This window comes from Modestobacter sp. I12A-02662 (assembly GCF_041028325.1).
Lineage (GTDB): Bacteria > Actinomycetota > Actinomycetes > Mycobacteriales > Geodermatophilaceae > Modestobacter.
Genome location: NZ_JABGDE010000003.1, coordinates 171,062 through 228,732, shown reverse-complemented (window position 1 = coordinate 228,732; position 57,671 = coordinate 171,062). Strand labels below are relative to the sequence as shown.

49 protein-coding genes and 1 pseudogene (2 of these 50 running past the window's edge) are annotated in these 57,671 nt (G+C 73.4%); 19 read left to right on the top strand and 31 right to left on the bottom strand.

The window, feature by feature from the left end; translation table 11 throughout:
• The 3 genes in view from HL189_RS03885 to HL189_RS03875 are tightly spaced (at most 35 nt apart) and all read left to right on the top strand, a layout consistent with a single transcriptional unit that may run on beyond the window.
• On the top strand, positions 1–21 hold the end of the coding sequence (locus HL189_RS03885) for a GMC oxidoreductase (RefSeq protein WP_369132393.1). The gene continues 1,548 nt to the left of window position 1, outside the view; only the last 21 of its 1,569 coding nucleotides appear in the window; its start codon lies beyond the left edge, outside the window; its stop codon occupies positions 19–21.
• On the top strand, positions 12–869 hold the full coding sequence (locus HL189_RS03880) for a glycosyltransferase family 2 protein (protein ID WP_369132392.1): 858 nt from the start codon (positions 12–14) through the stop codon (positions 867–869). Before HL189_RS03885 ends, HL189_RS03880 begins: the two co-directional genes overlap by 10 nt.
• Positions 870–904: 35 nt before the next feature.
• A complete protein-coding gene (locus HL189_RS03875; protein ID WP_369132391.1) occupies positions 905–2,227 on the top strand; it encodes a hypothetical protein in 1,323 nt (440 codons plus the stop codon).
• 165 nt (positions 2,228–2,392) lie between these two features.
• Here the strand turns inward: HL189_RS03875 and HL189_RS03870 are convergent, their stop codons facing one another.
• The 4 genes from HL189_RS03870 to HL189_RS03855 form a co-directional block, all read right to left on the bottom strand.
• A complete protein-coding gene (locus HL189_RS03870; RefSeq protein ID WP_369132390.1) occupies positions 2,393–3,526 on the bottom strand; it encodes a DegT/DnrJ/EryC1/StrS family aminotransferase in 1,134 nt (377 codons plus the stop codon).
• On the bottom strand, positions 3,523–4,488 hold the full coding sequence (locus HL189_RS03865; RefSeq protein WP_369132389.1) for a hypothetical protein: 966 nt from the start codon (positions 4,486–4,488) through the stop codon (positions 3,523–3,525). Before HL189_RS03865 ends, HL189_RS03870 begins: the two co-directional genes overlap by 4 nt.
• A 197-nt stretch (positions 4,489–4,685) precedes the next feature.
• Positions 4,686–6,008: a hypothetical protein gene (locus HL189_RS03860; protein WP_369132388.1), complete on the bottom strand. Its 1,323-nt coding sequence runs from the start codon at positions 6,006–6,008 to the stop codon at positions 4,686–4,688.
• Positions 6,009–6,080: 72 nt separating this feature from the next.
• Entirely contained in the window at positions 6,081–7,187 is a 1,107-nt protein-coding gene (locus tag HL189_RS03855) for a glycosyl hydrolase (protein ID WP_369132387.1), read from the bottom strand.
• Between the two features lie 134 nt (positions 7,188–7,321).
• Here HL189_RS03855 and HL189_RS03850 point away from each other — a divergent pair, with 134 nt between their 5' ends.
• Positions 7,322–8,290, top strand: coding sequence for a glycosyltransferase (locus HL189_RS03850; protein ID WP_369132386.1), 969 nt, complete (start codon positions 7,322–7,324; stop codon positions 8,288–8,290).
• 61 nt (positions 8,291–8,351) lie between these two features.
• Here the strand turns inward: HL189_RS03850 and HL189_RS03845 are convergent, their stop codons facing one another.
• Entirely contained in the window at positions 8,352–9,668 is a 1,317-nt protein-coding gene (locus HL189_RS03845) for a glycoside hydrolase family 26 protein (RefSeq protein WP_369132385.1), read from the bottom strand.
• Positions 9,669–10,070: 402 nt separating this feature from the next.
• Between HL189_RS03845 and HL189_RS03840 the strand changes: the two genes are divergently transcribed.
• Complete coding sequence (locus HL189_RS03840; RefSeq protein WP_369132384.1) at positions 10,071–11,228, top strand: glycosyltransferase; 1,158 nt, start codon at positions 10,071–10,073, stop codon at positions 11,226–11,228.
• Between the two features lie 84 nt (positions 11,229–11,312).
• On the opposite strand, the gene HL189_RS03835 is transcribed toward HL189_RS03840, so the two are convergent.
• From HL189_RS03835 to HL189_RS03810, 6 genes are all read right to left on the bottom strand, one after another.
• Positions 11,313–12,638, bottom strand: a complete 1,326-nt coding sequence (locus HL189_RS03835) for an NAD(P)H-dependent oxidoreductase (RefSeq protein ID WP_369132383.1) — start codon at positions 12,636–12,638, stop codon at positions 11,313–11,315.
• On the bottom strand, positions 12,635–13,204 hold the full coding sequence (gene rfbC / locus HL189_RS03830; protein WP_369132382.1) for a dTDP-4-dehydrorhamnose 3,5-epimerase: 570 nt from the start codon (positions 13,202–13,204) through the stop codon (positions 12,635–12,637). The genes HL189_RS03835 and rfbC overlap by 4 nt, the downstream gene beginning before the upstream one ends.
• Complete coding sequence (locus tag HL189_RS03825) at positions 13,201–14,220, bottom strand: NAD-dependent epimerase/dehydratase family protein (RefSeq protein WP_369132381.1); 1,020 nt, start codon at positions 14,218–14,220, stop codon at positions 13,201–13,203. Before HL189_RS03825 ends, rfbC begins: the two co-directional genes overlap by 4 nt.
• Before the next feature lie 193 nt (positions 14,221–14,413).
• Complete coding sequence (locus HL189_RS03820; RefSeq protein ID WP_369132380.1) at positions 14,414–15,232, bottom strand: sugar phosphate nucleotidyltransferase; 819 nt, start codon at positions 15,230–15,232, stop codon at positions 14,414–14,416.
• Between the two features lie 133 nt (positions 15,233–15,365).
• Entirely contained in the window at positions 15,366–16,424 is a 1,059-nt protein-coding gene (locus HL189_RS03815) for an alpha-hydroxy acid oxidase (RefSeq protein ID WP_369132379.1), read from the bottom strand.
• Positions 16,425–16,433: 9 nt separating this feature from the next.
• A complete protein-coding gene (locus HL189_RS03810) occupies positions 16,434–17,945 on the bottom strand; it encodes a sugar transferase (protein ID WP_369132378.1) in 1,512 nt (503 codons plus the stop codon).
• A 302-nt stretch (positions 17,946–18,247) separates the two neighbouring features.
• Here HL189_RS03810 and HL189_RS03805 point away from each other — a divergent pair, with 302 nt between their 5' ends.
• From HL189_RS03805 to HL189_RS03790, 4 genes are all read left to right on the top strand, one after another.
• Positions 18,248–19,357 carry a glycosyltransferase gene (locus HL189_RS03805; protein ID WP_369132377.1) on the top strand — a complete coding sequence of 370 codons (1,110 nt, stop codon included), beginning with the start codon at positions 18,248–18,250 and terminating at the stop codon, positions 19,355–19,357.
• A gap of 440 nt (positions 19,358–19,797) precedes the next feature.
• Positions 19,798–21,078 carry a glycosyltransferase family 4 protein gene (locus tag HL189_RS03800; RefSeq protein ID WP_369132376.1) on the top strand — a complete coding sequence of 427 codons (1,281 nt, stop codon included), beginning with the start codon at positions 19,798–19,800 and terminating at the stop codon, positions 21,076–21,078.
• Positions 21,075–21,878, top strand: a complete 804-nt coding sequence (locus HL189_RS03795; RefSeq protein ID WP_369132375.1) for a Wzz/FepE/Etk N-terminal domain-containing protein — start codon at positions 21,075–21,077, stop codon at positions 21,876–21,878. Before HL189_RS03800 ends, HL189_RS03795 begins: the two co-directional genes overlap by 4 nt.
• On the top strand, positions 21,875–23,152 hold the full coding sequence (locus HL189_RS03790) for a hypothetical protein (protein WP_369132374.1): 1,278 nt from the start codon (positions 21,875–21,877) through the stop codon (positions 23,150–23,152). The genes HL189_RS03795 and HL189_RS03790 overlap by 4 nt, the downstream gene beginning before the upstream one ends.
• 15 nt (positions 23,153–23,167) lie before the next feature.
• Here the strand turns inward: HL189_RS03790 and HL189_RS03785 are convergent, their stop codons facing one another.
• The 4 genes from HL189_RS03785 to HL189_RS03770 form a co-directional block, all read right to left on the bottom strand.
• Positions 23,168–23,626 (bottom strand): MerR family transcriptional regulator, encoded by a 459-nt coding sequence (locus tag HL189_RS03785; RefSeq protein ID WP_369132373.1) that lies wholly within the window; start codon positions 23,624–23,626, stop codon positions 23,168–23,170.
• 16 nt (positions 23,627–23,642) lie between these two features.
• On the bottom strand, positions 23,643–24,752 hold the full coding sequence (locus HL189_RS03780; RefSeq protein ID WP_369132372.1) for an acyltransferase family protein: 1,110 nt from the start codon (positions 24,750–24,752) through the stop codon (positions 23,643–23,645).
• A gap of 71 nt (positions 24,753–24,823) precedes the next feature.
• On the bottom strand, positions 24,824–25,819 hold the full coding sequence (locus HL189_RS03775) for a class I SAM-dependent methyltransferase (RefSeq protein WP_369132371.1): 996 nt from the start codon (positions 25,817–25,819) through the stop codon (positions 24,824–24,826).
• Between the two features lie 140 nt (positions 25,820–25,959).
• Complete coding sequence (locus HL189_RS03770) at positions 25,960–27,282, bottom strand: hypothetical protein (RefSeq protein WP_369132370.1); 1,323 nt, start codon at positions 27,280–27,282, stop codon at positions 25,960–25,962.
• Between the two features lie 119 nt (positions 27,283–27,401).
• Here HL189_RS03770 and cysC point away from each other — a divergent pair, with 119 nt between their 5' ends.
• The 3 genes from cysC (at position 27,402) to HL189_RS03755 (ending at position 28,897) form a co-directional block, all read left to right on the top strand.
• Positions 27,402–28,418 carry an adenylyl-sulfate kinase gene (gene cysC / locus HL189_RS03765; RefSeq protein ID WP_369132369.1) on the top strand — a complete coding sequence of 339 codons (1,017 nt, stop codon included), beginning with the start codon at positions 27,402–27,404 and terminating at the stop codon, positions 28,416–28,418.
• A 78-nt stretch (positions 28,419–28,496) separates the two neighbouring features.
• A complete protein-coding gene (locus HL189_RS03760; protein ID WP_369132368.1) occupies positions 28,497–28,646 on the top strand; it encodes a hypothetical protein in 150 nt (49 codons plus the stop codon).
• A gap of 26 nt (positions 28,647–28,672) precedes the next feature.
• On the top strand, positions 28,673–28,897 hold the full coding sequence (locus tag HL189_RS03755) for a hypothetical protein (protein ID WP_369132367.1): 225 nt from the start codon (positions 28,673–28,675) through the stop codon (positions 28,895–28,897).
• Positions 28,898–28,901: 4 nt separating this feature from the next.
• Here the strand turns inward: HL189_RS03755 and HL189_RS03750 are convergent, their stop codons facing one another.
• Together HL189_RS03750 and HL189_RS03745 are read right to left on the bottom strand one after the other, a co-directional pair.
• Positions 28,902–29,768: a hypothetical protein gene (locus tag HL189_RS03750; protein WP_369132366.1), complete on the bottom strand. Its 867-nt coding sequence runs from the start codon at positions 29,766–29,768 to the stop codon at positions 28,902–28,904.
• Positions 29,769–29,904: 136 nt separating this feature from the next.
• Positions 29,905–30,648 (bottom strand): 3'(2'),5'-bisphosphate nucleotidase CysQ, encoded by a 744-nt coding sequence (locus tag HL189_RS03745; RefSeq protein WP_369132365.1) that lies wholly within the window; start codon positions 30,646–30,648, stop codon positions 29,905–29,907.
• Between the two features lie 213 nt (positions 30,649–30,861).
• Between HL189_RS03745 and HL189_RS03740 the strand changes: the two genes are divergently transcribed.
• Positions 30,862–31,944 (top strand): LCP family protein, encoded by a 1,083-nt coding sequence (locus HL189_RS03740; protein WP_369132364.1) that lies wholly within the window; start codon positions 30,862–30,864, stop codon positions 31,942–31,944.
• Positions 31,945–32,028: 84 nt separating this feature from the next.
• Here HL189_RS03740 and HL189_RS03735 read toward each other — a convergent pair whose 3' ends face one another.
• The gene (locus HL189_RS03735) at positions 32,029–32,889 is read right to left on the bottom strand and encodes a hypothetical protein (protein WP_369132363.1); all 861 of its coding nucleotides are present in this window, start codon (positions 32,887–32,889) and stop codon (positions 32,029–32,031) included.
• 465 nt (positions 32,890–33,354) lie between these two features.
• Between HL189_RS03735 and HL189_RS03730 the strand changes: the two genes are divergently transcribed.
• Together HL189_RS03730 and HL189_RS03725 are read left to right on the top strand one after the other, a co-directional pair.
• A complete protein-coding gene (locus HL189_RS03730) occupies positions 33,355–34,860 on the top strand; it encodes a hypothetical protein (RefSeq protein WP_369132362.1) in 1,506 nt (501 codons plus the stop codon).
• Positions 34,861–35,141: 281 nt separating this feature from the next.
• Positions 35,142–36,920: a glycosyltransferase family 4 protein gene (locus HL189_RS03725; RefSeq protein ID WP_369132361.1), complete on the top strand. Its 1,779-nt coding sequence runs from the start codon at positions 35,142–35,144 to the stop codon at positions 36,918–36,920.
• Here HL189_RS03725 and HL189_RS03720 read toward each other — a convergent pair.
• From HL189_RS03720 to HL189_RS03680, 9 genes are all read right to left on the bottom strand, one after another.
• A complete protein-coding gene (locus tag HL189_RS03720; protein WP_369132360.1) occupies positions 36,917–37,828 on the bottom strand; it encodes a sulfotransferase domain-containing protein in 912 nt (303 codons plus the stop codon). The two genes, HL189_RS03725 and HL189_RS03720, sit on opposite strands and share 4 nt — an antisense overlap.
• The gene (locus tag HL189_RS03715; protein ID WP_369132359.1) at positions 37,825–39,309 is read right to left on the bottom strand and encodes a flippase; all 1,485 of its coding nucleotides are present in this window, start codon (positions 39,307–39,309) and stop codon (positions 37,825–37,827) included. The genes HL189_RS03720 and HL189_RS03715 overlap by 4 nt, the downstream gene beginning before the upstream one ends.
• Positions 39,299–40,684, bottom strand: a complete 1,386-nt coding sequence (locus HL189_RS03710; RefSeq protein WP_369132358.1) for an O-antigen ligase family protein — start codon at positions 40,682–40,684, stop codon at positions 39,299–39,301. Before HL189_RS03710 ends, HL189_RS03715 begins: the two co-directional genes overlap by 11 nt.
• An 8-nt stretch (positions 40,685–40,692) precedes the next feature.
• A complete protein-coding gene (locus HL189_RS03705; protein ID WP_369132357.1) occupies positions 40,693–41,958 on the bottom strand; it encodes a hypothetical protein in 1,266 nt (421 codons plus the stop codon).
• 103 nt (positions 41,959–42,061) lie between these two features.
• Positions 42,062–43,480: a sugar transferase gene (locus HL189_RS03700; protein ID WP_369132356.1), complete on the bottom strand. Its 1,419-nt coding sequence runs from the start codon at positions 43,478–43,480 to the stop codon at positions 42,062–42,064.
• A 50-nt stretch (positions 43,481–43,530) separates the two neighbouring features.
• Positions 43,531–44,472 carry an NAD-dependent epimerase/dehydratase family protein gene (locus tag HL189_RS03695; protein WP_369132355.1) on the bottom strand — a complete coding sequence of 314 codons (942 nt, stop codon included), beginning with the start codon at positions 44,470–44,472 and terminating at the stop codon, positions 43,531–43,533.
• 173 nt (positions 44,473–44,645) lie between these two features.
• A complete protein-coding gene (locus HL189_RS03690; protein ID WP_369132354.1) occupies positions 44,646–45,296 on the bottom strand; it encodes a response regulator transcription factor in 651 nt (216 codons plus the stop codon).
• Between the two features lie 82 nt (positions 45,297–45,378).
• On the bottom strand, positions 45,379–46,008 hold the full coding sequence (locus HL189_RS03685; RefSeq protein WP_369132353.1) for a response regulator: 630 nt from the start codon (positions 46,006–46,008) through the stop codon (positions 45,379–45,381).
• Positions 45,989–46,723, bottom strand: coding sequence for a sensor histidine kinase (locus HL189_RS03680; protein ID WP_369132352.1), 735 nt, complete (start codon positions 46,721–46,723; stop codon positions 45,989–45,991). Before HL189_RS03680 ends, HL189_RS03685 begins: the two co-directional genes overlap by 20 nt.
• 336 nt (positions 46,724–47,059) lie before the next feature.
• Between HL189_RS03680 and HL189_RS03675 the strand changes: the two genes are divergently transcribed.
• A complete protein-coding gene (locus HL189_RS03675; protein ID WP_369132351.1) occupies positions 47,060–48,013 on the top strand; it encodes a sulfite exporter TauE/SafE family protein in 954 nt (317 codons plus the stop codon).
• Between the two features lie 54 nt (positions 48,014–48,067).
• On the opposite strand, the gene HL189_RS03670 is transcribed toward HL189_RS03675, so the two are convergent.
• Entirely contained in the window at positions 48,068–49,387 is a 1,320-nt protein-coding gene (locus tag HL189_RS03670; RefSeq protein ID WP_369132350.1) for a UDP-glucose/GDP-mannose dehydrogenase family protein, read from the bottom strand.
• A 279-nt stretch (positions 49,388–49,666) separates the two neighbouring features.
• On the opposite strand from HL189_RS03670, the gene HL189_RS03665 reads away from it, so the two are divergent.
• Positions 49,667–50,686 (top strand): hypothetical protein, encoded by a 1,020-nt coding sequence (locus HL189_RS03665; RefSeq protein WP_369132349.1) that lies wholly within the window; start codon positions 49,667–49,669, stop codon positions 50,684–50,686.
• 376 nt (positions 50,687–51,062) lie between these two features.
• Positions 51,063–51,548, top strand: a complete 486-nt coding sequence (locus HL189_RS03660) for a diguanylate cyclase (RefSeq protein ID WP_369132348.1) — start codon at positions 51,063–51,065, stop codon at positions 51,546–51,548.
• A gap of 7 nt (positions 51,549–51,555) precedes the next feature.
• Here the strand turns inward: HL189_RS03660 and nrfD are convergent, their stop codons facing one another.
• The 3 genes and pseudogenes from nrfD to fdh all read right to left on the bottom strand — a co-directional run bounded on the left by nrfD (position 51,556) and on the right by fdh (position 57,146).
• Entirely contained in the window at positions 51,556–52,716 is a 1,161-nt protein-coding gene (gene nrfD / locus HL189_RS03655) for an NrfD/PsrC family molybdoenzyme membrane anchor subunit (RefSeq protein WP_369132347.1), read from the bottom strand.
• Between the two features lie 46 nt (positions 52,717–52,762).
• Positions 52,763–53,827: a 4Fe-4S dicluster domain-containing protein gene (locus HL189_RS03650; protein ID WP_369132346.1), complete on the bottom strand. Its 1,065-nt coding sequence runs from the start codon at positions 53,825–53,827 to the stop codon at positions 52,763–52,765.
• 25 nt (positions 53,828–53,852) lie between these two features.
• A pseudogene (gene fdh, locus HL189_RS03645) lies at positions 53,853–57,146 on the bottom strand (formate dehydrogenase).
• A gap of 167 nt (positions 57,147–57,313) precedes the next feature.
• Between fdh and HL189_RS03640 the strand changes: the two are divergent.
• Positions 57,314–57,671: the 5' end (the start) of a putative bifunctional diguanylate cyclase/phosphodiesterase gene (locus tag HL189_RS03640; protein WP_369132345.1), read on the top strand. It continues 2,309 nt past the right edge of the window; the window shows 358 of its 2,667 coding nt (coding positions 1–358); its start codon is at positions 57,314–57,316; the stop codon falls past the right edge of the window.

The following is a 57,671-nucleotide window of genomic DNA, read 5'->3' as shown; positions in this document are numbered from 1 at the left end:
AGGGGACCGTCGTGGACGTGACCGTGGTCGTGCCCACGGTGGGCGGCCCCTACCTGACCGAGCAGCTCGCGGCCCTGGCCGCGCAGACCCGGCCGCCGGCGCAGGTGGTCGTGGTCAACAACGGGCAACCCGGTGCGGCCGACGCCACCGTGGCGGCGTGGCGCGCCGAGCTGCCGCAGCTGGAGCTGGTGGAGGACCGCCGGGAGACCACCCCGGGGTACGCCCGCAACGTGGGCGCCGAGCGGGCCCGCCACCCGGGGATCCTGTTCGTCGACGACGACGACGTCGTGGACCCCGGCTACGTGGCCGCGATGGGCGACGCGCTCGACGAGAGCGAGCTGGTGGCCGCCCGGGTGGAGCTGGAGCGGCTCAACCCGCCCGAGCTGACCAGCCGCTGGGGGTCCATGCAGGCCGACGGGCCGATGACCTACCACGACTTCCTGCCGTGGTCGATCAGCGCGGCGCTCGGCGTCCGCAGCGACGTCTTCCGGAAGATCGGCGGCTTCGACCGCGACTACCCGATCTGCGAGGACACCGACTTCAGCTGGCGGGCCCAGCTGGACGCCGGTGCCCGGCTCTCGTTCGTGCCGGACGCGACGCTCTCCTACCGGCTCCGCACCCGGCCGGGACAGGCGTTCCGCCAGGCGCGGGTGTGGGCCTCCTGGGAGGTCGCCCTCCACAAGCGGTACCGGGCCCGCGGGCTGACCGCGTCGGGGAACCAGCTGCGGGCGCTGCTGCGCTGGGGGCGTCCGCTGCTGCTGCTCGTCCGCGCCCGCCGCCGGGAGGACCTCGTCGTCGCGGCCCGGCAGCTGGGATCCTGCGTGGGGAGGGCCGAGGGCACCGTGCGCCACCGGCACCTGCACCTGTGACCACCGTCCCTGCGACGCGGGAGGACGCGCCCGCCGTGACCCTCACCCGACCCACCGAGGTGGCCGCGCCTCCAGTGGCAGCGCCTCCTGCGGCGCCGGTCCGCCGCCGCAGCGGCGGCACCCCGCTCCCGCCGGACTGGTACCTGCGGCTGGTGTCGGTCTTCGTCGTCGTGCTCCTGGTCCTGCAGCGGATCGGCGTCAGCGTCGGGGGCACCTCCGTGTCCATCGCCGTCCCGCTGGCCTACGCGTTCCTCGCCGTCTCCATCGCCACGCAGATGGTCGTGGTCAGCCGGGTGCGGGCCGGGCTGCTGACGGTCGCGGTGAGCGCGCTGCTGCTGACCACGGCCGCCGTCTCCATCCGGGGCGTCGACGACAAGTTCTCGCTGACCTCGTTGGCGCTGCTGGTCGTGCTGTACCTGCCGTGGGCGTTCTGCGTCCGCGGGCCGTACGGGGCCGCCGTCGTGGCCCGGGCCGGCCGGACCTTCCTCCGGACCATGCTGGTGCTCTCCGTCGTCGGGATGGCGCAGCTGAGCGCCCAGCTGATCGGGGTGTGGGAGCACGCGGACCTGCTGGAGCTGGTGGTCCCGAGCGACTTCCGGATCCCGATGTACAACTACGACAACGAGGTCAGCTACGGCGTCGACATTTGGAAGTCCGCGTCGTTCGTGCTGCTCGAGCCGTCGTTCCTCTCCCAGTTCTGCGCCCTGGCCATCCTGATCGGCATCCTGCTCCGCGTCCGCGCGTGGCAGCTGCTGATCCTCGCCGGCGGCCTGGCCTCGGCGGTCTCGGGAACGGGCCTGGTCCTGCTGGGCGTCGGCGGGGGGCTGCTGCTGCTGCGTGCGCCCCGGCTGCTGCGGCCCAGCTACGTGGTCGTCGGCGCATTCATCCCGGTGCTGCTCTACTTCAGCCCGGTCGGGACGTTCCTGCTCGAGCGCCAAGGGGAGTTCGGCAAGGAGGGGACGAGCGGCAACGCCCGCTTCAACCTGCCCTTCCAGGCGGCCTGGAACGGGCTGATGGACGACCCGGTGCGCTTCTTCATCGGAGCCGGCCCGGGAGCCGTGGACCGCGTCCTGCCCAGCGAGGAGGTCACGGTGAACGGCACCGACGTCCTGTACTCGACGGTGCCGAAGCTGGTGTTCGAGTACGGGCTCCTCGCCGGCGGCCTGTTCATCCTCTTCCTCGTCCTGGCCACGATCGACCGGGCGCCGTGGCGGGTGATCCCGGCGGCGATGGTGTTCATGACCTTCGTGCTGTCCGGGGCGCTGCTCCAGCCGCAGACCGCCGTCCTCGTGTGGCTGCTCGCCGGCCTGGGTGCCGCCGAGGACCGGTCACCGAAGGAACCCTCGCCCATCGGCTGACGACCGCCACGAGTTCCCCTGCGGACGCTCGTGCTCTGAGTGCCGGGCGCACTCAGAGCACGAGCGTCGGCACATCCGGGTGCTCCGGGCCCGCCGGACCCCGGGAACGCGAACGCCCCCGGCGCCCAGGGTCCTGGGCGCCGGGGGCGTGGTGTGCGCTCTGTGCTACCGGCCCCGGGCCGCGTCGAGGACGACCTCGACCACCCGCTGCCGCTCCTGCTCGGACAGGTCGTTGGCCATCGGCAGGGCGAGGGCCCGCGCCGCGAGGTCGTCGGTCACCGTCATGCCGCCGTGCACCGGCGCGTCGGCGTAGGCGGGGTGCCGGTGGACCGGCCGGTCGTAGTAGGCGGTGACCCCCACGGACGCCGCAGCCGCACCGCTGAGCACCGCGGCCCGGGTCGCCGCATCGGGGGCGACCAGGTAGCCGGCCTGCCAGGTGCCGCCCGCGGCGCCGGTCTGGAAGGCGAACCCGTGCGGCTCGAGGTGCTCCCGGTAGTACGCGGCGATCTCGCGACGACGCCGCAGGATCTCGTCGAACCCGTCCAGCACGGCGAGCGCGCTCGCCGCGTGCAGCTCGTCCATCTTGGCGTTGACGCCCGCGTAGGTGGCCAGCCGGCCCTGCACGAAGCCGAACGAGTGCAGCGCGTCGATGCGCTCCAGCAGGTCCGCGTCCAGGGTGGTCACCAGGCCGCCCTCACCGATGCCGAAGGTCTTGGTGGCGTGGAACGAGAAGACGTGCGGCGCCTGGTCGCGGCCGGTGAGCGTGCCGGTGTCGTCGACCGCACCGAAGCCGGCGGCGGCGTCGATGACCAGCGGCACACCGTGCTCGGCGCAGATCTCCTGCCAGCCCTGCTGCACCTTCGCCGCCGGCGGCAGCCCGAAGGTGTGCGTGCCGAGCACCGCGGCGACCTCGGTGCCCCGCTGGGTCAGCACGTCGGTCAGCGCCTCGCCGTCCATCTGCCAGGCGGCGGGCTCGACGTCGATGAACAGCGGCTCGTAGCCGAGCATCCGCACCGCGCCCGCCGTGGCGACGAACGTGTAGGAGGGCATGACGACGAAGCGCCGGTCCCCCGTCCCCGCGGCGTCGGTGACCGCGCGGACGGCGATCGTGATCCCGCTGGTGGCGTTGTGGACCGGCACGCAGCCCACCCCGCCGAGGTGGTCCGACAGCCGCTCCCGCAGCAGCCGCTCGCACGGCCCGCCGTTCGAGTAGAAGCGCGCCTCCTCGGCCAGCCGGTAGTAGGCGCCGATGGCCTCCAGGGACGGCAGCTGGGGACGGAGGAAGGGGATCGGGTTCACGACGTCACCTGCTGGTCCACGGAGATCCCCCGTTCCTCGGCCCAGGCGGAGGTCGCCTCGGCGATGGCCGCCCAGTCCGTCGCGGCGGTGCGCGCGCTCGGCTCGGGGCGGGATCCGGGCTGCTCGCTCTCCATGTGCGAGATCAGCTCGGGGTCGACGGCGAAGAGGCGCCGCCGGTGCGAGGGCCGGCGCAGCGACCGCGCGGTGACGGCCAGGCGGACGCCGCCCCGCATGATCGTGCGCGGCCACCCGACGAGCGGCACGGACCGCCCGGGGAGCAGGTCGGCGCGCAGCTGAGCGCCGGTGAAGGGCAGGAAACCGGCGATGGCCAGCGCGGTGGTGTGGTCCCAGGAGCCGCCGCTGACCGCGCACAGGTTCAGCAGCCGCAGGTCCTCCCGCAGCGTGCCGAGCCGGGTGCCGAAGGTGCTGGTCGTCGAGACGGCGTGGTACCACTGCACGTCGCCGATCGTCACCGCCGCGGGGTCGCCGGCCGCGCCGGTCACCGAGCGGCGCACCACGCGCCGGCCACTCGCTCCGGTGTCCAGCGCCCGCGACCCGTACATCGTCAGGTAGTCGACGTCGCTCAGCGTCGCGGCACCGGCGACGAGGTGCCGCAGGGCGTCGGGCCGGTACAGGTAGTCGTCCTCGGAGAACCAGAGGAACTGCTCGGCCGGCGCGGAGCGGGCCGCCTCGCGCTCGAGCATGAACCGGTACGAGCGGGAGTCGCTGCCGCCGCGGGCCTCCACCACCTCGCCGGTGGACTCCATCAGCGACAAGACCGGCCCGGGCCGCACCTGGTCGTTGATGTAGACCAGCTCCGGCGGGGTGTCCAGGGCGTCCGCGGCGCGCAGCAGCGACGTGAGCGCGAGCATCTTGCTGTAGTACGGCGGACGCGGCTTGGTGTTGTCACCGCCGTAGTGCCGGTAGAGGACCCGCAGACGGGACCTGGGGCCAGACGACATCGCGTTCTCCTTCGTGGCGGGGGTGCGGCGACCCGGCGGCCTCACGGCGCCCCGCCCACGGTCATGGGACTGGACTGGCCGGCCAGCGGCCGACGGACGTGCATGCGTTCTTTCTCGACCCCCGTGGTCCCTCGCCGTGCTCAGGGGAACGATCTCAGGACGACGGCCACCCTGGAAGGGGGATTCACCCTTTAGCCCTATGCCCGGTCGAGGGCGGGTGCCTGCGCGGCGCCGGGCCCGTCGGCGGGGGGACGACGCCCGCCGCCACCGCCGCGCATGAGCAGCAGCACCCGCCACCAGATCGCCGGCGCGACGACCACCTGTGCCAGGGACAGCCCGAGCGCGGCTCCCGGGGCGCCCCACAACTCCAGGCCGCCGAGCCCGAAGACCAGGAAGCCCGGCGCCAGCAGGCAGTTGATCCGGAACGTCTCCCGGGCGTAGCCGAGCGCCACCAGCAGCGAGCTCGCGCCGAAGCCGGCTGCGATGGCGACCAGGCCCAGCAGCGTCGCGGGCAGCACGGACTGGGCCGGCTCCCACGAGGCGCCGAGCAGGGCGACCCCGACCCGGTCCGGCAGCGCCAGCATGATCCCGCCCCAGACCAGGTTGGCTGCCACGAGCACCGCCGACAGCGCCCCGGCCGCCTGGATCGCCCGCCGGCCGGACAGCTTGCGGCGGGCGATCTCCGGGATGGCGAACGCGCTCAGCGCGTACCCGACGAGGTTCAGCGGCCCGAGCACCACCTGCGCCGCCCGCAGCGCACCGACGTCGGCGGCGGTCCCCAGGGCGGCGATCAGCAGCAGCGTGAGCTGGTTGGCCCCCATGATCGTGATGAAGGACGCGAAGTAGTACTTAAGCAGGTCCCGCTGGTCGCGCATCCAGCCGGCGCTGGCGAGCACCTTCGGGATCCCGCGGAACTGGAAGCAGCCCAGCACCGCGGCCACCAGCGCGGCACCGCCCCAGGCGAGGAGCACGGTGACCGCGCTCTCCCGGTCGAGCGCGAGGACCGCGGCCACCAGGCCGATCTGGACCAGTCCCCAGACCAGGTCGTTGACGAAGGCGGCCGACGGACGGCCCTCGGTGGTGAAGACCACCCGCCAGGCGTCCTGCAGCAGCAGCCCGGGCAGCAGCACCCCCATGCACAGCAGGGAGGTGCCCAGGTCGCCGCTCATCGAGGCGCCGACCGCGGCGACGACCAGGCCGGAGACGATGCCGAGGACGACGGTGGCGCCGGTCGTCGCCTGGGCCGCCGTGCGGAACTGCGCCTGGCTCGCGGCGGCGAAGCGCACCGCCAGCGGCCGGCTGATCAGCGAGCGGCCGCCGGAGATCAGGAACGTGTAGATGGTGAAGGCGACGGAGAACGCGCCGAACCCGTCGACGCTCAGCGCCCGGGCGGCCAGCAGCGACAGCACCATGTTCGTGGCGCTGGAGACCGCCTGGTCGGCGAAGTTCCACCCCGCGCGGCCGGCGACCTGCCGCAGGCCTCGGCCCTGCAGGGCGGACAGGCGGGCGCGAACGGTCACTCGGCGGAGGCTACCTCGACGGCGTGACGCGGGGGGGTGCCGGGAAGCCGCTGCTCCCCCGACCGGGTGAGGTCACCAGAGTCGCTGGTAGGTCTCCGCCGACAGCGGCATCCGGGTGGTCGGGTCGTACAGCGCCCAGTTGTCGTCGTCCTTCTCCTCGTTGAACTGGATCTCGTAGAGCAGCTGCCCGGGGCCGGAGCCGCCGTGGGTGTCGAAGAACTCGTACATGCCCTCGATGAAGGCCGGCGAGTCCCCCTCGTCGGCGTTGCCCGACCACTCCGGCACGGCGAGGGGGAGCCCGACGCTCTCGGCGAAGGCCAGGTGCTGGTCCAGCCCCCGGGGCCCGCCCCACTCGTCGGTGTCGTCGAGGGAGTCCGCCCACTCCTCCGCCGTGCTGACCGGCGGCGAGGTGTTGTAGTAGTCGACGGCCAGCACGTCCACGTGCTCGGCGCCCGGGAACAGCTCGCGCCAGTCCAGGCCGGTGCCCACCGACTCGCGGTTCACGCAGAACACCAGTTGCGCCTCGGGGTAGACCTCCTCCTGCAGCGCGCGGAACCGGCGCCAGGCGTCCGCGAAGTCCTCGGCGTCGTCCTCCTCGACCGACCACGCGTACCAGTCGCCGTTCATCTCGTGCGCGAACCGGACGTAGGTCGTCCCCGGCCGGTCCGCGCGCAGCTCCCGGAGGTTGGTCAGCGACTCCTCCCAGCGGTCGTCGTAGGCCCCCCCGGCCGCGTCCGCCCAGCTGCCGTCGTCCTCGGAGAACGCGCCGATGGCGATGTCCAGGGGGAGGTCCCAGTCCCCGAACTCCTCGCCGGGCTGCAGCTGCCAGAGCTCCACCATGGCCTCGTCGTTGTCCGCCCAGGTGGCGGAGATCTCGACCGGCCGGCCACGCCAGGCCCCGAAGTCCCCGTCGACGACGCCGATCCCGGCGGCGCCGGACAGCCACGGCGCCGGGGGCGAGACGGTGGTGTCGGCCGGCTGCGCCACCGGCTCACGGTCCTCGGGCAGCAGGGCGAGGACGACGGTGACCACCAGCACCAGCACCAGGACGCCGATGCCGAGCATCACCGGCCACCGCGGACCGCGGCCGCGCCGCACGCCGGACGCCACCTGGACCGCCCGATCGAGGACCGAGGTCGCCCGGCCGGGTGGTCGGTCGTTCCCGATCCGGTGCGTCACGTGGGAGTCTCCGGTGTCCGATCGTGCCGGGCAGGCGGGCAGGGTGAGGTCCGGCCCGGTGACCGGGCCGGTGGGTCCACCCCAGAACCTACCGTCGAGCGACAGGAGTCTGAAGTGCCCTGGAGGATGCGATCTTGACACAGCACGGCGCACCGGCCACCCGGCCCGACCAGCCGACCACCGACCCCGCGCCCCTGCGGGACGTCGAGGCCGTCGTCGTCGCCTACCGGAGCCGCGCCCAGGTGGAGCAGATGCTCGCCGGGCTGCCCTCGGACCTGCCGCTGGTCGTCGTGGACAACTCCGACGGCTCCGACGGCCTGGAGGAGGTCGTCCTGGCCCGCCGGAACGGGCGCTACCTGCGCGGCGGCGGCGTCGGCTTCGCCCGGGCGGCCAACCTCGGCGCCCGCACCTCCACCGCCGAGCACCTGGTCTTCATCAACCCCGACACCCGGCCGACGACGGCGGACCTGGCCACCCTGGTGTCCGACGTGGCCACCGACCCGCGGTGCTCGGCGAGCGCCGGGACCCTCCTGGAGGCCGACGGCCGGTCGCAGCTGGGCGTCGGCGGCTGGGAGCCCTCCCTCCGGCGTGCCGCCGTGCACGCCGTGGCGCTGCACAAGCGGTTCCCCGGAATCGGCATCTACGCCCGGCCCGAGCTGGGCGCCCCCGTGCACGTGGACTGGGTCACCGGGGCCTGCATGGCGGTGCGCCGGCAGACGTTCCTGGACCTGGGCTGCTTCGACGAGGACTTCTACGTCTACAACGAGGACATGGCCTTCGGGCGGGTGAGCCGCCGGCACGGCATGGTGGAGCGGCTGCGCACCGACGTGCTGATCTCCGGGTCCAGCGGGGGGTCCGGCGCGCCGTCGCTGGAGATGATGCGGCTGCGGGGCGCCTCGATGGCCCGCTACCTGCGGAAGTACCACCCGCGCGTGCCCGCCGAGGTGATGACCGCGCTCATCGGGCTCGGCTACGCCGTCCGCACCCTGGAGCAGCGGCTGCGGCGGGACCGGCGCCGCGCCGACGAGCACTGGGCCTACGCGCTGGGCGCCTTCACCGGCCGCGCCTTCGTCGGCGGGCGCCAGGTGACGTCCCGCGACTGACCGCACGGACGACGCCGGGGGCGCCCCTGGAAGGGACGCCCCCGGCGTGGTCAGCGGTCGGTCAGAAGGCGCTCTGGTAGGCCTGGGCCGAGGCCGGCATCCGGGTGTCCCCGTAGAGCAGCCAGCGGCCGCCGTCCTTGTCGATGTTGAACATGACGTCGTAGGCGATCTGCCCGGCGCCGCCGCCGGCGTTGGTGCGGAAGAAGTCGCCCATCCCCTGGATGAAGGCAGCCGAGTCGCCCTCGTCGGCGTTGCCCGACCACTCCGGGACGGCCAGCGGCAGGCCGACGCTGCGGGCGAACTCCAGGTGCTTCGCCAGCCCCTTGGGAGCGCCGTGGCCGTCGGTGGCGGTCAGCGACTTGGCCCAGTCGGCCGCGGTGGCGACGTAGGGGTACTGGTTGTAGTAGTCGACGGCCATCACGTCGACGTACTGGGCGCCCGGGAAGGACTCGCGCCAGTCGAAGCCGCTGCCCACCGACTCGCGGTTGACGCAGAAGACGAGCTTGGCGGCCGGGAAGATCTCCTGCTGCAGCTCGCGGAAGTGCCGCCACGCGGCGACGAAGGCGTCCTTGTCGCCCTTGTCGACCGACCAGGCGTACCAGTTGCCGTTCATCTCGTGGGCGAAGCGGATGAACAGCGGCGCCGTCCGGTTGCCCCACTTGGCCTTCAGGTTGGTGAGCGACTCCCGCCAGCGCTGGTCGTAGGCGCCGTTGGCGGCCTGCTGCCAGGACTCGCCGTCACCGATGGCGCCGATCGCGATGTCCAGCGCCTGGTTCCACTTGCCGAACTCCCCGCCGGGGTCCAGCTGCCAGAGCTCGGTCATGGCCTCGTTGTTGTCCGCCCAGGTGCCACCGATGGTCACCGGGCTGCCCCGCCACTTCGCGAACGAGCCGTCGGCCACGCCGTCGCCGGATGCGCCGGACAGCCAGGTCCCCGCCGGCACGGTGGCGGTGAGTGCGCTGCCGGCCGCTCCGGCAGCGGGAGGCGCCGGGACGGCGACGGGCGCCGGGGCGGCGGCCGCCGTCTGGGACCGCGCGGAGGCGGCCGGGCCGCTGCCCGCCGTGGTGGCGGTCTCCTCGGTCTCCTCCGTGTCGTCCGGGACCTCGGCCGACGCCGCGGTGTCCTCCGCGACCGCGGAGGTCACGGCCTCGGCGGGGGCCTGGGCAGCGGAGATGCTCGGGTCGGTCGGCACGCCCGCCGCCAGCTCGCCGGCGTCCTGCGAGGCAGCTGCGGACTCGGCGACCTCGGGGTCGGCCGAGCCGAGGCTCGTGGAGACGCTGAAGCTGAGCGTGGTGACGGCGCAGACGGCGGTCACCAGGCTCAGCGAGGCCCGCGGGCTCCGGCGCAGCCGGGACAGACGGGACTGGGCGTGACGCATCGAAGCGTGGCCTCTCGGGGCAGGGCGGCGCGGCGGGTGCCGGCCGGCGGGCGTGTGCGGAGCGGTCCGGGCCAGAGGCCCGAGGAGGGTTCCGCCGAGCAACACGAGCGGCGTGGAAACCACTGTCCGTGTTGCGTCAGCGACGGATCGAATGCTGGCACGACCACACAGCAACGCTCTAGTCACTTGTAGTGATCAACAGTCCCAGGCACCTCACCCGTCACCGGATCCACCCGCGCGCACATCTCGGCAGTCGCTCTGACCTGCGGAAATGAATGACAACGGTGAAACTATGAGCTGGCTCACCTTTCCGGTGCGTCCTGTGACGACACGCCCGGACCCGGGTTCCCGAGCCGAGGCGATAGGTTGCGTCGACCCGTCCTTCGACCGAGGAGCCGTTCGGTGCGCAGCACTGTCGTGGCCAAGTTCGTCCCCTGGCCGCCCAACAGCGGCGACAAGCGCCGCGTGCTGGGCATCGTCCGCGCGCTGCGCCGGCAGGGCCCGGTCACCCTGTGCGCGTTCACCGGGCCGAACGAGGACGTCGAGCCCCTGCGCGCCGAGGGGATCGACGTCCGGGCCGTGCCGCTCACCCGGCGCCCCGCCGACGTCGCCCGCGGGCTGGTCCGGACGCGCACGATCACCGGGGCTCGGTTCTGGGACCCCCGGCTGGCCCGGGCCGTGGCCGAGGCCGCGCAGACCCCGACGGACGCCCTCGTGGTCGAGCACGTGCAGCTGCTGCCCTACGCGGCCGGCCTCCGCGCGGGGCTCCGGGTCGTGGACATGCACAACGTCGAGTCCCAGCTCATGCGGCGCATGGCGGACACCGCGTCGGGCCCCCGGAAGCTGGTGTTCTCCGCCGAGGCGCGGGCGCTGCGGGCGGCCGAGCGCCGGGTCTCCGACGTCGACGTGGTGGCCGTGGTGAGCGAGGCGGACCGGCAGACGCTCGCCGGGGTGGTCGACCACCCCCGCGTCGTCGTGGTGCCCAACGCCTGGGACGAGGTCGCCCCCCTGCCCCCGGCCGAGGCGCCGGTCGCCAGCCTGGTGGCGCTGATGTCCTGGGGCCCCAACGTCGACGCGGCGACCTGGTTCACCAAGGAGGTCTGGCCCCGCGTCACCGCGCGGGTGCCGGGCGCCCACCTGCAGCTGGTGGGCCGGGACCCGGCCGAGCGGGTCCGCCGGCTCGCCGGCCCCGACGTGGAGGTCACCGGCACCGTCGACGACCTGGCGCCCTGGTACGCGAAGACCCGGGTGTGCCTCGCGCCGCTGCTGGCCGGCGGCGGCTCCCGGCTGAAGATCCTCGAGGCGCTGGCCGCGGGGCGGCCGGTGGTCGCCACCCGGATCGGCGTCGAGGGCCTGGAGGACCTCATCGGCCGCGGCGTGGTCGCCGAGGACGACCCGGAGCGCATGGCCGCAGCCGTGGCCGAGCTGCTCTCGGACCCCGAGCGCGCCGCAGCCCTGGGCCGGGAGGGGGCGGCCGCGGTCGCCGCCGACCACTCCTGGGACGCCGCGGTGCGCCCGCTGCTGTCCGCGCTCGCGGCCCGGCCGGGCGCCGAGGACTGACCGCTCTCCCCGGACCCGGTGGACGCGACGAGGCCCCGGGGTCGGCCGTGCACCCCCGGGGCCTCGTCGACCCGTTCAGCCCCCTCAGGGGGCGGTCGTCGCCCGCGCCTCGTCGGCCGCGGCCGAGCCGAAGAACAGCTCGTCCTGCTCAGCGCGCAGCCGGTCGACCAGCCGGCCGGCCGGGAGCTCCACGTCGCCGTACCGGATGACCTCGTCCTTGGCGACGTCGCGGAGCAGCCGGGCTCCCTCGGCCAGACCGACCGGGAGCAGCCCGCTGCCGTGCGTCACGTCGGCCCGCTCGGCCTCGCCGTAGTAGTGGTACCCACCCGGGCGGTCCAGCTCGGTGCCGGCCGCCAGGTCGGTCTTGGCCACGGTGACGACGTCGACCAGCGGCGCGCCCGCCGGGCGGATCGTGGCGTCGCCGAGCAGCGCGGCCCGGGCGACGGTCGTCGGGACCTCGAAGTGGCACAGGTGGTACGGCGTGTAGAAGCTGTACAGCGGGCCGGTGCCCAGCTTGTACAGCTCCAGGTAGTGCCGCTGCTTGGGGTCGTCGTGCTCGGCGAGCACGTAGACCCCTGGTCCGGGCTTGGCGCCGACCACGTAGTCCACGGCACCGCCGAGGGCCCGCAGCTCCTCGACGTCGTAGACGCCGGTGAGCTCGTCGACGTGACCGGTGTGGTCCATGCCGAGCATGCCGCGCTCGTGCACGGTCAGCCCCGCGGCGTTGGCGACCAGCGCCTGCTCGACGCTCACCTTCGTGCCGTCGGCGAAGCTGGTCACCATCCAGGGGTCCTGCCCCCAGCGCTTGGCGAACCCCTCCTGGGTCGTGGGGTTGCGGTAGGGGTCCTGCAGGCCCTTGATGTTGCCGGCGACCCGCGGGGTGAGTCCCAGCTGCCGCACGAACCGGATCAAGTTCATCTGGACGCCGGGCTGGTCGCCGTCGGCCCCGGTGTAGACGATCCCGGCCGCGTCGGCCCTGGTCACCAGCAGCGGGCCCAGGGTGGCGTCGACCTCGGCGTTGAGCAGCACGAGGTGCTTGCCCGCGGCGATGCAGGCCAGCGCCAGCTCGGCGCCGAAGGGCACGGACCCGGTCGCGTCGACGACGACGTCCACCCGGTCGCTGGCGAGCAGCACCGAGAAGTCGTCGGTCACCGCGACCTCGCCGCGGGCCGCGATCCGGTCGACGGCCGAGCCGCTCTCGGCGGCGGCTGGCACGGCGCCGGCCTCGGTGACGATGTCGTGCGCCCGACTCGGCGTCCGGTTGGAGACCCCGACCAGCTGCATGCCGGGCGTGCTGTTGACCACCTGGTTGACCAGGCCCCGGGCCATGAAGCCGGCACCCACCAGGCCCATCCCGACCGGGCGGCCCTCGGTCTGCCGCTGCTGCAGGAGGGTGTCGACGACGATCATGCGCGCACCCCCGTTGCGAAGCGCTCGGTGTTGGCGTCGGCGTCGAACGGCGCCCAGGCGGCGTCCTTGTCCGAGATCACCGAGACCGGCAGCGGCCACTCCACGCCGAACGCCGGGTCGTCGTACCGGAAGCCCATCTCGGCTCCGGGCGCGTAGGGCACGCTCACCATGTACAGCACCTCGGTGTCGTCGGTGAGCGTCTGGTAGGCGTGCGCCAGGTGCGGGGGCAGGTACAGCGCCGTCCGGTTCTCCGCGGTCAGCTCGACCGCGACGTGCTGGAGGTAGGTCGGCGAGTCCGGGCGGACGTCGACCGCGACGTCGACGATCGCCCCGCGCGTGCACCGGATGAACTTGGCCTCCGGGTGCCCGGGCAGCGACAGGTGCAGCCCGCGCAGCGTGCCGGCTCGGTGGTTGAACGACACGTTGCACTGCGCCACCTCGGGCCGCATGCCGTGCTGCTCGAACTCGGCGGTGTCGAACGAGCGGGCGAAGAAGCCGCGCTCGTCGGAGAACGGCTCCATCTCGACCAGGTGGACGCCGTCGACGCCCAGGGGGGTGTACTTCACGAGGGCGCCTTCCAGTAGAGCTGCGGGTCGACCTGCTGGGTGCGCATCAGGTACTCGATCTGCTTGAGCCGGGTGTGGCCGCGACCGGTGAAGGTCGCCTCGTCGAGGTCGATGGCCTCGAAGATGCGGTGCAGCTGGGCGGCGCCGGCCTTGGCGTCCCAGTCGGTCTCGTAGCCGGGCAGCACCTCGCGGATCTTGTCGAAGGCCACCCGGTAGCTGCGGTTGTCCGCGCTCGGGTCGCCGAAGCTGAGCTCGCAGCCGGGGAACTCGGCGGCCACGATCTCGGCGATGTCGCGCACCCGGTAGTTGTTCTCCTCGCTGCCCACGTTGAAGATCGCGCCGTGCACCCGCTCGCGCGGGCTCTCCAGCGTCATCCGGATCGCCTTGGCGATGTCCAGGGCGTGCACCAGCGGCCGCCACGGCGAGCCGTCGCTGGTCATCGCGATCTTCTTCGTCGTCCAGGCCAGGCCGGACAGGTTGTTCAGCACGATGTCGAAGCGCATCCGCGGGCTGGCGCCGAACGCGGTGGCGTTGCGCAGGAAGGTCGGCGAGAAGTCGTCGTCGGCCATCGGCGCGAGGTCGCCCTCGACCAGCGCCTTGCACCGGGCGTAGGAGGTCTGCGGGTCGACCGGGCTGCTCTCGTCGACGGTGCCGTCGGCGACGCCGTAGACGCTGCACGAGGACATGTAGACGAACCGGGAGACCCCGGCGTCCTTGGCCAGCTGGGCCAGGTGCACCGAGCCCTTGTGGTTGATCTCGTAGGTGATGTCCCCGATCAGGTCACCGATCGGGTCGTTGGAGAGCTCGGCCATGTGGACGACGGCGTCCACGCCCTCGAAGTGCCGGGGCTCGATGCGGCGGATGTCCAGCGCCAGCGTCTCGGGCACCCGCTCCAGCCCCGGGTAGAGCCAGCCGTGCTTGTAGTAACCGGTGTCGACCCCCACCACCTGGTGGCCGGCCCGGAGCAGTTCCTGAGCAGTGAGGCAGCCGAGGTAGCCCTCGGTGCCGGTGACCATGATGCGCACGCTCGTCGCCCTCGCCTCGTTGATTGACTGTGCCAGGACACGACCGTTGCGCCGCGTCCCGCGGGTTGCTCTCCGGAATTGGTACCCGTCCTCGGCCTGGATCAAGGCACGCGGGCTCTGGCCCGCGGCCGCGGCTCCCCACTCCGGGTGAGTCGTGACCGGGGCCCGTGCTGGGCAACCGCCCTCAGTCCTCCCAGACCTTCCACTCCGCGTGGCCGTCGTCCCAGAGGCTGTTGAGCTCCTTCCAGTCGCGGAAGGTGTCCATCCCCATCCAGAACCCCTCGTGCCGGTGGACGCCGAGCTGGCCGTCGCGCGCGAGGCGCTGCAGCGGGGCGTGCTCGAGCATGACCTCGGTGGCCTCCGGGTCGAGGTACTGGTCCACGAACTCGCGCTCGAAGAAGAAGAAACCACCGTTGACGTAGCCGGTCTGCGGCTGCTTCTCGTTGAACGCGGTGACGTCGTCACCCTCGATCACCATCTCGCCGTAGCGGCCGCTGGGGTGGACGCCGGTCAGCGTGCCCAGCTTGCCGGACGCCACGTGCGCCTTGAGCACGGCCGGCAGGTCGACCGCGCCGATCCCGTCGCCGTAGGTGAGCGCGAAGCGGGGGGTGTCCAGGTACTTCGCGACCCGGGCGATCCGGGCGCCGGTGGCCGTGGTCAGCCCCGTCTCGGCGAAGGTGATCTCCCAGTCCTCGTCGGCCACGTTGGTGTGGAACTCCAGCTCGTGGTCGCCCCGCATCCGGAGGGTGAAGTCGTTCATCCGCTCGCGGTGGTCGACGAAGTAGTCCTTGATCATGTCGCCCTTGTAGCCCAGGCACAGGACGAAGCGCCGGAACCCGTAGTGGCTGTAGGTCTTCATGATGTGCCACAGCACCGGCCGGCCACCGATGTCCACGAGGCCCTTGGGCAGCTGCTCGCTCGCCTCCCGCAGACGGGTGCCCATGCCCCCGCAGAGGATGACGACGGGGATGTCCGCCGGTGCGACGTCTGGACGGTGGTTCATCAGTTCCTCAGTTCCTCGTACGGCGGCAGGTCCTGCCGGTCCTTCGGAGCGTATGCGGCACCGGACACCGGGGGGAACCGGCAACGGTCCGTGAGGGGTCGCCCGATCGGGTGAGATCTCGGCGTCCCGCGCGTCACCCGGGCAGGCGGGAGGTGGTCACCAGGCTCGGGTCCAGGTCGCCGAGGCGGGCCGCACCCGCCAGCGCGAGGACGTGCCGCAGGTCCGCGCCGAGCGCGTCCAGGGCGCCGGTGACCCCCGTAGCGCCGCCGCTGGCCAGTGCCCAGAGCAGCGGACGGCCGACCAGGACGGCGCTCGCGCCGAGGGCCAGGGCGACCAGGGCGTCGGTGCCGGTCCGCACCCCGCCGTCCACCAGCACCGGCGCGCGCCCGTCGACGGCCGCGACCACCTCGGGCAGGGCCAGCGCGCTGGGCACGGCGCGGTCGAGCTGCCGGCCCCCGTGGTTGGACACGATCACGCCCGCGGCGCCGGCGTCCAGGCAGCGGACTGCCTCGTCCCCGCGCAGCACGCCCTTGACCAGCACCGGGAGACCACTGGCCTCGGCAAGCCGGCCGATGACGTCCGGGGTCATGGACGGGTCCTGCTCGGCCGACTCCCGGCCGATCGACCCCGGGAGCAGGTGCTGGGCGAGGTTGACCAGGAACTCGTCGTCCGGCACGGCGATCCGGACGCCGGAGACCCGCCCCTTCCGGCCGACGTACGGCGTGTCGACGGTGAGGACGACGGCGCCGGCACCGGCCTGGGCGGCCCGGCCGACCAGCGCCTCGGTCAGCCCCCGGTCGCGCATCAGGTAGGCCTGGAACCACCACGGCCCGGTCGCCGCCGCGGCGATGTCCTCGAGCAGCCGCGACGCCCGGGTGGAGACCACCGCCAGGGAGCCGGCGGCACCGGCGCCGGCGACGGTCGCGCACTCGGCGTCGGGGTGCGCCAGGGCGTGGAAGGCCATCGGGGCGACCAGGAACGGCGACTCGATGCGCGCGCCGAGCAGCTCGGTGCCGATGTCGACCGCGGACACGTCGTGCAGGACCCGGGGGCGGAGCCGGTAGGCGCGCCAGGCGGCCTCGGCCTCCCCCAGCGTGGTCTCCTCGCCCGAGCCGGCCGCGTAGTAGTCGTAGACGGCCGGCTCGAGGCGGTCGCGGGCAGCGTCGAGCTGTTCGTGCAGCAGCGTGAGCATTGCGTCCGATCAGTACGCCCCGGAGCCGCGGAACACGGCGCCCAGGGTCTTCCAGAGGATCATGAAGTCGAACGCCAGCGACCAGTTCTCCACGTAGCGGACGTCGATCCGCACGGAATCGTCCCACGACAGGTTGGAGCGACCGCTCACCTGCCACAGCCCGGTGAGCCCTGGCTTCACCAGGAACCGGCGGTGCATGTCCTCGCCGTACTGCTCCACCTCGCTCGGCAGCGGCGGCCGGGGACCCACCAGGGACATCTCCCCGCGCACGACGTTGATCAGCTGGGGCAGCTCGTCCAGGGAGTACCGGCGCAGCACCTTGCCGACCGGGGTGACCCGGGGGTCCTCGCGGAGCTTGAAGAGCACGCCGTTGCCGTCGTTCTCGGCGACGAGCGTGGCCATCGAGGAGGCCCCGTCGACCATGCTGCGGAACTTGAGCATGTGGAACCGGCGGCCGTCCCGGCCGACCCTCTCCTGACGGAAGAAGACCGGACCGCGGCTGGACAGCCGGACGGCCAGCGCGATGGCCAGCAGGGCGGGGGTGAGCAGGAACAGGCCCGTCACCGCCAGCGACCGGTCGAGCGTCTCCTTGGTGAGCCGCCGGACGCCGCGCAGCTCGGGGCGCTCCATGTGCAGCAGCGGCAGCCCGCACAGCGGCCGGATGTTCACCCGCGGGCCGACGATCTCGGTGACCGCCGGGGCCAGCAGCAGCTCGGCCTCGGTCTTCTCCAGGGCCCAGCCCAGCTTGCGCAGCGCCGGCCCCTCCAGCTCGCGCGAGGGGAGGACGGCCACCGCGTCGATCTCGTGGGTGATGACCACGTCGGCGACCGATTCGAGGTCGCCGAGCACCGGCAGGCCGTCGAAGGTGGTCGCCGGTCCGCCGTACTCGTCCGGCGGCAGGCAGACGCCCACCACCTGGTAGCCGTGGTAGGCCGATCGACGGATCTGCTCGTGCAGGGCCTGGACGCCGCTGCGGTGGCCGACGATGACCATCGTCTGCTGGAAGCGCCCGTCGTTGCGGCGCCGGTGCAGCCAGGTCCGCTCGGCGTAGCGGTGCAGCAGGGTCAGCAGGGTGGCGAGGGGCAGCGCCAGCACGATCAGGCCACGGGCGACCTCCAGCTTGAAGGCCCAGCTGACCGTCGCCACCGCCGCCAGCAGACCCACCGCGGCACCGAAGACCCGGCGGAACTCCTCCGGACCGACCCACAGGAAGCGCTGCTCGTAGGTGCGGGCGAACACCATCGCCATCACCCAGACCGCCGGCAGCACCAGGGCGATCCACAGCGAGGCCACCGACGCACCCGCCGGCAGCGTGTCCGCACCGAACCGGCCGACGTAGCCGACGGTGGCCGCCAGCACCCCGATGAGGGCGTCGACCGCGAAGATGCGGCGCACGTAGGAGGCCTGCCACGCCCGGCGCCGCTCGGTCCCCTCACCGCGGAGCCCGAGCCGCGAGGACCGCCACCATCGGAGGCGGGACTCGTCGGCACGCCGTTCCAGGTCGTCACCCTGCGCGAGCATGGACACATGAACCCCCGTGGCGTAGAAGTCGTGGCAAGCCGACCGAGTCCATCCCGGCACACCCGTCGGCGACACTCGTCGGGCGACGGGCCCGCTGGGTGATCCGCCCTGCTGGCGTGAAAGATCATGTACTCCTTGACTGCGTTGGGCTACGAATATGCGCACTGAACGAGAGCGACACGGGGAGAGAAACGCGATGAGTGTCCTGCTGCCTACGCTGCGTAGGTTGCTGCGATCCCTCGGCGCACGGACAATCACGCAACGTGATGTCCTCCGCCGGCCGGCCGGCGGCTGAGGACGACGTGACGCGACGCTCCTGGGTGGCCGGCGCACTGGCGGTCTCGGTCGCTGCCGGCCACGTGCTGTACCCGGTGGGGTTGCACCTGGCGGCGCGGCTGCGGCCGGTGCCCGTGCGGCCCGAGCCCGTCGACTGGCCGCCCCTCACCGTGCTCATCCCGGCGCACCTCGAGGTCGGCGTCATCGCCGCGAAGGTGCGCAACGTCGAGGCGAACGGCTACCCCGGCGAGCTCGAGGTGCTGGTGGTCGCCGACGGCGACCCCGAGACCGCGGCCGTCGCCCGGGCGGCCGGCGCCCGGGTGCTGCTGCTGGAGGAGCGGCACGGCAAGTCGCAGGCGCTGAACAAGGGGGTCCCGGCGGCGTCCCACGAGTTCGTCGTGCTCACCGACGCCAACAACGAGCTGGGCCCGTCGGCCCTGGCCCACCTCGTCGCCGCGCTCTCCGGCGAGGGTGTCGGCGCGGTGGCCGGCGAGAAGCTCGAGGGCTCCGGCGGCGAGCTCGTCTACTGGCGCTTCGAGTCCTGGATCAAGCGCAACGAGGTGCGGATCTGGAGCACGCTGGGGCTCGACGGCGGGCTGTGCGCGGTCCGCAGGTCGGCGTGGCGCCCGATCCCGCCGGACATCTCCAACGACGACTTCTGGGTGGCCCTGGACCTGATGGAGCGGGGTCTGCGGGTCACCTACGAGCCGCGCGCGGTGGTCAGCGAGGAGTCCATCGGCACGCTGGGGATGTCGTGGGAGCGCCGGACCCGCGTGCTGGGTGGCGGCCTGTGGGTGATGTGGCGCAAGCGCCGGCTGCTGGACCCGCGCCGCGGCTTCCTCAGCGCCCAGGTGTGGGGGCACAAGCTCTGGCGCTCGACGATCGGACCGCTCAGCCACGTCGCGCTGCTAGGACTCGCGCTGGGGTCGCTGCGCACGAGCCGGGTCGCGCGGCTGTTCGTCGCCGGGCACGTCGCCGCCGCCGCCGCGCTGCCCGCCCAGGAGGCCGGCATCCGTCTGCCCCTGCCCCTGCGCATCTCGGCCCAGGTGCTGTACCTGCAGATGGTCGCCCTCGGCGGCCTGGTCCGGTGCCTGCGCGGGGACCGGGTCCTGCAGTGGAAGAAGCCGGCTCGCTGAGCCGTCGCGACGAGCCCGGCGGGGGTCCGAGGGGGCCGGACCGGTCGGGGAAGGGGCGCGCTGTCACCCGGACGGGGGACAGCCACGCCGACGACCTGGGTTCCGCACGCCGGTTGCGGTGGTGCGGATGCCCGATGGGGCATCATCGACGGTCGGTGATCGAGATGAGGGGGCACGGTGACGGAGCAGGCGGCAGGACGCGCCGGCACTTCCCCGGCCGGTCGCTCATCCGCGCGGACGATCACCGGTCGTCACGGAGGTGACCCTGTCGCGCGGTCCATCGGGCGGCGAGGCGGGATGACGACGCGGACCGCGTCGGCACGGCGCCGGGCCGGCCAGGGCGTCCACCCGGGCCGGCGGCGCTGCGTCGCCGTCGACGATGGCGGGCTCCCGGTGGGCCCGGAGGAGTGCCGCTCGGCACCTGACACTTCGAGGGGCCAGTGAAGATCCTCTTTCTGGGCGTCCAGTTCGAGCCCGAGGTCACCGGCGCCGCGCCGCTGAACACCGACCTGTGCCGCTACCTGCAGGACCAGGGGCACGACGTCACGGCGGTCGTGGGCTTCCCGAGCTATCCGCAGTGGGAGGTCTACGAGGGGTACCGCGGCCGCTGGTACGCCGAGGAGGACCACGGCGGCGTGCGCGTGCTCCGGGTGTGGCAGTACGTGCCCCGGACCCCCACCGCCGTCCGGCGGATCCTGTTCGACACGACGGTTGCGGTCACGTCCGTGCTCGCCGCGCTCCGGACCCGCCGTCCGGACGTGATCCTGGCCGTGTCCACGCCGCTGCAGATGGGTCTGAGCGCCGCGGTCCTCGGGACGCTGTGGCGCCGTCCCTTCGTGTTCCACCTGCAGGACCTCCTCCCCGAGAGCGCGACCGAGGTCGGCATGGTGAACAACCGGCGGGTGGTGGGCCTGATCCACCGGCTCGCCGACGCCATCTACTCCCGGGCGGCCAGGGTCTCGACCATCGGGCACGGCATCCTCGACGCGCTGCGCCGCCGGGGGGTGCCCGAGGAGAAGCTCGCCTACCTGCCCAACTGGGTGGACCTCGACCGCTTCCCCGTGGCCTCCGACGAGCAGGGCCGCGCCTGGCGCGCCCGGCACGGCATCGGGGCCGACCAGTTCGTGGTGATGTACATCGGGAGCTTCGGCTTCAAGCAGGACATGGTCACCGTCGTCCGCGCCGCCGCCCACCTGACCGACCGGCCCGACGTCCAGGTCGTGCTCGTCGGCGACGGCGCCGACCACCCCCGGGTGCGCGAGGTGGCCGCCGACCTCGACCTGCCGAACCTCCGGCTCCTGCCGGTGCAGCCGAGCGGCGACCTCCCGGCGATGTCGGCGGCGGCCGACGTGTTCGTGCTGCACCAGAAGCGCGAGGTCGTCGACATGGTGGTCCCGTCGAAACTGCTCACCTACGGCGCCGCGGGCAAGCCGATCGTCCTGGCCGGTCACCCGGACAGCCAGGGTGCCCGCCTGGTGTCGGAGGCGGACGCCGGCCCCGTGGTCGAGCCCGAGTCGCCCCGCGCCCTGGCCGAGGCGATCGGCGCCCTGCACGACGACCCGGCCGCCCGCCGGCGGTGCGGGGCGAACGCCCGCCGGTTCGTCGCGGCGAACTTCGACCGGTCGCAGGTGCTGCCGCAGCTGGCCGAGGTCGTGACCGGCGCCGCCGGCGCCGCTCCGCCGCGGGCGTGCCCGCTGGCCGGGAACCAGGCGGCCGTATGAGCCGGCTGCAGGCCCCGGACCTCCTGCGGGGGCTGCGCCGGCACTGGCTGGTGGTCCTGCTGGTGGTCGCGCTGGGCGCCGCGGCCGGCACGGCGATCAGCCTCGCGGTGCCCGACCGGTACCGCGCCGAGGCGCAGGTCGAGCTCCTGCACGACACCCGCCTCGACGTCCTCCAGGACCAGCCGGCCGACACCTACGAGACCGTCGACGAGGCCAACCGGCGGATGGCGTCCGCGGCGCGGGCGGCCCTGGCCGACGACGTCGCCCGGCGGACCGCCGACCAGGTGGGCACCTCACCGCGGGCCGTCCGGCAGGACGTCGAGGTGGAACCGCTCGCCGGGACCAACGTGCTGGTCTTCTCCGCCGAGGGTCAGAACCCGTCGTCCGCTGCCCGGCTCGCCCAGGCGGCCGCCCAGTCGTTCATCGTGGTCAGCCGGGACACGGGGACCGAGCAGCTGCTCGACGCCGCCCTGGAGTACGACACGCAGGCCAACGAGGTCCTGGCCGAGGCCGGTGCCACCGCTCCGGAGGAGGCGGACGAGGTCGCGATCGAGCTGTACAGCCGCGCCTACGAGCTCCGCATGCGAGCCGCGGTGTACGAGGGCGCCGGGAAGGTGATCCGGGCCGCCGACCCGGGCAGCGCCATCGCGCCGCCGGGACCCCTGCGGGGCGCGGGACTCGGGCTCGCCGCCGGCGTCCTGGCGGGAGTGGCGGTCGCCCTGCTGCTCTCCACCCGCCGGCGCCCCGAACCCGCGGCCGAGGAGCCGCCAGCCGCCCGGGCCGTTCCGGACCCCGCATGACCGCCGTCGCCGGCGCACGCCCGGGCCGGCAGCAACGGGCGCGCGCCCTGCTGCGCGACCACCTCGACTTCGGCCCGCGGCCCTCCCGCGCGGTGCTGCTGGCCCTCGCCGGCGCGCTGGCCGTCCAGCGCATCGCGGTGCCGGGCACGCAGCTTCCGCTGCTGGTGCCGCTGGTGTACGTGGCCGTCGCGATCGGTCTGCACCGCCGGGTGCTCTCGTTCGACGTGGCCCGGCTGCGGCTGTTCCTGGTGGCGGCGGTGCTGGTCGTGGCCAGCACCCTCGTCGCCGTCCTCCGCGGGCTGGCGCCCTCGGTGTCCTCCGCGCTGCTCGTCCTCGGCGTCTACGCCTGCGGCACGCTCGTGCTGACCGCGCCGACCTGGACCGGCCACCGCGCCCTGCTCGGCGGCTACGTGCGGGTGATGTCGGCCTTCGCCGGGTCCGGTGCGGTGCTGTTCGCGCTGCAGTGGGCGGGCCTGGCCTACTCGGACTGGCTGGCGGCCGTCCTGCCCGACCGGATGCTGCTGTCGGGCTACTACACCACCAACGCGCTGTTCTACGGCTCCCCCTACCAGCGGGCCAACGGCCTGGTGTTCCTGGAGCCGTCCTTCTTCTCGCTGTTCTGCGGGCTGGGGCTGGCCGCCGGCCTGTACCTGCGCGTCGGGCTGGTCCCCCTGGGGGTCCTGGCCGCCGGGCTGATCACGTCGGTGTCCGGCAACGGGATGGTGGTCGCCACCGCGGCGGTCGTCGTCCTCGTGGGGACCCGCCAGTGGCGGTCGCTGCGACCGCTGGTCGTGCCGGGGGTCCTCGTCGCGGTCGTGATGGTCGCCTTCGGCCTGGGGCCGATCCTGGCCACCCGGCTCACCGAGGTGACCCGGAGCGACTCCAGCGCGAGCTTCCGCTTCGTCCAGCCCTACGGCGTCTTCGCCGACCACCTGGTGCAGTCGGTGCCCACCCTGCTGCTCGGGCAGGGCGCCGGCACCGCCGACACCCTGGCGTCCCAGGTGCGCACCGACCTGGTTGCGCCGATCATCCCGAAGGTCGTCTACGAGTACGGGCTGGTCACCGCCGTGGTGCTGCTGGCCATGCTGGTGTCGATGACGCTGAGCCGGGTCCCGACCTGGGTCGTGGGGGCGGGCCTGGCGCTGGTCTACTGGGTGATCAACCCGTCGCTGCTCGTGCCGCTGGTGCCCTTCACGGTGTTCACGTTCATGACGTTGTGGGCGCCGCTGCGCAGCCCGGACGGCGGCGGCCGGCCGCCACCCGTGCTCACGTGACGTCAGGATCCCCGGCTAGGTGGCGGCGATGTCGGTCGCCGATCCGCGGAGCTCGCTGTCCAGGTGCCGCCGGAAGTCGTGGGCGATGGCCAGCCGCTCGTGGAGCCACCCGAGCCGGTCCTCGATGAGGATCCGGTAGCCCTCCAGCGTCTCCCGGGCGGTGGCCCGCTCCGCGGGCGGTGCGCCCTCGTCCCGGACCAGGTCTAGCGACGCCAGGACGGCGCGCATCTCCTCGAGGGTGAAGTCGAGCGGCTTCATCTTCATGATGAGCCGGAGGCGGTCGACGTCGACCTCCGAGTAGAGCCGGTGGCCACCCTTCGTCCGCGCCGACGGCACGGCCAGCCCCATCTCCTCGTAGTACCGGATGGTCCGGAAGCTCAGTCCGATGCGCTCGGCGACCTCACCGATGGACGACATTGCTCCGGACATCAACGCACCGCTCTCTGCGAGCGCGTAGCGGCTCGCGGGGCTCACCAGGACCGGCCTCATCCTAGAGGCGGGCGGGCACGGCCCGCCGCCGCTCGAACCGGCCCACCCAGCGGGCGTCCTTCTGCCGCAGGGACGGCGCCTCGACCAGGTGCCAGGAGGCCAGCGCGCAGACCCCGGCGCCCACCAGACTCAGGACGACGAACGGCACGGTGCCCAGGGCGGCCAGCCCGGCCAGCACCAGCAGCTGCTGCACCGGCCAGTGGTAGATGTAGACGCCGTAGGACAGGTCGGTCCGCGGCGACCACGTCAGCGGAGCGCGGACGGCCGTCCAGACGAGGAGGTACGCCAGGGCCGGCCCGCCGACCGCCTGGTAGTCCTCCAGCGTCAGCAGCGCCACCACCAGCAGCACGGCCGAGAGCGCGGCCAGCCACCAGGCGATCGGCAGCCGGTCGGCGGACAGCCACGCCGCGGCCCCGAGGGCGAACAGGAAGGAGAAGCGCAGCAGGAGCGGCAGCAACGTCCCGGGGACGGCCAGCAGACCGAGGTGCATCGCCGCCAGCGCGGCCCAGAGGGCGACGAGCCCGAGCCCGAGGTACCGACGCCGGAGCTGGAGCAGCCCGCAGACACCGGCCAGGCCGAGGAGCGCGTAGCAGACGGCCTCGAAGACCAGCGTCCACAGCGCGCCGTTGAACACCCCCGCGCTGTGCACGTCGTCCGGCAGGCCGGCGATGTCGTACTGCTGCATCAGCAGCGCGGCGTTGCGGGTCACGTAGGCCGTCGCCGACCGGTCGCCCTCGAAGGCGGCCATCGGGTTCCCCCGCTGCACCAGGGCCACCACCGGAGCGGCCACGACGGCGGTGACGGCCAGGCAGGCCCAGAAGCCCGGCATGATCCGCAGGAACCGGTGCCAGGTGAACCGCGGGAAGGACCGCAACGACAGGTAGCTGCGGGCCACCAGCAGGCCGCTGATCACGAAGAAGCCGTCGACGGCGAGCTCCCCCAGCTCCGTGCCCCCCAGTTGCACGTCCCGGCCGAACCCGTTGGTCAGCGCGTGCGTCACCGCGACGACCGCGGCCAGCCCGAGGCGCAGGACCGACAGGCTGTTGCGTCGCGGGTCGAAGACGCCGGCCAGCGATGTGCTCGGGTGCGACGCGGATCGGGGGGTGAGCACCCATCGAGCATGCCAGAACCTCCCGCTGCGGGAGATTTCATTGACCTGTGAGAGTGAACGCGGCCGTCCGGCTACGTGCGGTCGGACACCTTCCGCAGCCAGATGCTCGAGTGGGACAGCATCGTCGGCGCGGACGGCGGCCGCACGGCCGTCGGCAGGGCACGGGTGAGCGCGGCGAGGTGCCGGTCGGCGAGGAACGCGGCGTACCAGTGGATCTCAAAGGCCGGGTTGTACATCAGGAAGGCCCGGAGGAGGTACGCCTCGTTCCACGCCTTGCCCTGCTCCAGCCAGGTCCTCGGGTACTCGAACGGCCACGGGATGTCGTGGAAGTGCACCAGCACACCCGGAGCCAGCGCCGGCAGCACGCGGAAGAAGAGGTGCAGGACGTCGCTGTCCACCTTCGCGACGTGGCTGGAGTCCACGAACAGGACGTCGCCGTCCTCGAGCTCGGTGAACACGTCCAGCCCGACGTCCTGCAGAGCCGCCCGGACGATGGTGCACCGCTTCGCGTCGGTGTCCCGCAGCAGGCCCTCCAGCCGCTCCGGGTGCGGCTCAATGAACGTCAGCTCCAGGTCACCGCCGAAGAAGCGGTCGTCGAGGTCGAGCATGGCCGCGGACGAGAACCCCGAGCCCACCTCCACGATCCGCCGCGGCCGCTGCGACCGCAGGATCGAGTAGAGAGCGACGCAGTCACCGTAGGAGAACCAGTCGTTGTCCAGGTGGTAGCGGAACCCGGGCGTCGGCCGGTCCGGGAAGGGCAGCTCGTCGTGGAACCGGGCGAACTCCTCCAGCCGCTGGAGCTGGGCGCGCTCGGCGAGGTCGACACCGGGGAGCGGGTCGCCGTCGTCGGCGCACGGCGGGTCGAAGACCCGCTCCGCGTTGCGCCGGACCTCGGCCAGGTCGGGGATCGGCGAGTAGTAGTGCCCCGGCGGCGCGAAGCGCAGGAACAGCTTGTTGCGCGAGCTCAGCACCCGCAGGACCGCCGGCCAGGAGGCCGCCTCCCGGCACGCCATCAGCGCGCGGTGTGGCAGCCGCCGCTTCAGCCCCGCGATGACACCGTCGTCCATGCGCTCCCCCGCCCGGGTCGACCCCGTCCCCGGCACGTCGCCGGGCGCTCCCGGGTCCATGTGACCACGGGGGCTGCCGGGTCCGGGCGTGCGGCTGACCAGGCGTCACCCGGTCGAGCGGGGCTCGACGGTCCGGGGCGTCACCAGAGGCGGCTGTAGGTCTCCGCCGAGTGCGGGACCTTGGTGTCGGGGAACACCGCGAACCCGTTGTCGTCCTGGACCTCGTTGAAGAAGATCTCGTAGAGCACCTGGCCGGGGCCGCTGCCGGCGTTCGCGTTCAGGAACCCGTACATCTGCTCCATCCAGGTGCTGGAGTCGCCGTGCGGCGCGTAGACCCCCCACTCGCTCAGCGCGAGGGGCAGCCCGACGCTGCGGGCGAACTCCAGGAAGCGCTGCGGGCCGCGGGGCCCGCCGTAGGCGTTGAAGTCCAGCGAGCGGTGCCGGAACCCGTCGACGGTGTCGGTGAAGAACCAGCTGTTGTAGTAGGTCGTCGAGATCACGTCGGCCTGGCCCGGGCCTGGGAACGCCTCGCGCCAGTCCATCCCGAACTCGTCCATGGTCTCCGAGTTGGGGGAGAACACCAGCTTCGCGGTCGGGAAGTGCTGCTGCTGCAGCGCGCGGAAACGCTGCCAGGCGGTCTTGAAGTCGCCGAGCGAGTCGGGGGTGACCGACCAGGAGTACCAGTCGCCGTTGAACTCGTGCGCGAAGCGCAGGTACAGCGTGCCGGGGCGGCCGGCCCACAGCCGGGCCGCCTCCTGCAGCGACTGGGTCCACCGCGCGTCGTAGGCGCCCTGCGCCGCCTCCGCCCAGGTCTCCCCGTCGTCGATCGCGCCGATGGCGACCTCGAGGTCACCGGTCCAGTTCCGGTACTCACCGTGCAGCGGCCACAGCTCCAGCTGCCCGGCGGCGGTGTTGGCCCAGGTGCCGGCTATGGGCACCGGGGACCCCCGCCAGGCGGCGAACGAGCCGTCCGGGACGCCCGCGCCGGACGCCCCGGCTCCCCAGCGGGGCGCGCCACCCGCCGCCACCGAGAGCGCCTGCGTGGTGACCGGGCAGCCGCCGGCTGCGGTGTCCTCGCCCGAGACCGCCCACACCGCCGCCGAGTAGGTGCCCTCGGCCAGGTCGAGCGGAACGGTGAAGGTGCCGTCGTCGGCGACCTCCGCCGTGGAGCCCGTGGAGATCTCAGCGCCGCCCGCGTCCCGGACGCTCCAGAGGACGGTGCTGTCGCCGGTGGTGGTCGTGCCGGCCAGCGTCACCGGCCCCGCGCCCAGCACCGCGTCCGCAGCGGGGGCGGTCACGGTGACGGCCGGGAGGCACGCGGCGGCCACGGCGTCGCCGCTCCCCGCCCCGCACCCGGTCACGACGAGCAGGGTGCCGACCGTCGAGGCGACCACGCCCCGGACAGCGGGACGGTCGCGCAGCCGCCTCGTCCGGCGTCGAGCCGGCCGGTTGCCGAAGGTCATCCCACGTTCCCCCATCCCCTGTGCACATCCCACCGCGGCCACCAGCCGCCGTCGGGCACGGGGTCCGATGATGGCCGGTCGCCACGGCGCCGTACACCCCGGGTGCCAGACTCCGGCCCATGGTGCACTCCCGGGCCCGGCTGACCGACACCGATCTCGCGGCCCTCACCCGGTACGCCTTCGGGCTCACCGCCGCACCCCCGGACCTGCCGGCGGCGGACGAGCTGGAGGACGCCGAGGGGGTGCTGGTGGCGACCCGGGGCGAGGGCGCGCCGGTCGTCCGGGAGATCCCCCGCTGGCGCCCACCGGCCGCCGTGCGCGCGGAGACCCCCGGCTGGGCGGTCTGGATCGGGATGCCGCCGGAGGAACCGGGCAGGCTCCCGGCCAGGGTGCTCGCGCTGCTCCCCGCGGCGGGCACGTCCCCGGACTCGGCGGCGGTCTCCGCGGCGGCCGCGGCGTGGGGCTCGGTGCGGGCCCAGGGCACGGAGGTGGTCGTCGTCCCGGTGCCGGTGACCGCCACGGCACCCGAGGTCGGCTGGCCGGAGCTCGCCGCCGCCTACGGCTCGGAGCTGCTCGGCGCCCGCGTGCTGCCCGCCGTCCCGCGCACGGGCGGCCTCGCGGTGGTGTTCACCGGGCTCTCCGGCGCGGGGAAGTCGACCATCGCCGGCCGGCTGGTGGAGCTGCTGCTGGAGTCCGGCCGCACGGTGACCCTGCTGGACGGCGACGTGGTGCGCACCCACCTGTCCGCCGGGCTCGGCTTCTCCCGGGCCGACCGGGACACCAACGTGCGGCGCATCGGCTGGGTGGCCGCGCAGATCGCCAAGCACGGCGGCATCGCGGTGTGCGCGCCGATCGCGCCGTACGCGGCGACCCGCGCGGAGGCCCGCCGGCTGGTCGAGGAGGCCGCCGGGCCCGGCTCGTTCGTGCTCGTCCACGTCGCCACGCCGCTCGACGAGTGCGAGGCCCGGGACCGGAAGGGCCTGTACGCGAAGGCCCGCCGCGGGGAGATCGCCGAGTTCACCGGGATCAGCGACCCCTACGAGGAGCCGACCGACGCCGAGATCGTGATCGACACCCGCACGTCCGGGATCGACGAGAGCGCGCACCTGGTGCTGGCGGAGCTGCGCAGGATGTGACGAACGGTCACCGGACCGCAATCCCGTCCTCCGCCCGTCGCGCCGGCCGGCCGGGCGGCAGCCCCTAGCGTGGCGGGCATGTCAGCTCCCGGGAACAGCACGGTCCTGCCCGAGCAGTCGCGCGCCGACGTCCTCGCCGACGCGCTGCAGTCGGCCTTCGCCGCCCAGTGCGCCGGCCACCAGCGCCGCCCGCTGCCCACCCCGCGTCCGGAGCCGACTCCGGTCTGATCCGCCCCGCCGGGTACGGTGCCGCCGTGGTCCGCTGGCTGGGTGCGCTGCTCGTGGCGCTGGTGCTGACGGGCTTCGCCCTGCTGCTGCTGTCCGGCCAGTACTTCCGGGACGGCCCGGTGGTGGCGAAGGTGACCGAGGACCACGGCATCCACCGCGGCGACATCGGGATCGTCTCCGTCTGGGGACTCGGGATGATCGGCCTGGGCCTCACCCTGTCCCACCACCGTCCGTACGACGGGAGCCGGTGACCGCTCAGGAGCGGGAACGGCCGGGCAGCGCGGCGGGCGCGTCGACCGTCTCGGCGTCCGCCCGGCGGCGGAGCGCCCAGTCGGCGGGCAGCACCAGTCGCGGCGCGACCCCGACGAGCACGGCCGTCAGGACGGCGACCGCTCCGCCGGCCTCGACGCTCTCCTCGACGAAGGTGGCGCTCGCCTGCCAGAAGTCGGCGGCACCCGCCCGCGCCAGCAGTGACGAGCCGCCGGAGAGACCGACCGCGGCCACCGCGTAGATGCCGAAGGCGGTGAGCACCCGGCGCCGGTCGCGGCGCTCGGTCCGGCTGAGCCACCACAGCAGGGAGAGGACGGCACCGACGACGACGGCGCTGCCCAGGGTGGCGATCACCGGGTCGTCGGCCACGCCCAGCGTCTCGAGCGCGCGGACGTGCACGGTCCCGCCCGCCTTCACCTCGGAGACGACCGCCGCCACGACGCCGACCGCGATCCACCAGGGCCGGCGGCCGGTGGCCCGGGCGGCGCCCAGGAAGGCGGACACGGCCGCGACCGCGAAGACGGCGGCGACGAACATGCGCGGAACGGACAGCGGCAGGTCCATGGACCACAGCCGGGCCGCACCCCGCTCGTTGCCGGTCGCCCGGATCACGAAGCCGACGGCCTGCAGCGTGACGCCGGTGAGCAGCAGCCCGACGGCGATCGGCGGGATGGGGATGCGGCGGCGCCGCCTACGACCGGCCGGCTCGGGTGGGGGTGCCGCCGTGGCGACGACGATGCCCCGCCGCGAACGGTCGAGGCGCTCGGCCGAGCGCAGGCCGAGCCCGACCAGCGGCGCCAGCACGACAGCCAGCCCAGTCCACCCGATCAGCGTCCAACCCCACCACGGCATGTCGATCCCATCGGTACGTCGGCGGGAGAACTTGAGCCCGGCCGGGAACGCACCGACCCTGGCACGCGCCGATCACCCCTCCGGGGAGGGTGATCGCGAACGGGGACGGTTCGTCCCAGCCTCCCCACCTGCCCCGTCAGAGGGTCTCCGCGAGGGCTCCCAGCAGGTCGTCGGCGAGCTCGGGGCGGCAGACCAGCAGGTCGGGTGACCACGGGCTGGGCTGGTTGTAGCGCAGCGGCGAGCCGTCGAGCCGGCTCGTGTGCAGCCCCGCGGCCCGGGCCACGGCCACCGGCGCCGCCGAGTCCCACTCGTACTGGCCGCCGCCGTGCACGTAGGCATCGGCCTGGCCGCGGACCACCGCCATGGCCTTGACCCCCGCCGAGCCCAGCGGCACGAGCTCCCCGCGCAGCCGGGTGGCGAGCTCGGCGACCAGCACCGGAGGACGGCTGCGGCTCACCACCAGCCGGATCGGCCCGTCCGCACGGGGCGCCGGGGACGGCGGCGCGGGAGTCGCGAAGGTGACCGACTCGGCGGGCAGGGCGACCGCGCCGGCGACCAGCTCGCCCCGCTCCCAGAGCGCGACGTGCACCGCCCAGTCGGCACGGCCGGGCTCGGAGAACTCCCGGGTGCCGTCGAGCGGGTCGACGATCCAGACCCGGTCGGCGGACAGCCGGGCGGGGTCGTCGGCGCCCTCCTCGGAGAGGACGGCGTCGTCCGGCCGCTGACGCGCGAGCTCGTCGACCAGGAAGCGGTGGGACTCGGTGTCGCCGGCGGCCTTGCGGGCGGCGGCATCGGGCAGGTCGCGCTGCCGCACCTGCAGCAGCAGCCTCCCGGCCTCGCTCGCGAGCGAGGCGGCGAGGGCGTGGTCGGCGGCGGTCATGGGGGCTCCCGTCAGCTGAGGAGCCCCCATCCTCACGGTGCCTCCCCGAGCGGTCGCCGCCGGGAGTGGCCGGGCGTGCCGGTGTCCCCCGGACCGGCGACGGCAGGACGGGACTGCCGCTCGTTCGGGTGAGGCACCCCCCGGCGGCGCCGGGCCGGACGCCCGGCCGCGCCTACCGTCGGTCCCCGATCACCGTGGACCAGGGGGCAGCAGATGGATGGCGTCGACATCGACGACCGGACGGCGCCGCAGTCGCCGGTCCCGGTCCAGCCGGACGGCGACAGGCAGCGGCGGCGCGGACTGCGCCGGGCACTGCTGGGCCTCGGCGTCCTGGCGCTCGTCCTCGCGCTCGGCCTGGGGAGCGGCATCTGGGTGCTGAGCTCCCGGTACGGCGGGAACGTCGACCGGCTCGGCGACGTCTTCGCCGGCCTGGACGAGGCCTCCCGGCCCGCTCCGCCGACCCCGGCCGCCGCGGCGCCGGCGGATCCGGTGACGTTCCTGCTCGTCGGCTCGGACACCCGGTCGGAGGTCGCGCCGGGCGAGCTGCCCGACGCCCGCTCCGACGCGATCATGATCGCCCGCGTCTCGGCCGACCGGGCGCACGTCCAGGTGGTCTCGATCCCGCGTGACTCGTGGGTGGCCATCCCCGGGCACGGCATGAACAAGATCAACGCGGCCTACGCCTACGGCGGCCCGACGCTGCTCATCGAGACGGTCGAGCAGCTCACCGACGTCCGGATCGACCACTACGCCGCGATCGACTTCGGCGGGCTGGCCCGGGTGACCGACGAGCTCGGCGGGGTGGACGTCGTGGTGGACGCGACCACGTCCAACGGGCCGTACACGTTCGACGCCGGGGTCAACCACCTCGACGGCGACCGGGCCCGCTGGTACGTGGGGCAGCGGTACGGACTGCCCGGAGGGGACTTCGACCGGGTGCGGCGCCAGCAGAACTACCTGCGGGCGATGACCGGGAAGCTGTTCAGCCAGGGCGCGTTCGGGTCCCTGGGCGGGCTGGACTCCACCGTCCTCGCGGTGACCGGCGTGGTCGCGGTGGACGACGGGCTCAGCGACACCGACGTGCTGTCCCTGGCCTACTCGCTGCGCGGGCTCCGCGCGGACGGCCTCGCCTTCTTCACCGCCCCGGTGCGCGGCACCGGGACCGAGGGCGCGGCCAGCGTGGTCTACCTCGACGCGGCCCGGGGCGCCCGCATGTGGGCCCACCTGCACACCGACTCCCTGGGCCGGCACACCGACGAGTTCGCCGACGAGGCGCTGCCGGCCGTGCCGAACTGACCGACCCGTGACGCCGCGCCGCTCAGCCGGCGCGGCGCGGCAGGGCCCGGTGGGTCCAGCCGGCGCCCTCGCGACCGGAACGCCTCACCCGGCTCCCACCTCGCCGTGCGCCGCCTTCCACGCGGCGACGGCCGCGGTCCACACGCCCGGGTCGGTGACGACCCGGATCCCGGCCGCCCACGCGGGGTACTCGGCGCCCCCGCCGAGCCACACGAGCGTGGAGGGGGTGTCCGGGCAGCCGGAGTCGTCCACGACGGTGCCCGGCGGGAACGCCATGGCGTCCGTGCCGTTCAGGGACACCGCGTCGACCATGAACGTCGAGCACTTGATCACGACCCGGTTGCCCGACTCGGACCACTTGAACAAGGCGTTCGCCCCCATCACGACCTTCCCGTCCTCGCGGTGGGGGGTCTGGTACAGCCCGATCAGCATGTGATCGAGGACCAGGGTCTCCGACTCCGGGGTCTGCCATGACCGATCGCGAGACGGCCGCTCCGAGATGCCGGTGTTGCACTGCTCCCAGAGGTTGTCGTAGAGCACACCTCCGACGGTGTAGTCGTTCTCCATGCAGTCGTCGCGGATGCGGGTGAGGTGCGTACCCGAGATGAAGAACTGGGTGTCGTTGGCGTTGACCGACGACTCCTGCGGCTTGATGCCGTCCTCGACGTTGTCGCAACGGAATCCGTGGACCTGGATCCAGCCGCGGGCGATGATCTTCAGACAGGCAGCGTTGTACTTGTCGTGGTAGTGGTCCCACGTCTTGTCGTCGTCGGCCTGACCGTGGACGACTCCCCCGATGACGCACGTGCGCGCAGCGGGGCGGTCCGTGCCGACCGCGAACACCGACTCGGTCGCCGGATAGGCGGTCGACGTGACGCCGGTCAGGTCGAAGGTGGCGTCATCGGGCGGCGAGTCCTCCACCCACTGGACCCTGAGCCGCGTCACCGCCTCGGCACTCACGTTGCGGCCCGAGCCGATGCACGACTGCCCGCTGGGCATCGGACCGCCGGCCGAGAGGCCCGGGATGGGCTCCGGGGTGCCGGTCGATGCCGGTGGAGCGCTGCCTGACGCGACTCCGTCCTCGCCCGGCTCACCGGTGGAGGACTGGCAGGCGCAGAGGAGGAGGAGGACCACCGCAGCCAGGCCCGCGCGCGCCCGCGACGCCGGTCGTCGCCGAAGGGCCCGCATGCGCACCAGTCCCGGGGTGGAGAGCGCGGTCCGCAGCAACGTAACGGATCTTCCCGCCGAGCGGAACGAGGGCGCCCACCTGCCGACGAGGCCTGCCGGTGCGGACGGCGGGCCACCGTCGGCGATCGGGGCCGCCGCCTGCACGCGGGGATCGACGACCGCTGTGCACGGCGACCGAGCAGGCAGGATGTGTCCACTCCGCGCGACCCAGGGGGCAGGGACATGAGCACTGCGCACAGCGGGGGCGATCCCGCGACCGACGAGATCTCCCCACCGCTGGAGCTGGTCGTGGACCTGTGCAGCCGCCTGCGTGCAGCCGGGGTCTCCTACTGCCACTGGAAGAGCAACGACGTCCTGCACCTCTCGGCATCGGGCGACAACGACCTCGACCTGCTGGTCGACCGGCGGGACCTGCAGACGTTCCTGGGCGTGCTCGTCGCGGCTGGGTTCAAGCAGGCCCAGCCGAAGCCCCGCCGCCGGGTCCCTGGTGTCCTGCACTACTACGGGTACGACGCCGCCTCGGGGAAGCTGGTCCACGTCGACGCCCAGGCCCACCTGGTGCTCGGCGACGACACGACGAAGAACGTCCGCGTGCCGATGGAGCGCGCCTACCTCGCGTCCTGCACCGAGGGGTCGCTGTTCCCCGTGCCCGCCCCCGAGTACGAACTCGCGGTGCTGGTGCTCCGCCTCGCCCTCAAGCACGGGACCTGGGACGCCGCGGCCTTCGGGCTGGCGTCGCCGACCTCCGGTGAGCGGCGGGAGCTGCGCCACCTGCAGGCCGCCGTCGACGAGGACCAGCTGCGGGAGGTCGTCGAGACGCATCTGCCGCAGATCGGCTGGCGGGACTGGTCGGCGCACCACCGGGCCCTGCTCGAGGACGCGGGCCTGGCACGGCGGCTCAGCACCGGACGGCGCGTCGTCGCCGGGGTGGCGGAGCTGATGCGTCGTCCCGCGGCGGCGGACACCGCGCTGCGGTGCTGGCGGCGCGTCGAGTGGGGGACCCGCCACTACGTGCTGGGGCAGCGCAACACCAAGCGACTGACGGCCGGGGGGAGTCTCATCGCCGTCGTCGGCGGGGACGGTGCGGGCAAGTCCACCATGGTCACGGGGCTGTCCGAATGGCTCAACGGCCCCCTCGACACCCGGGTGGTCCACCTGGGCAAGCCGCCCCGCGGCCCGGTGAACCTGGCGGTCAAGGGCAGCATCGTCGCTGCGCGGCGCGCCGGGCTGATCCGCGACTGGCTGCCCAACTACCCCGCCCCGGAAGCGCTCGGCGAGCACGTCCCCGGCCGGACCTGGCTGCTGTGGCAGTTGGTCACGGCCTCGGACCGTCGACGTCAGCACCGCCGGGCCCGCGCCGCGGCAGCACGGGGAGACCTCGTCGTGTGCGACCGCTTCCCCCTCCCCCAGGTCACGCTCATGGACGGCTCACGCACGAGATGGGTCCCGCTCGAGCGGCTGTCCCCCGTCGACCGCTGGCTGGTGGCGGCCGAACAGCGCTGCTACGCCGCGATGGCCGACCCGGACCTGCTCGTGGTCCTCCGCGTGGACCCGGACACCGCGGTTGCCCGGAAGCAGGGCGTCGATCCCGCCGACTTCGTCCGGCCACGCTCGGCGGAGGTGTTCGCGGCCGACTGGAGCGGCACCCGGGCCGCCGTGCTCGACGCGTCCAGGCCGGCGGAGGACGTGATGGCCGAGGCGCGGGCGCTCGTCTGGGCGAACCTGTGAGCCCTCCGGCCCGGCCGGCCCCGGGACGGACGAGGGGGTACACCGTCGAGTTGGCCGGCGTACCCGGATCCGGGAAGAGCCGCCTGGCCCGGACGCTGACCAGGGAGCTCGGCCGTCGCGGCGTTGCTGTCCACCTGCCGCAGGCACCGCTCGGACCGGACGTACCGGCCGCCCTGAGACTCGGCCGGAAGGCGGTGGCCGCCGGCCTCGCCGGGTCGGCCGACCCCATGGGTGCCGGTCGTGTCCTGCGGGCGATCGTGCGTTCGGGGCAGCCCGGGCGCGTGGACCTGGCCGCCCGAGCGGTCCAGTGGCTGGTGGCCCAGCACGTCACCACCCGTGCCGGTGCACGGAGCGACGTGAGCCTCGTCGACGAGGGCGTGGTCCAGGCCCTCTGGTCGATCGGTCTCCGGGGGGACGTGGAGCCGGTCCTGGCTGCCGTGGGGACCCGTCGCCCCGTCCCACCGGCGGACCTGCTGGTCGTCGCTTCCGTGTCACCGGAGCTCGCCCTGGAACGGCTGACCGCACGGCGGTCGCAGCACAGCCGGACGCAGTCCCTGACGACCACCGAGATGTCGGAAGAACTGCGGCGGGGTGTCCGCCTCCTGGACCGACTCGTCGACTGGTGGACGACCGCGCCGGGGGGACCGCACGAGGTCTTCGTCGTCACGGGCACCGAGGAGACGTCGGACGACCGCGACCGGCTCCTGCAGCACGTGCTGGCCGCCCGGTCCCGCCACGTGCAGTCCTGCGGCTCGAGCCCGCCGCCGGAGCATCGTCCCGTCCTCGGATCCGGCAGCCGGGTCCAGGTCCTACGCTCTGGACCGCCGATGAGGGGAGCGCAGGTGCAGGTGGACGATCGGCATCGCCCCGACGTCGGGCCGCCGGCGCTCCCCCTCGCCCTGCACGTGTGCACGCGCTACCAGCGGGGCGGGTCCGAGCGGCGGGTGCAGGACCTCATCCGTGCCCTCCCGGACCTACGCCACCACCTGGTCCTCGGTGCCGAGTCCGACGTCGATCTGGCCCGGGAGCAGACGGGGGCCGACCAGGTCTGGATCCTGCCCACGCTGGTGCGGCAGGTCGTCCCGCGGAGGGACGCGGCCGCGCTGCTCTCGCTCTGGCGGCTGCTCCGCCGAGGGCGGTACGCGGTGGTCGTGACACACCAGTCGAAGGCCGGCGTGCTGGCCAGGACGGCAGCGGCTGCCCGTGGCGGGCCGCCCACCGTGCACTCGCTGTCGATGGCCAGCTTCGGTCCGGGGTACGGGCGCGCCGAGAACCTGCTGTTCCCGCGCCTGGAGCGCGCGTTGGGCAGACGGACGACGGCGTACTGCGTCGTCGGGAACGACCTCGCGCAGCGCTTCGCGGAGGTGGGGGTCCCCCCCGACCGGCTGCACGTGGTCCGATCGGGCGTGCCGCTGCCCGCTGAGGTGCCGCCGCGTGACCAGGCACGGCGCCGGCTGGACGAGCGCTACGGCACGGTGCCGGGGCGACCGTTGATCTGCTACGTCGGCAGCCTGGAGCAGCGCAAGAACCCGCTGCTCCTCCCTCGACTGCTGCGCCGGCTGCACGACCGGCTGCCCGGTCCACCCGGCCTGCTCGTCGTCGGGGACGGCCCCGAGCGCGGCCGGCTGGAGGACGAGCTGCGCGCCCAGGACCTCCAGGGCAGCGTCGTGCTCACCGGGTACCTGTCCGATCCGGCACGTGTCCACGAGGCCCTGCGGGGCTCGGACGTCGTCGTGCTGATGAGCGAGGCGGAGGGCCTGCCCCAGGTGCTGGTGCAGGCGGCGGCGGTGGGGACGCCGTTCGTCGCGTTCGACGTCGAAGGGGTCCGGGAGGTCCTGGCGCTCGGCGCGGCCGGCTCGGTGGTCCCCCTCGGCAGTGTCGAGGAGGCCGCCGACGAGGTGGCGCGCTGGCTGGGAGCGGCCGAGCGCGAGCCGCAGGCAGACCTGTCCAGCTGGACACGCGAGTCGATCACGGCCTCGTACCGGTCCGTCGTCGTCGGCGCGCTCACCGGCCACCGGGAGGCCGCGAGCTCCCGACGACCCGGGCGCCCCTCGGACTAGGCCAGGCCCCATCCGTCGAAGTCCTCGGGCATGTGGCGCCGCAGCCGCGCGACGTCCTCCGCGAGCACGTCGGCCAGCTGCGCCCGCAGCGCCGGGCTGAGGACCGCGCCGTCGGGGTCGGGCCCGTCCTCGGAGACCCCGACCCCCTGCGCCGTCCCCGCTGACCGCCGGGTCATCAACGAGTCCACGACCTCCTTGGCACGCTTGGCCTGAGGCACGTGGCGCTTGGCCAAGCGGCGGGCCCACCAGACGATCGGCGGATAGGACCTGCGCTGCGCGGTGCGGTAGAACTCCTTGTCGAGCCCGGGTGGGATCCGGTCGGGGTCCACCCCGAGGAACTCGTAGACCTGCTGGACGGTGGCAGACCTGTCGGACCGCATCCTCTCCGAGGTCGTGATGAGGACCTGCTCCCGGGGGAAGTGGTCCAGATAGCGCTCCACCTGCATGCCGTACCTGCTGGTCGCGAGGTAGATCGGGTTCTCGAGGAGCGCGACCTCGGGCGGCGCCTGCTCGGCACCGCTCTTGACCCGGTGCTGGTAGTGGGAGCGCAACCGCTCGATCGGATCACGCACGACGTACACCAGCTTGACGTGGGGCAGCACGGAGGCGATGCGCTCCGGGACGCCGGCGTACTCCGGGAACTTCGTGTAGAGGGTTGAGGCCTCGCCCCGGGCGAGGGCACCCCCTGCTCCGTTGAACTGCTGCCGGTACCAGTCCAAGCCGCGTGACCAGTTCGACTCGGTGACGAAGAAGTCGAGCTCCTTGATCCGCGACATGAACACCTGCTCGTGGTTCTTCAGGTAGTGGTAGAGGCTCGTCGTACCCGCCTTCATCGCCCCGATCACGAGGAACGTCGGCAGGTCCGCCGAGATCCCTTCCTCGGGCGTCGTCGCCGCGAACTGGCTCATCGCCCCGACTCCAGCAGCCCGGCCAGGGCTCGCACCGGTCGCCGTCGGTCGCGTGCCGGCGCACGGACGACCGCGAGCACCGCCACCGCCGCCGCGTAGGCGAGGGTCCCGGCCACCGCTGAGACCGGCCATGGCGCCGCGGGGGTAGCCAGGATCACCGTCGCCATCGGTGCACAGGCCAGCAGCGGCCAGGCGTGGGCGCGGAACAGCTCCGACCGTCCGGTGGCCCGGCGCAGGATCAGCGCGTAGGCGATCAGCACCCCCGTCTCGCAGATCACCGTTGTCATGGCGGCTCCCAGGTAGGACCAGCGGGGGATGAAGTAGGCGTTCAACCCGATGTTGAGCACTGCGGCGCCGAGGACGGCGATCGTCCGGGACCGCTGCCGATCAGTGGCGGCGAGGGACAAGCTCATCGTGTTGCCCGCCATGCGGATCGGGATGACCAGGATCAGCAACTGGTAGGTCAGGACGGCCGGGGCGAAGCCGGCTCCGTAGAGGAACTCGATCGTCCGGGGGGCCAGCAGCAGCGAGCCGCACGTGACCGGTGCGGCGATGATCGCGATCAACCGGAGGGAGACGTCCCGCAGGCGGCGGAACTCGTCCGGCCGGCCGGGCCAGGCCCGGCCCATGCGCGGGTACAGCGCCCTGTTGACGCTGCGCGCGACGACGTTGAAGTACAGCACCAGGTTGGTGGCTGCCTGGTAGAGGCCGACCGAGGCGGGCCCCTTCCAGATGCCGAGCATCACCGAGTCGAACCGGGCATAGGTCAGCGTCAGGGTGTCGCTGACCGCGAACGGCGTGCACTGGCGGACGGTGGCCAGGAACGCGCCGCGCTCCGCGCGCGGCCAGGTGGGCCCGCCGAGCCGGTGACCGACGAGCAGCCATCCCCCCAGTGCGCCCAGCGCGCGGGATCCGGTGAACACGCCGAGTGCGGCGACCGGGCCGCCGTCCGCGGCCAGGACGGCGGCTGTGCCGGCCAGGTACGCCGTCTCCTGCACACCGGTGACGAAGGTCTCGACGTCCATGCGCTCCCAGGCCCAGAAGGCCGCGAACTGCACGCGCGCGATGCCGTCGAAGGCCATGCCCAGGGCCGCGATGCCCACGGTCAGCGCCGTCTCCCGGGACGCGCCCACCGCCATCGCACCGCCGGTGAGCAGGCAGACGAAGGCCGCACCGAAGACGACGGCGAGCAGGGTGCCCTTCTCCACCCAGCGGCGGGCGTCCTCCGGCCGCCGGGCCACCTCCCGAGCGAGGAGTGCGGGCACTCCGTAGAAGAAGGGGAGCAGGGAGGTCAGGGTCAGCGCGAACTGCACGACACCCAGGTCGTGGGGGCCGCCGGCCCGGGCGAGGAGGACGACGACCCCGATCCCGGAGACGGCGCGGAATGCGAACGACAGCAGCTGCGCCGTCGAGTTCGATGCGACCCCTCGTCGGCGTGGGTGGGGCTGCCGAGGACTCGTGGCCTGCAGGTCAGCGGACACCGGGGACGGCCGTCACGTCGAGCGGACCGGGGCCGACCGACCCCCGTCGAGCGAGCAGCTCCACGGCGGCCACGACGCCCAGGAGGGACCACAGCCAGCGGTAGTGCAGGATCTCGTGGGTCAGCGCCGTGCAGGCGAACGCCAGGCACGCCCCGGCCAGCGCCGCGGGTACCGGGACCGCGGTGTTCAGCCCCGGCGGGAGCCGGACCTTGGCGAAGCGGGCGACACGCAGCCAGATGACCCCGATCAGCCCGATGAGGCTGAGCACCCCGAGCGGGCCCCGTTCCACGAGCGTGGCGAGGTAGTCGTTGTGGGCCTGCTTCACGGTCGTCGCCGTCTCGGCGCCGAGCACGTCCCGGGTGCTCGACGGGCCGACGCCGAGCAGGTTGCCTCGCTGGTAGAGGTCCAGCTGGGAGGAGAAGAGGGACTCGCGCGCCTCCGCACTGCGCGCACCGCGCCCGAGCGAGTTCCGGATGAACTCGTTGTCGCTGTCGGCCGCGGTCGCGAGGACCAGCGGGGCGACCTCGACCACGGCGACCCCGACCACCCCGAACGTGAGCGCCGCGACCGCCGTGACCACCACGACCCCCCGGCGCCGCCAGAGGTACAGGCCGAACGTGGCCCCGCCCCCAACCAGGAGCGAGAGCAGGGCGGCGTTCGAGCCGGTCAGGAACATCGCCGTGACGAGGACGCCGCAGGCCCCGACCCGCGCCCCCAGCGCACGCGGGAAACCGGACGCCACGACGATGAACACAGCGATCATGAAGAAGTTGCCGGCCATGTTCGGGTGGTCGAAGAACAGCCGGGCGCGAGTGGCCGTCTCCGACAGGCCGGCCACGTAGTTCGGGTCGTCGCTCGCGGTGGTCCCCGCCCCGGAGATGGCCCGCTCGTCGATCAGGACGGCGACCACCAGGAGCGCGGCCCAGCCGGTCGCGGTGAGCGCCCAGGCCCGCAGGGCGAACGCGAGGGCCCGCGGCGAGCAGCACACGGTCGCGATGGCGGCACACCAGAGGAGCAGGAAGATCTCCTGCACCACGGACTGCACGCCGCGGATGGGAGCCGGGCCGACCAGTGCGGCGATCAGACCGGCCGTCATCAGCCCGGCCATGGGCAGCACGTACGGCATGCGGACCGCGGCCCGGGCGCGAAGTGCCCACAGGACGGCGGCCACGATCCCGGTCGCCATGACGACGTCGACCGGCCCGAGCCGGCCAGGCCCCTTCGGGTTGACCAGCGCGGCCAGGCCCAGGCCGAGGGCGATCGCGACGAGCACCACGCGACCCGGCCCGCCGGGCGGCTGCCAGCCGTAGCGGTGCCTACCGGCGAACGGGACCAGCGCCCGACCGGCTCCGGGGGCCTCCTCCTGCACGACCATCGCGCCGGCTAGGACGCCGGGGTGCGGGTGGGCGCCGTGTCCCGCTCCACCGCCGACGTCCGGTACTCGGCATCCACCGACTCGACGTCCGGACTCTCCGCGGGCTTGCCGCGGTAGGTGATGACCCCCAGGACCGGCCGCCGGGTCAACTGCAGGTGCCGTTCGAGCGGCGCCAGGTCCGCGACCCGCGTGACCTCCGGCGCGACGACGACGATCCCGTCACGGTCCACCTGCCCGGTCGCCGCCGGCGAGGTCCCGTGCGAGCCCGGTCCCGGGAGGACGAGCGGCCGGACCTGGACACCGTCACGGCCGTCCAGCCAGCGGGCCAGCCCACTCACGTCGGCGGGCGGTCGGCCGACCGGGACCAGCTGCACCGACTGCACGCCGGCCCGCTGCGCGGCGATCGTGATGTACCGGACCAGCCACGGGTCCTCGGCCGGCGGGTCCGCCCCCGGCGCCTCCGTCAGGCGCCCGAGGAGGGGACCCCGCAGGCGCCGGCTCAGTGCGGTCCGGCCCAGTGTCGGCCGCAGCGCCGCGCCGGCTGCGGCGAGACCGATGCCGAGGATGAGACCGAGGAGTCCGCCGACGGCGAGCCGGGCCGGGAGGGCGGAGTCCACCGCCTTGCCCGAGGTCTGCGATGAGTCGACGACCTCCGGGAGCTGGATGGCCGCCAGCGCCTGGTCGATCTCGTGCCGCTGACGCTGCAGGCTGGTGCGCTGGGCCAGCAGGTCCTCGTGCTGCAGGGACAGTGGCGCGGCTGTGAGGTCCGGGACGAACGGCCTGGTCTCGAGGTCGGTGATCTGCGCGTTGAGCTCGTCGATCTGCGCCGTGAGCTCGTCGATCGTCTGCTGCCGGTCCCCGACGAGGTCCTCGCCCCGGACCTGGACGACCCGGCCGGCGAGGGCGTTGGCCAGAGTGGCAGCCACCTGGGGGTCACGGTCGGTGACCGAGACGGCGAGCACGCCCGAGCTCCCCACCGGCTTCACCTCGACGCGGTCCTCGACGGCCCCCTGCGTGCGAGGCACCCCCGCCGCGTCGAGCGCGCCGGCCATCACCTCGGAACTGGTCGCGAGTGCCCCCACGGTGTCCGCGAGGGCCTTGGCCTCCTGGCTGTCGCGGGGGTCCTCGCCGAAGGTCACCCGTGCGGTCGCCACGTACTCGGGCTCCTGGTAACGGTCGAGGACCACCGGGACCGCCGTCCCGACCAGCGTCAGGACGACGATGAGCACCCAGTGGCGGGCGAAGATCTGCCGTGCTGCGTCGTTCAGGTCCACGTCGCCGTCCCATCGTGTCGAACCCTGCCCCGCGTGCAGCCGAGCCGCACCCGGGGAGGAGCGGGCATGCCTGCGGCCGCAGCTCGGCCGCCGTGTCGGGCGTTCACCGACCGGCCGCCTTGAGGACCTGCCCCACCGTGCGTATGAGGATCTTGATGTCCCCCCACATCGACCAGTTCTCGATGTAGAAGTTGTCGAAGGCCGCGCGGTCGCCGATCGAGGTGTCCCCGCGGAGCCCGTGGATCTGCGCCCAGCCGGTCAACCCGACCGGCACCCGGTGCCGCGCGCAGTACCAGGGGAACTGCCGGGTGAACTCGTCGACGAAGTAGGGCCGCTCCGGCCGGGGACCGACGAGGCTCATGTCGCCGCGCAGGACGTTCCACAGCTGCGGGAGCTCGTCGAGCGAGGTCCGTCGGAGGAACCTCCCGACCGCGTGCACGCGGGTGTCCGCGCCGATGTTCCAGCGGGTCGCGGCCTCCGACTGCTCGGCGGGCCGCATGGTGCAGAACTTGAGGAGGGTGAACGGGCGCCCGTCGAGTCCCACGCGGGTCTGGCGGAAGAGGACCGACTTCGTCTCCCAGCGGGACAGCGCGGCGCAGATCAGGAGGACCGGCGCGAGGACCACGACCGCCGTCGCCGAGATGACGACGTCGCTGATCCGCTTCCCGATCCAGATCCGGCTGCGGAAGGGGGCCCGGCGCATGCGGAGCAGCGGGATGCCCCAGAGGACCTCCGTCTCCCGGGTCACCGTGTGCACCTCGTACAGGCGGGGGACGAAGTAGATCTCGCAGGAGAGCCGGTCGCAGGTGCGGAGCATGCCGACGACGGAGGGCTCACGGACCGAGCCGTACGTGACGATGACGACGTCGATCGCGTGCTCCAGCACGACGCGGGGCAGGTCGTCGTAGCGCCCCAGGATCGGGACCGGCCGCTCGTCCTCGCCGAGCAGCGGGTCGTCGTCCACCATGCCCGTGGGCTCGAGGCCGTACTGGCGATGTGCCAGGAGGTTGGCCACCAGGGTCCCGGCCACCCGGCCGGCACCCAGCACGAGCGTGCGCTGCCGCAGCTTCCGCCGGCGGCGGGCCCACCGGATGCCCGCGTACGCGGCGAAGCGCCCGAACACGCAGAGGACACCGAAGACCGCCGCGGTCCGCAGGCGCGCAGTGCCCGCGGTCCCGTCCCCGAGCCCACCGAGCACCATCGCGCCCGCTCCCGCGGCGAGGGCCCGCCCCAGGATGGCGGGACCGTCGTCGAGGACCGACAGGGACAGGCGGGGCCGGTAGAGGTCCCCGCACGCGAAGAAGGCCACCACCAGGACCAGGAGCGTGAGCGTCTTCAGGCTCCCGGTACCCGTCAGCGCCATCGCAGCCGTGAACGCCACCACGTCGACGATCAGCAGCATCGACGTGGGGAGCCAGAAGGCGGTGCGACGGGCCCGGCTCCGCTCGAAGGCGGCGTGGAACGCCGACGCCCCCGCCGGCGCGACCGTGCCGGCAGGAGGCCGGTGCGCGGAACCCCTCACGACCGGCGGTGTCCCGGCACCGCCCACATCAGTCGTCATGGCCGGCCGGGTCAGGCCGCGACGCTGGCGAGGCGCTCGGCTTCCACCATCGATGCGAGCCCCTCCGTCAGGCTGACGGTGGGTACGTAGCCGAACCCCTCGAACGCCGCCCGGGTGTCCGCGGCCGTGTCGCGGACATCGCCGCGCTGCGTCGGCAGCCGATGGACCTCGATGCTGCCGGCCAGCCCGGACACGATGTCGATGACCTCGTTCATCGAGGTCCGGCTGCCGCCGCCGATGTTCGCCACACCGGTGAAGTCGGATCGGGCGGCGTCGGACATGGCCCGGACCACGTCGGCCACGAACGTGAAGTCCCTGGTCTGCGTGCCCTCGCCGTACAACTCGAACCGGGTCCCGTGGACGGCGGCCGACACCAGCCTGCTGAACGCCATGTCGGGTCGCTGTCGCGGGCCGTAGACGGTGAACAGCCGCAGCGACGCGGTCGGCACGCCGAACCCCACCCGGTAGAGCTCGCAGAGGTGCTCCCCGGCGAGTTTCGTGACGCCGTACGGCGACACGGGCTGTGGGCGGAGCGTCTCGACGGTCGGATGGGTCTCGGCATTGCCGTAGACGCTGGAGCTGGATGCGTAGACGAGCTTGCCCAGTCGGACCGACCGCGCCGCTTCGAGCACCCGCTGCGTGGCGAGGACGTTGCGGGCCGCGTAGTCGGCGAAGTGGGCTCCCCACGAGGGCCGTACGCCCGGCTGACCGGCGAGGTGGTACACCGTGTCCGCGCCGGCGAAGAGGTAGGGCAGCGGTGCCGTGAGCAGGTCCTCTCGGCACAGGGTGAACCGGTCATGCCTCTGCAACAGGCTGAGGTTGGCCTCCTTGAGGCGTGGGTCGTAGAAGTCGGTCAGGCAGTCGATGCCGACGACGTCATGGCCGTGCTCGAGCAGGTACTCGCCCAGATGTGACCCGACGAAGCCCGCGGCTCCGGTGACCACGCATCTCATCTCGTCGTCCCCCCGCCTCAACCGGCACGTTTCGAGAGTGACGCTAGGGACCGAGTCGTGCGGCCGGATCCGCCGGAGAGACGAGAGGGCCTACGCACGACGACGGAGTTCGCCCGCCTGGTGACCGCTGCGTAACCGATCGATCGCGGCTCGTGCAGGACGAGGGCGCCCGGTCAGAGCAGGCCAGCACGCCGCGCGATCATGACCGCCGCCAGCGAGGTGTGGACCTCCAGCTTCGTCAGGATGCTCTGCGCGTGGGTGCGCACGGTGTTCGGCGAGATGGCCAGCCGCTCCGCGATCTCCATGCGGTTGGCCCCGCTGGACATGGCGCGCAGCACCTCGCGCTCACGGACGGTCAGCGAGGCGAGCGGACGCTCCGCCGCGCGCGCCTCCTCGTCCTCGGTCAGCAGGCTGTGCAGCAGCTTGGTGAGGAGCAGCGGCGGGATGCACGTCTCGCCGCGGACGACACCGTGGATGACGTCGAGCAACGAGCCGATGCCCACGTCCCTCGGGACCCAGCCGCGGAAGCCCACGTGGACGGCGCGCGTCAGGACGGCGGGGTCGTCGACCCCGGTCACCCCGACGAGCTTGAGTTCCGGACGGGCCTGGAGGAGCTCGTCCGCCAGGGTCAGGAAGGTGCAGTGCACCGACTCGACCGCGAGGACCGCCACGTCGACCGGGCGTCCCCGCACGATGCTCAGCGCCGCCGCCGGGTCCACGACGGCGCCGACCACGCGCAAGCCCGGCTCCGCATCCAGGCGCAGCCCCAGGGCCTCGGCGAAGGAACGGTGATCGTCGGCGAGCAGCACGCGCGTGTCCCGCATGGCCGAATGCTGAGTCAGTCGCCCTCCTCCGTCGACCCGCAGGGAGCGGACAAGGCCCTACGCCAACTGCAGTAGTGCACGATCACAACGTATCGGCAAGACCGGCGTCGGCCACCAGCGCGACGGCTTGCAGACGGGTGTGCACTCCCAGCTTCAGCAGCACGTTCTGGAGGTGCGTCCGGGCGGTGCTCTGCGCCACCCCGAGCGTGTGGGCTATGGCGACGGTGTCCTCCGCCTCCACGAGGCTGCGGAGCACCTGCCTCTCCCTGTCCGTCAGGGCCTCGACCAGACGGCGGACCCGGAGGTGCTCGGCGGACGCGACCGGTTGGCGAGGCTGGGTGAGTGGTGCGAGCCTCCGCCCGTGCCCCGCCCGTTCGATGGCCTCGATGATCGTGCTGATCGCCAGGTCCTTGCGCAGGAAGCCGGCGGCCCCCGCCGTGAGAGCGGCTGACTGGTCCGCCACGTCATCGGACCCGGACAGGACGACGATCGCGCAGGAGGGCAGACGGGCCCGCAGCAGGGGCACCGCGTCCAGGCCGTTGGCGTCCGGGAACCTGAGGTCGATGACACAGACATCGGGGCGGATCTCCCGGCCGATCAGCAGCGCCTGGTCGGGCGAGTGCGTGACGACGACCTCGTGCCCGCGCCGGGCCAGCACCGTGGCCAGCGACTCGATGAAGAGCCTGTGGTCGTCACAGAGCACCAGTCGCACGGGAGACGACCTCCTCCCGCGGTCCGTGCCCGGCACGGAACTCGCGGTCACCATGGCCGGCGGCCGGGAGTGACAGCACCACGCGGGCGCCGCCGAAGCTCGGGGCCAGGCCGACGGTGAGGCTGCCGCCGATCGGCTGCAGCGCGGCTCGGGTGAGCAGCAGCCCTGTCCCGGAGCCACTGGGCACGCGCCCGAACCCCGGGCCGCTGTCGTCGACGAAGACCCGGATGTGGGTGGCGCTCCGGCGCACGGTGACCAGCACGCGGCCCTGCGGCCCCGCTGCCCGGGTGGCGTTGTCGATGACGTTCACCAGGCAGCGGCGGAGCACGACCCGGTCCAGGGCGCAGACGAGACCGCCGTCGGCTCCCTGGCGGGTCAGCGTGCCGCTCCACGTGAGGTCGAACGCCGCGAACACCGACTCGAGCACCTCGTCGACGTCCACGGGGGCGGACGTCTCCGCAGGGTCCCCGGCGCGGGCGCCGAGCACGCTCCACGCCGCGTCGGACACCTCCTTGACCTGCTCGGCCAACTGCCCCAGACATCGGCGGACGTCTGCCGGGACCCCCGGACTCGTGCGTGCCACCTCGGAGAGGGCGAGCACGGCGGCCAACGGCTGGCGGATCTCGTGCATCGCCTCCTTCAACCGGCTCTCGACCAGGACTGCGACGACCTCGTCGACGACGAGGTCGCCGCTCTCTGCCGACCCATCCACCATGACGCCCCCTGGTCGCCGACACGCTCACCTGCCGGTCTGCCCTGCGGAAGTTAGAGCAGCGCGGCGTCATGGAACAGGCCCATCGACACCCCACTGTTCACCTTCTGTCGACGTTCTCGCCACCCTGCACAGGTCGTTCACGTCCCGGGACTACCAGTGGCGCAACGCGGCCGATTGCATTCCGCCCACATTGATCATCGTGCGCCGGATCGGCATTCCGTACCGCTGCCATGCACTTTGCTACGACGATCAGCCGACGTGTCGTCGCTCCTGGTCCCCACCGCGGTCGGAGCCGCACCCGGCTCCGACCGGCGGCCGACCTGAACGGGGGACCCGATGGACTGGTGGAACCCGGCGATCGCTGTCGCGGGCCTGCTCGTGGGCGTCGTCGTGGGACTGACCGGGATGGGCGGAGGGGCTCTGATGACCCCGATCCTGGTGTTCGCCTTCGGCGTCCCGCCCCTGGCCGCCGTGTCGAGCGACGTCGTGGCGAGCCTCTTCATGAAGCCGGTCGGCGGCCTGGTCCACCTCCGGCACGGCACCGTGCACGTCGGCATGGTGCTCTGGCTCTGCGTCGGCTCGATCCCGGGCGCCTTCGGCGGCGTGGTGCTCCTGCGGCTGCTGGCCAACGGTGCCGACGTGCAGTCGCTGCTCCTGACCGCCCTGGGCGGGGTGCTGATCCTCGCGTGCGCCGCCATGACGGGGAAGGCGTACCTGAGACTGCGCGAGCGGGCACGCCGGCGGAGCAGCGGCGCCGCGACGGCGACGGAGCCCGAGCTCTCGGCCATCCCGGTCCGCCGCCTGCCCACCGTTCTGGTCGGCCTCGTGGGCGGACTCGTCGTCGGGATGACCTCCGTCGGCGCCGGGTCGCTCATGATCGTGTGCCTGTTGCTGCTCTACCCGTCCATCCGCGTCGGTCAACTGGTCGGCACGGACCTGCTGCAGGCAGTTCCCCTGGTCGCCTCGGCGTCGGTCGGGCACATCCTGCTCGGGGACTTCACGCTCGGACTGACCGGGAGCATCCTCATCGGGGCCGTCCCCGGGGTGTGGCTCGGTGCCCGGGTGTCATCCCGGTCCCCCGGGAGCTTGGTCCGGAGAGCGCTGGCGATCGTCCTGCTCGCGTCGGGCATCAAGTTGTTGGGCGCGTCGACGGAGGTCGTCGCCGCGGTGAGCGGCAGCGCACTGGTGGGCGGCGCCGCCCTCTGGGCCTGGCTGCGGGTCCGCCACGGTGAGGCCCCTCTGGTGTGGCAACAGCGCCGTCGCGCCTCCAGCGCCGCTCGGGTCCCCTGACGTGCCACCCGGCAGGGCGTCGCGCTCGCGACGGGCCGTCCGGGCCGGACGCCGTCAGGTCCCCCGACGCCCCAGAGCCCGGTAGGTCCAGCCGGCGCCCTCCCAGGTCGTCCGGCTCAGCGCGTTGCGACCGTCGAGCACGCGCTTCTTCCGGACGACCCGCCCGAAGGCGACCGGGTCGAGCTCGAGGTACTGCGGCCACTCGGTCAGCAGCAGGACGGCGTCGGCCCGGTCCGCGGCCTCCTCCGGTGTCTCGGCGAAGTCCAGGTGCGGCCACTCGCGGCGGGAGTTGTCCAGCGCGGCGGGGTCGGTGACGAGGACGACGGCGCCCTGCAGCTGCAGCTGGGCGGCGACGTTCAGCGCCGGGGAGTCGCGGATGTCGTCGCTCTCGGGCTTGAACGCCGCCCCCAGCACCGCGACCCGCTTGCCCAGCAGGGAGCCGTCGCAGACCTCACGGGCCAGCTCCACCATCCGGATCCGCCGGCGCATGTTGATGTTGTCGACCTCACGCAGGAAGGTCAGCGCCTGGTCGGCGCCCAGCTCGCCGGCGCGGGCCATGAACGCCCGGATGTCCTTGGGCAGGCAGCCCCCGCCGAAGCCGAGACCGGCGTTGAGGAACTTGCGGCCGATCCGGTCGTCGTGACCGATGGCGTCGGCGAGCTGCTTGACGTCGGCGCCGGTGGCCTCGCACAGCTCGGCCATCGCGTTGATGAAGGAGATCTTGGTGGCCAGGAAGGAGTTGGCCGCGGTCTTCACCATCTCCGCGGTGGCGTAGTCGGTGATCACCTGCGGCGTGCCGGCGGACACGATCGGGGCGTACACCTCGTCCAGCAGCGCCCGGGCGGTCTCCCCCTCCGGGTCGGCGGGCAGGCCGTAGACCAGCCGGTCGGGGTGCAGGGTGTCGGCCACCGCGTAGCCCTCGCGGAGGAACTCCGGGTTCCAGGCGAGCATCGCGCCGGGGACCTTGCCGGTCACCAGCTCCGCGAGCCTGGCCGCCGTCCCCACCGGCACCGTCGACTTGCCGACCACCAGGTCGCCGGGGGCGAGCACCTGCACGAGGGACTCGACGGCAGCCTCCACGTACCGCATGTCCGCGGCGTACTCCCCCCGCTTCTGCGGCGTGCCGACGCAGAGGAAGTGGACGATCGATCCGGCGGCGTCGCGGACGTCGGTGCTGAACCGCAGCCGACCCGAGGCCAGCGCCCGGCCCAGCAGCGCCTCGAACCCCGGCTCGTAGAACGGGGGCGTGGCCTGCTGCAGCGCCTCGACCTTGGGCTGGTCGACGTCGATCCCGACCACCTCGTGACCGAGCTCGACCATCGAGGCCGCGTGGACCGCGCCCAGGTAACCGCACCCGATCACCGAGATCTTCATCTGCGCCTCCGACCTGGCCGTACCCGCACCGAAGTCCGCACGGTAGGGGTGGTGCCGTCACCGCGCCAGCGCCAGCGCCCCGCCTGGTCGCCCGCTCACCCGAGATGGCGAGCCGTCGCCGGCCAGCGCCGGGCCACCTCAGCGTGTCCCCCGCCCCGACCGGCTCGTGCGCGGCGTGTCGCACCGAACACGCGGTGACGATTTGGGCACGGAGTGCCATTCAAATTACCGTGCTGGACGTCGGCCCGCTGGCCGACCGCCAGAGGGGGACGCAGGACGTTGCACGCCGCAGGACACGGCCCGGACACCGGCCGTCACCGCCGTATCGAGACACCCCCGGACACCGGCCGGCACCGCGCCGTCCCCCCGCCGTCGCTCCCCGAGCCGGTGCGCGGCCGGCACGCCGCCCTCGCCGCCGCTCCGGCGCCGGTGCGACGCCGGCACGCCGCTCCCGCCGAGGCCGGACCGGCGACGCCGAGCCGGACACCGCAGCGGGTGATCGCCGCCGGGGCACTGCTCTGCATGGCGGCCGCACCGGTGCTCGCGCGCTCCGCGACCGGGCTGGGCATGAGCGACGCCGTGGCCGCCGAGATCGCGGCCGATCCGAGCCAGGCGGCGGCCACCCTCGAGGAGCTCAGCCGCGGCGGCGAGTTCGTCGGCGCGGCAGGGCTGGGTGCCACGCCGGACCTGATCTCCGCCACGTCGTTGCCGGACTCCACCGCCGGCCGGTGGCTCGCCGCGACCACCCCCGGCTGGCCGGTCCCCGCTGGTCCGACGCCGGGCACGACGTCACCCGGCGCGCCCGCCCCGGACACGGCCGGCGCGGCCGGCGACGGGACGCCGGCTCCCGGGACGACGCCGGGGGACCCGTCGGGCAGCGGTGCGGCGACGCCCGCCCCCGGTTCCCCGTCCGGCAGCGAACCGGCGCCCACCGGCAGCCCCCAGCCCACCGGGCAGCCCGGGGACGACGAAGGGGACGACGACGGGGACGACGAGAGCCCCGTCGCGTTCACCGTCCCGGACGTCGAGGAGCCCGAGGTCACCGAGCCCGAGGTCACCGAGCCCGAGGTCACCGAGCCCGAGGTCACCGAGCCCGAGGAGACCGCCGAGCCCACCGACGAGCCGGCACCGGAGACGACCCGCGAACGGCGACGGGAGCGCGACCGCGACCGCGACCGGGGGTCCGCCACGGACCCCGGCAGCTCCCCGTCGCCGACGAGCGCTCCGACGACGAGGGCCGCCACCGTCACCGCGCTGGACGAGGTGCTCCAGGACCTGGCCGGGACCTTCGGCCGCTGAGCGATCGGACCCCCGGTCCCGCTCCGCCGCCGAGGGGGAGGTCGGCGACAGAGCGGGGGTCCGGGACCCGGGGCCGGGCGCGGGGGAGGCAGCCCGGCCCCGGGTCGATCAGGCGGGCCGTCGTCCTTCCGCTGACGGTGGGTGACCACTCGGCAGCACGGGAGGTCGTCGCTCCGGCCTGGGCACCAGTGAACGCGACGCACGGTGACTGCAACATCGCCCGTTCGGCGGACCTTGACGCCGACTGTGAGCTCCGCCGCGCTCGAACGGCTGACGCCGGCAGGCGAGAGCCCGGCGGTCCCCGGGGTCACCCCCGGGAGGGACGGCACGCGGCGCGGTGGTCAACCGGGCCGCCGTCCGTGCCGACCACTCCGGCATGCCGATCGCCCCCGCGCGTCGCGACAATGCCGTCGACCCGGTCACCCTGCTGCCCACCCGGGTGCAGCTGCTCGAGCGCATCACCGAGCGCGCGTCCTCCTCCGCGGTCGCTCCGGCCGCGCTGGTCCTGATCGGGCTGCTGCGCCGGGACGACGGCCGGCCGCTGCCCGCTGACGGCCTGCACCGGGTCGCCGGGCTGCTGTCCGCCTCGACCCGCAGCGACGACTGGCTCGCCCGCTCCGGCCCCACCGAGTTCGCCGTCCTGCTCGACGGCGCCGCAGCCGACGCCGAGACCGCCAGCAACCGGCTCGTCGCCGCCGTCGCCGCGGCCGGGGTCGCCGGCCTGACCGCCTGCGCGGGCATCGCCGGTCTCTCCCCCGACACCTCCGCCGGCGAGGTGCACCGCCGGGCCACCCTGTGCCTGACCGCCGCCCGCAGCGTCGGCGGGGGCCGGGTCATCCGCTACAGCGGCAGCCGCCGCTGACCAGCGCTCAGCGGACGACGGACCGTCCCTCGTCCTCCCCCACTGCCCGGCCGGCCGCGCGCGCGTCGAGCCGCTCCCGCTGCGGTACGACGACGTACTTCGGGTCCTTGGTGCTGGCGATGCCGGCCTCGAAGACGCCCATCCGGGTCAGCAGCGAGCCGGCCGCCAGCAGCACCCCGCCGAGCACGGCGCCTGCTCGGGTGCGCCCCGCCAGCGCGGTCAGCCCGGCTCCGGCGATGGTGCACCGCTTGGACGCGTGCAGCAGCCGCCCGGCCTTGCCGGTCAGGTACGGCTCGCTGACGATGCCGTGCCCGTGCTCCACCCGGTGCAGGGCGGCGAGCTCGACCAGCGAACCGACGACGGCGGTCTTCCGGCACGGCCCGGCCTCCTCGACCGGGGTCAGCGCCATGGTGAGCCCGCCACCGGCCGCCATCGCGGAGCCCCCGAAGACGAACGGCAGCTCCGCGTGGGCCTCGTGCCAGCTCGGCGCGGCGGTGTTCGCGATGAGCACCGCGGTGTAGGTGGCCATCGGCCCGCCGAAGACCCCGGCGCCCACGGCCGCGGTCTTGCGCAGCGCGGGGAAGGCCCCGGCCAGCCTCGGGAGGAACGGCAGCACCTTCGCCGCCGTGCCGAGCACCGGCCGGAGCTCCAGCAGCCGCAGCCCGGCGGCCGCCGCGGCCAGGGCACTGAACGGGGAGAGGATGTAGGACCCGACCGACAGCGGCGAGGTCGGCTTGAACACCCGCAGCATGTGCAGGAACCGCTCCGGCCGGCCCAGGTCGTCGATCAGCAGCACCACCGACGCCAGGGCCCCGGCGCCCGCCACGTACTCGGCGTTGCGGGCCAGCTTCGGCCGCCCGGTGAACTCGGCGAGCGCGGCGATCACCGAGGACGTACCGGCTGCCCCGCCGAGGAAGAAGTACAGCGGGACCTCGGGGTTCTTCCACGTCGGCGTCTTGACGATCTGCCGGCCGTAGTACGACGAGAACTCCGCCTCGGGGACCATCGCGGCCTCGCGGTTGCCCCCGCCCCAGCCGCCGTCGCCCTTGCCGCGGCGGCGCTTGCGCCGCGGCAGGGTCAGGTCCTCACCGCCGGCCCGGTGCCAGCCGGCCCCCGGCGCCAGCGGCGCCTGACCGGCCGGCTCGTTGTCCGTCGGCTGCTCGCTCACGCCCGCCCCTCCCCGGCCATGTTGGCCAACATGGCCGTCACCTGGCTCACGAGCGCTTCCGTCCGACGAACGCCGACGCGACGACGCCGACGATCATCGCCGCCCCGGCCGCGGCCGCCTTCCACATCGCGGGGAGGTCCCGGGTGGTGACGATCGGGTCGGGCGGGAAGCCGTACACCTCCGGCTCGTCGAGCAGCAGGAAGAACGCGCCCGCGCCGCCGACGCCGTCGTCCTCGTCCCGGCCGTAGAGCCGGGCCGTCTCCACGCCCTGGGCCTTGAGCGTGGCCAGCCGGGCGTCGGCCCGGGTCTGGAGCTCGTCGAGGTCCCCGAACTGGATGGACTGGGTCGGGCAGGCCGTGGCGCACGCGGGCATCAGGCCGTCGGTGAGCCGGTCGTAGCACATCGTGCACTTGAAGGCCCGGCCGTCGTCCTTGCGGGTGTCGATGACGCCGTAGGGGCAGGCCGAGACGCAGTAGCCGCAGCCGTTGCAGATGTCGCCCTGCACGACGACCGTGCCGAACTCGGTGCGGAACAGCGCACCGGTCGGGCAGACGTCCAGGCAGCCGGCGTGCGTGCAGTGCTTGCAGACGTCGGAGGACATCAGCCAGCGGATCTGCTTGTCGGTGCCGCTCTGCCCGGTCTGCGGGTCGTACTCGCTCAGCGCCTCGGCGTTGAGCACCGACGCCGAGGCGCGGGCCAGGCTGTCGGGGTCCCCTGAGGCGGCCGGCGACGGGCCGGTGCCCTGCCGGTCGTCCCCGGGCCGGCGATGAGTGGGCATCGGCAGGTCGACGGCACGGCTCTGCTCGATGAACGCCACGTGCCGCCACGAGTTGGCCCCGAGCATCCCGGTGTTGTCGTAGGACATGCCGGACAGGCCGATCTGGTCCTTGACGCCGTGCGAGTCGTCCATCGGGAGCGTGTTCCACTCCTTGCAGGCGACCTCGCAGGCCTTGCAGCCGATGCAGACCGACGTGTCGGTGAAGAACCCGACCCGGCGCGGGTGGTCGTCGGTGTAGCCCGCCTCGGCCGAGACGTCGGGCAGCGGCCCGAACAACCGGTTCTCGGTGTCCTGGCCGTCGAAGGCCGGGCTCGCCGAGCTGATCCAGCTCATGCCGGCCTCCTCCCCGTGGTGCGCGTCACGCGCCTGCCTCCTCGATCGCGCTCGGGTCCTCGTCCGGCGCCCGGCCGTTGACCCCGACCCGGCCGGACTCGACCCCGGCCCGCCGGCGGTAGGACTCGACGAACTCCAGCAGCTCCGGTCCGCGGGGACGGCGTCCGGGCCGGATGTCCGCCGTGCTCACCTTGTCCTCCTGGATGTGCGTGTTGGCGTCGAGCACGATGCCCAGCAGGTCGTTGGCCGCGTCGCCGGTGGAGATGCCGGCGTACGACCAGTGGTACGGCATGCCGATCTGGTGCACGACCTGCCCGTCGCGCAGCCTGAGCGGCCGCACCCGCTCGGTCACCAGCACCTTCGCCTCGATCGCCGTCCGGGAGCTGACCAGCGTGGCGAACTCGCCGTTGACCAGCCCGCGCAGCTCCGCCAGCTCGGGGCTGACCTCGACGAAGAACTCCGGCTGGAGCTCGGACAGGTAGGGCAGCGTGCGGCTCATCCCCCCGGCGGTGTGGTGCTCGGTGAGCCGGTAGGTGGTCACCTGGAACGGGAAGACCTCGCTGCGGGAGGGGTTCTCCCGGTTCCACGGCCCGGCGATCCGCTCGATCGTCGGGCTGGACTGCTGCTCGTAGAGGAAGTTCTCCACCACCGACTCGGCCGGCTCGTAGTGCGTCGGCAGCGGGCCGTCGACCAGGCCGGCGGGCGCGTAGAGCCAGGCCTTGCCGTCGCCCTGCATGACGAACGGGTCGTTGCCGGCCAGCGCGTCCTGCGCCTTCGCGCCCTCCGGCGGCACGTAGTCCGGCCGCTTGGTCGCCTCGAAGTCCGGGACGTCGTCCCCGGTCCAGCGACCGGCGTCCTCGTCCCACCACACGTACTTCTTGCGCTCGCTCCACGGCCGGCCGTCGGGATCGGCGGAGGCGCGGTTGTAGAGCATCCGCCGGTTCAGCGGCCACGCCCAGCCCCACTCGGACGCCACCGGTCCCTGCTCCGTGTGCGGCTTGCGCCGCGCGGCCTGGTTGACCTCGTCGGCGTACACGCCGCAGTAGATCCAGCAGCCGCCGCTGGTCGACCCGTCGTCCTTCATGTCCAGGTAGGTCGACAGCGCCCGCCCGTCCGGCCCGACGCCGTTGATCTCGCGCAGCACCGCCTCGGCGTCCGGGTCGGCGGTCTCGCCGTGGGTCGGGTAGTCCCACGTCATCCGCAGCAGCGCCTGGTCCCGCGGGTCGGTGGAGTCCTTCAGCCGGTCCCGGAGGATCCGGCCCAGGTGGAAGTAGAACCACAGGTCGCTGCGCGCGTCGCCCGGCGGCTCGACCGCCTTGTGCCGCCACTGCAGCAGCCGCTGGGTCTGGGTGAAGGTGCCGTCCTTCTCCACGTGCGTGGCGGCCGGTACGAAGAAGACCTCGGTCCCGATCGTGTCCGGCGACATCTCGCCGGTGTCGATCTCCGGGCCCTCCTTCCAGAAGGTCGCCGACTCGATCATCTGCAGGTCACGGACGACCAGCCAGTCCAGGTTGGCCAGGCCGAACCTGTTCATCCGGCCGTTCGGGTGCCCGACCGAGGGGTTCTCGCCGACGAGGAAGTAGCCGTGCACCTTCCCGGCGATCATGTCGGCGATCGTCCGGTACGAGCTGTGGTCACCGTTGATCTTCGGGAGCCAGTCGAACCGGAAGTCGTTCTCCGGCTGGGCGGCGTCCCCGAACCAGGCCTTGAGCAGGCTGACCATGTAGGCGCGCTTGTTGCCCCAGAACCCGGCCTTGCCGGCGGCGTCGGCCACGTAGTCGTCCAGCGACCCGTGCTGCGCGGCGTGCGGCATCGGCAGGTAGCCGGGCAGCAGGTTGAACAGCGTCGGGACGTCGGTCGAGCCCTGGATGCTGGCGTGGCCGCGCAGCGCCATGATCCCGCCGCCGGGCCGGCCGATGTTGCCCAGCAGCGTCTGCAGGATGGAGGCGGTCCGGATGTACTGCGCGCCGACGCTGTGCTGCGTCCAGCCCACCGAGTACACCCACGCCGTCGTCCGGTCGCGGTTGCTGTTGGCGGTGACCCACTGCGCGACCTGCTCGAACACCTCCGGCTCGATGCCGCAGACGTCGGCGACCATCTCCGGCGTGTAGCGGGCGAAGTGTCGCTTGAGGACCTGGAACACCGAGCGCGGGTGCTGGAGCGTCTCGTCCCGCCGGGGCTTCGCCGGGATCGGCGGGCCACCGCTGCCGAAGGACTGCGCGCGGTCGGCGGACTTGACCTCGTGGTGGTCCTCGCCGGCGTCCTGCTCGGCGGCTCCCGCCGGGTCGTCCGAGCCCGAGTGCGGGGCCTCCTCGAACTGGTACTCCCAGCTGTCGGTGTCGTACTGGCCGTGCTCCGGGTCGAACCCGGAGAACAGGCCGTCGAGGTCCTCGGCGTCGACGAAGTCCTCGCTCACCAGCGCCGCGGCGTTGGTGTACGCGACCACGTACTCCTCGAAGTACAGCTCGTTGTCCAGGACGTACTTGATCAGCCCGCCGAGGAACGCGATGTCGGTGCCGATCCGGATCGGCACGTGCAGGTCGGCGATCGCACTCGTCCGCGTGAACCGCGGGTCGATGTGGACGATCTTGGCGCCCCGGGCCTTCGCCTCGGACACCCACTGGAAGCCGACCGGATGGCACTCGGCCATGTTCGAACCCTCGATGACGATGCAGTCGGAGTTCGCCAGGTCTTCCAGGAAGTTGGTCGCGCCACCACGGCCGAACGAGGCTCCCAGACCGGGAACCGTGGAGGAGTGCTATATGCGGGCCTGGTTCTCGATCTGTATGGCGCCCAGGGCGCTGTACAGCTTCTTCATCAGGTAGTTCTCTTCGTTGTCCAGCGTCGCGCCGCCCAGGCTGGCGATGCCCATGGTGCGGTTGACGCGCTGCCCCTCGTCCTCGTCCTGCCAGCCCTTGTCCCGGGCGGCCAGCACGCGGTCGGCGATCATCTCCATCGCCGTGTCCAGGTCGAGGTCCTCCCAGTCCGTCCCGTACGGACGGCGGTACTTGACCGTCGTGACGCGGGTCGGGCTGGTGACCAGCTGCTTGCTCGCGCTGCCCTTGGGACACAGCCGGCCGCGGCTGATCGGGGAGTCCGGGTCGCCCTCGATCTGGACGATCTGCTCGTCCTTCACGTACACGTCCTGCGCGCAGCCCACGGCGCAGTACGGGCAGACCGACTTCACGACCCGGTCAGCGGTCGCCGTGCGGCTGACCACCTGCTCGGTCGCCTTGCTGCGTGCCGCCTTGCCCCGCCCGAGCGGGTCGGAGCCCGTGAGCTGCCGGTACACCGGCCACGCGTCCAGCCACGTCTTCACGCAGGCAGCTTGCCACCTGCGGGGACGTCCCGCGCGTCCGGCGGCGTGACTCTCCGTGGCATCCCCGGGCCCCGCGGCACACCGGTGCGGGCGCCCCCCTCACCCACCGGGGTGAGGGGGCCGACCGGTCCGTTCACTCGAGACGGTCGAGTTCCGAGAACAGGGACGTGAGCTCCGCCATCCTCGTCGACCCCGTCCGTGCCGGGGGCTCCCCCGTCCGGGGTGCCTCGGTCGGCCTGGCGCGACCCCTCGCCCTGACCCTCGTGGCCGCCGCGGTCACCGCCGTCGCGGGCTTCGTGCTGCCACCGACCGGCACCGCCCTCGCGGTGGTCCTCACCTCCGGCGCCGTGCTCGGCACCAGCGTGCTGCTGGCCGTCCGGGCGTCCCGCACCGCGCACCCCCGCGCCTGGCGCTGGTTCGCCGCGTCGCTCGCGGTCGGCGGCCTCGGCGCCGCCCTGGCCGCCGGGCTGCTGCCGGCGGGCTCCATGGCACTGGGCGCCGTCCCCGGGCAGCTGCTCGCGGTGC

What these genes read in the sequence shown, in the direction of transcription:
- HL189_RS03865 (WP_369132389.1), bottom strand. Translation starts at nt 4,488, where the DNA reads ATGTCGTCTGGCCCCAGGTCCCGTCTGCGGGTCCTCTACCGGCACTAC.
- HL189_RS03845 (WP_369132385.1), bottom strand. Translation starts at nt 9,668, where the DNA reads ATGCGTCACGCCCAGTCCCGTCTGTCCCGGCTGCGCCGGAGCCCGCGG.
- HL189_RS03835 (WP_369132383.1), bottom strand. Translation starts at nt 12,638, where the DNA reads ATGATCGTCGTCGACACCCTCCTGCAGCAGCGGCAGACCGAGGGCCGC.
- HL189_RS03825 (WP_369132381.1), bottom strand. Translation starts at nt 14,220, where the DNA reads ATGGTCACCGGCACCGAGGGCTACCTCGGCTGCCTCACTGCTCAGGAA.
- HL189_RS03820 (WP_369132380.1), bottom strand. Translation starts at nt 15,232, where the DNA reads ATGAACCACCGTCCAGACGTCGCACCGGCGGACATCCCCGTCGTCATC.
- HL189_RS03815 (WP_369132379.1), bottom strand. Translation starts at nt 16,424, where the DNA reads ATGCTCACGCTGCTGCACGAACAGCTCGACGCTGCCCGCGACCGCCTC.
- HL189_RS03810 (WP_369132378.1), bottom strand. Translation starts at nt 17,945, where the DNA reads ATGCTCGCGCAGGGTGACGACCTGGAACGGCGTGCCGACGAGTCCCGC.
- HL189_RS03795 (WP_369132375.1), top strand. Translation starts at nt 21,075, where the DNA reads ATGAGCCGGCTGCAGGCCCCGGACCTCCTGCGGGGGCTGCGCCGGCAC.
- HL189_RS03790 (WP_369132374.1), top strand. Translation starts at nt 21,875, where the DNA reads ATGACCGCCGTCGCCGGCGCACGCCCGGGCCGGCAGCAACGGGCGCGC.
- HL189_RS03775 (WP_369132371.1), bottom strand. Translation starts at nt 25,819, where the DNA reads ATGGACGACGGTGTCATCGCGGGGCTGAAGCGGCGGCTGCCACACCGC.
- HL189_RS03770 (WP_369132370.1), bottom strand. Translation starts at nt 27,282, where the DNA reads ATGACCTTCGGCAACCGGCCGGCTCGACGCCGGACGAGGCGGCTGCGC.
- cysC (WP_369132369.1), top strand. Translation starts at nt 27,402, where the DNA reads ATGGTGCACTCCCGGGCCCGGCTGACCGACACCGATCTCGCGGCCCTC.
- HL189_RS03760 (WP_369132368.1), top strand. Translation starts at nt 28,497, where the DNA reads ATGTCAGCTCCCGGGAACAGCACGGTCCTGCCCGAGCAGTCGCGCGCC.
- HL189_RS03750 (WP_369132366.1), bottom strand. Translation starts at nt 29,768, where the DNA reads ATGCCGTGGTGGGGTTGGACGCTGATCGGGTGGACTGGGCTGGCTGTC.
- HL189_RS03745 (WP_369132365.1), bottom strand. Translation starts at nt 30,648, where the DNA reads ATGACCGCCGCCGACCACGCCCTCGCCGCCTCGCTCGCGAGCGAGGCC.
- HL189_RS03740 (WP_369132364.1), top strand. Translation starts at nt 30,862, where the DNA reads ATGGATGGCGTCGACATCGACGACCGGACGGCGCCGCAGTCGCCGGTC.
- HL189_RS03730 (WP_369132362.1), top strand. Translation starts at nt 33,355, where the DNA reads ATGAGCACTGCGCACAGCGGGGGCGATCCCGCGACCGACGAGATCTCC.
- HL189_RS03720 (WP_369132360.1), bottom strand. Translation starts at nt 37,828, where the DNA reads ATGAGCCAGTTCGCGGCGACGACGCCCGAGGAAGGGATCTCGGCGGAC.
- HL189_RS03710 (WP_369132358.1), bottom strand. Translation starts at nt 40,684, where the DNA reads ATGGTCGTGCAGGAGGAGGCCCCCGGAGCCGGTCGGGCGCTGGTCCCG.
- HL189_RS03695 (WP_369132355.1), bottom strand. Translation starts at nt 44,472, where the DNA reads ATGAGATGCGTGGTCACCGGAGCCGCGGGCTTCGTCGGGTCACATCTG.
- HL189_RS03690 (WP_369132354.1), bottom strand. Translation starts at nt 45,296, where the DNA reads ATGCGGGACACGCGCGTGCTGCTCGCCGACGATCACCGTTCCTTCGCC.
- HL189_RS03680 (WP_369132352.1), bottom strand. Translation starts at nt 46,723, where the DNA reads ATGGTGGATGGGTCGGCAGAGAGCGGCGACCTCGTCGTCGACGAGGTC.
- HL189_RS03675 (WP_369132351.1), top strand. Translation starts at nt 47,060, where the DNA reads ATGGACTGGTGGAACCCGGCGATCGCTGTCGCGGGCCTGCTCGTGGGC.
- HL189_RS03670 (WP_369132350.1), bottom strand. Translation starts at nt 49,387, where the DNA reads ATGAAGATCTCGGTGATCGGGTGCGGTTACCTGGGCGCGGTCCACGCG.
- HL189_RS03660 (WP_369132348.1), top strand. Translation starts at nt 51,063, where the DNA reads ATGCCGATCGCCCCCGCGCGTCGCGACAATGCCGTCGACCCGGTCACC.
- HL189_RS03650 (WP_369132346.1), bottom strand. Translation starts at nt 53,827, where the DNA reads ATGAGCTGGATCAGCTCGGCGAGCCCGGCCTTCGACGGCCAGGACACC.